Origin of the sequence: Bradyrhizobium sp. CCGB01 (assembly GCF_024199795.1) — a bacterium.
GTDB lineage: Bacteria > Pseudomonadota > Alphaproteobacteria > Rhizobiales > Xanthobacteraceae > Bradyrhizobium.
The window spans coordinates 4,158,568-4,215,258 of the sequence record NZ_JANADK010000001.1 but is presented as its reverse complement, the minus strand read 5'-3'; the positions used below and the strand labels follow the sequence as shown (position 1 = coordinate 4,215,258).

Genomic DNA, 56,691 nt, shown 5'->3' with positions numbered 1-56,691 from the left:
CCCCTTTCAGAGCATGATCCGGGAAAGTGTGAAGCGGTTTTCCGGACAGATCATGCTCAAAATAACAGCCTGAAGCGCGATGCCGCGCTTCAGGGGATCTCCGATCAGATAGTGTCTGTCAGATTTCCTTGCCACGCTTGCGCATCTCGGCGCGGAAGGCACCCATCACGGTCTCGGAGAAGTTCTGGGCCCAGGAGTTCATGAAGGCCATGCTCAGGCCGATGGCGCGCGGCTCGGCGTCGATCAGCTTCTTGCCCAGCGGCGACTTGTAGAAGGTGACGAGATCCTTCAGCTCCTGCTCGGTGAACTCGCTGGCATAGACCTGCGCCATGCCTTCGCCGATCTCGTTCTGGCGCCCGCTGAGCTGCTGAGCAACGACCCCGGCGACCTCGTTGAGGTCCTTCTGGTAGTTCAGGTTCTGCTGGATCAGCGCGATCTTGGTCTTTTCGACGAGGCCCGGCACGGCACCAGCGTACATCGCACCGGCGTTCTTGATCTGCAGAATTTCCTTGGCCGCCGCGATCGCCGCCGGCGTGGCCTTCGGCTGGGCCGGAGCCGCTGCGGCCTTGGGCTGAGCCGGAGCCGGCTGCTGCGCCATGGCCGGGAAGGCCAATCCCGCAGCGAGGGTCACGGCCGGCAACAATTTCAAAACGCTCTTCATTCCAGGTCTCCTTTCGGCTTGCGCCGTTCAATCACGCGAATTCCCTCGCCGCCCGCCAAAACGGCCGAGCTGGCCAAGCCGATGAACAACCCATGCTCGACCACGCCGGGGATCGCGCTCAGCGCCTTGGCGAGGCTGGGCGGATCCTTGATGCATCCGAGCTGGGCATCGACGATCCAGTGGCCGCCATCGGTGACGAAAACGTGGCCATCCTTGGCCTTGCGGACCGCCATTTGCCCGGAAACGCCACATTCGGCAAATGCCTTCTCGATCGCGCGGCGCGTCGCGCCAAGCCCGAACGGGATGACCTCGACCGGCAGGGGAAACTTGCCGAGCGTCGGCACCCATTTGCTGTCGTCGGCAATCACGATCATGCGATCCGAGGCGGCCGCCACGATCTTCTCGCGCAGCAGCGCACCGCCGCCACCCTTGATCAGGTTGAAATCGGGATCGATCTCGTCGGCGCCATCGACGGTGAGGTCGAGATGGTCGATCTCGTCGAGCGTGGTCAGCGGCACGCCGCAGCGCAGCGCATCGAGGCGCGTCGCCTCCGAGGTCGGCACGCCGATCACCTTGAGCCCGGCGGCGACGCGCTCGCCGAGCAGCTCGACGAAATGCTTTGCGGTCGAGCCGGTACCGAGCCCGAGCCGCATGCCGTCCCGGACGTCCTCAAGGGCGCGCGCCGCAGCCTGCCGCTTCAACTGGTCCATGTTCACGATGCGCCCGCCTCTGAATTAAGAGTGCCGCCGGTATTGGCCGCTTGCGGCGGCCTATGTAGCCTCGTTTTTCCCGTCGGAACAGGCCTCTGGGCCGATCTTATAAGGTGAACTTATGGCTTCCACCCTTGCGCCGATCCGGCCGGACCGGTAGCGCTGGGACCATGACCTCCCCCTACACTCTCGTCTTCGATCTCGACGGCACGCTTGTGGATACGGCGCCCGACCTGATCACCGCGCTGAACCACGTGCTTGACCGCGAAGGGCTACCGCCCGTGCCGATGGCCTCGGCCCGCAACATGATCGGCGCCGGCGCCCGCAAGCTGATCGAACGGGGGCTGGAGGCCGAGGGCCGCACCGTCAGCCCCGCGGACATGGACCGGTTGACCGCGGACTTCATCGCCTATTACGCCGACCATATCGCGGTCGAATCCCGCCCCTTCGAGGGGCTTGAGGCCGCACTCGACCAGTTTGCGGCTCAGGGCCACCGCCTCGCGGTCTGCACCAACAAGCTGGAATGGCTGTCGAAGCGGCTCCTGGACCAACTCGGCCTGAGCCGGCGCTTCGCGGCGATCTGCGGCGCCGACACTTTCGGCGTCCCGAAGCCCGATCCCACCATTTTCCGCGAGACCGTGGCCCGCGCGGGTGGAGAGGTCAAAGCCAGCATCATGGTCGGCGATGCCGGACCCGACGTCGGCGTCGCCCGCCGCGCCGGGGTGCCCGTGATCGGGGTCAGCTTCGGCTATACGGACGTGCCGATCGCCGAGCTGAAGCCGGATCGGCTGATCCATCACATGCGCGACCTGCCGGCCGCAGCCCACAGCCTGATGCTGGCTTAGGCACCCACAAGCCTTTGACTTAGCAAGATTATTTTTCTGAACCCTGCGTTAATATGCGCCGCGCGCCGGTTGCCTGCCTGAAACGACACCCCTATGGTCCGGCCGGGGATGTGGCGGTTCGTCGCAGTTAGAGTGGGTGGTCATGCGTCGTGTCATCGCGATTGCGTTAGCGGGAGCAAGCTTGGGTGGCTGCTCCTCGATGTCCTGGGACATGTTCAAATCGGCGCCGCCGACCGTCCAGGTCCGGCTCGAATCCAATCCCCCGGGGGCTGACGCCACGACCTCGCTGGGTGCGGGCTGCAAGACCCCCTGCTCCGTCTCGGTTCCTGCCCCCGACGCCCCCTTCACGGTCGCTTTCGCACTGCCAAAATACCAGCCGGGAACCGTGCCGGTGAACGTGATCAAGAATCCCGGCGATTTCACCACGCCGGCCTCGGTCACCACCGACCCGAATCCGGTGTTTGCCGAGCTTCAGCCTGCCGCCCCGCCGAAACCGGTCCGCAAGCCGCACCGGCCGAAGAAGCCGAAACCGGTCGCAGCCGCGCCCGCCGCAGCACCGGCCGATTCTGCTCCGGCGGAGGGTTCGCCGTTCCCCGATCCGAACGCGGGGAAGCGCTGACTTACGTATACCACCCGATTGTCCTAGCCGCGTCTGATGCTTAGATTGCTTCCAGAGCACCGCTGAAGCATCGGTGCGCCCGTCGCCGTAAGTGACAAGGCCTCTCGTATGAACGGACTTTCCGCGAGCCCCCGCGCCGCGCTGTCGAGCGCGATGACCGATCCGTTCGGGCGGACCATCTCCTATTTGCGCGTTTCCGTCACCGACCGCTGCGATCTGCGCTGCTTCTACTGCATGTCGGAAGACATGACCTTCCTGCCCAAGGCGGACCTGCTGACGCTGGAAGAGCTCGACCGGCTCTGCTCGGCCTTCATCGCCAAGGGCGTGAAGAAGTTGCGTCTCACCGGCGGCGAGCCGCTGGTCCGCCGCAACGTGATGACGCTGGTGCGCTCGCTGTCGCGCCACCTGTCGAGCGGCGCCCTGAACGAGCTGACGCTGACCACCAACGGCACCCAGCTCGCGAAACATGCCCGGGAGCTCGCCGATTGCGGCGTCCGCCGCATCAACGTCTCGCTCGACACGCTCGATCCCAAGAAGTTCCGCGAGATCACCCGCTGGGGCGAGATCGACAAGGTGCTGGAGGGCATCGAAGCCGCGCGCGCCGCGGGGCTTTACGTGAAGATCAACGCGGTGGCGCTGAAGAACCTCAACGAGGATGAACTGCCTTCGCTGATGCGCTGGGCCCACGGCAAGGGCATGGGCCTGACGCTGATCGAGGTGATGCCGATGGGCGAGATCGGCTCGGGCCGGCTCGACCAGTATCTGCCGCTGTCGCTGGTGCGCGCGCGGCTCGCCCAGCAATTCACGCTGACGGACCTGGCCGAGAGCACTGGCGGGCCGGCGCGCTATGTCAGCGTCGCCGAGACCGGCGGCAAGCTCGGCTTCATCACGCCGATGACCCACAATTTCTGTGAATCCTGCAATCGGGTGCGCATCACCTGCACCGGCACGCTGCACACCTGCCTCGGCCACGAGGATGCCTCCGATCTGCGCAAGCCCCTGCGTGCATCCGATGACGACATGCTGCTTGCGGATGCGATCGACCGCGCCATCGGGCTGAAGCCCAAGGGCCACGATTTCATCATCGACCGCCGCCACGACCGCCCCAGCGTCTCCAGGCACATGAGCGTCACCGGCGGCTAGAGCATGATCCGGACCCGGAGGGCCGCGCTAGCGCAAAGTGCGCAGCGGCCAGCGACAACGATCAGACCGGCTTGTGCATGAAGAACTGGGCGATGATCGTCGCGCCCAGGAACGTCCCCGCATTCGCCATCAGCGAGACCACGACGATCCGCCAGCCGAGCGATCGGAATGCAGGCATGTCCTTGGCGATGGACAGGCCCGCAAACGCCAGCAGAGGCGTCGCGAGCGCGAGGAAGTTGATCTTGCCGGTCGCAGCCGCGATGTCGGCCGCAAAGGGAGTGGCAGGATAGGTCAACGCCATCGCGACAAGGGACACCCAAACCACGGCAGGCACCCAGCCCTTCGTGAGCAGGTAGATCAGGTGGCCGATCATGACGGCTGCCACGATGATCGCGGTGCCGGCGAGAACCGAGGCGTCCGGCACGGTCTTGTAGGCGATGTAATTGCCGATCAGGGCGATGAGCGCACTGACGATCCAGATCGACAGGCGCTCGATCGCCGAGACATCCGCCGTCAGTTGATGCGCGAGCGTTGCGCCGGCCGCCGCCGGCGACGTGAGGTCTTCCGGCGTCTTGTCGCGACCGCGCCCCAGGATCGGCTCGAGCACGCCGTACGCCCAGACCGTGAAGGGCAGCGACAGGAACAGGGTGAAGTAGGTGCCGATGGTCGTCGTGATCAGATTGCTCGCCGCAGCGAAGGCCGCGACGTCCTTGGCAACATCAGCGGTCTGTTGAGCCGCGATCGCGCCGGAAGCGGCGGCCATCAGGCTGCCCGAACCGACACCGGCGCCCATGGCGAGGGCGAGCGGATCGAAGATGCCGAGACCGGTGATGACGCCCGCGAAGATGGCGATGAAGACAGCGCCGAAGATCGTGCCGGTCATGTACTCCGCGAGAACGCCGCGGCCCTCAGCGCTGTTCATCCCGTACTTCTCGCCGATAATGGCGAGGCTTGGCTCGCGTCCGACGGAAAAGGTGGCGCCGATCGCCTCCCGCTTGATGCCGAGCAGCAGGGCAACCGGCAGGCCGAACACCATGGTGCCGAAAAAATGTCCGAACTCCTGGAACACCAATGCCCAGCCTGCGGTGAGGATTTTCGGCAGCGACCCGCCGACCAGCAGTCCGAGCTTGGCGACGAACAGCAGCAAGGCCGGCTGGAGCGCCGCAGCTGCGAGCGCCTGCGTGCGAGCGTCGAAGCGCATCACCGCTGGCAGACGCGGGCTCGCAAGCCCCCAGGCCGCGCCGATCAGCAGCGCCCAGAGCAAGGGCAGCAGCACGACCTTGTAGGTCCCACCGAGCGGGACCGTGACCGCGCCGATCAGTTCAGCGAGCAGGACGGTGAGGCCGACGCCGACGAAGACCTTGGACAGGCCCACCCGGCCTGCATCGATTCCGGCCGGTGATGCGGATGTGAAATTGCTCATGCGAAGCCCCCGTTCCACGATGAGATTGATGACTTTGAGACGCTACTCCCGCACGCCCGGTGCGTAGCCGAAGCCCACGGCCGGCTCGGCCGCGGTCTCGACCCAGACGCTCTTGACCTCCGTGTATTCGGAGAGAACCTCGACGCCGCTCGAACGGCCGTAGCCGCTCATGCCAGAGCCGCCGAACGGCGATGCGACGTTGATCGTCTTGTAGGAATTGATCCAGAACGTCCCGGCCCTGACCTGCGCGGCGACCCGGTGCGCGCGCGCGACGTCGCGCGTCCAGACCGCGCCGGCGAGACCGAAATCGCTGTCATTGGCGATCGCAACGGCCTCCTCCTCGGTATCGAACGGAATCGCAGCGACGACAGGTCCGAATATTTCGTCGCGGGCAACCGCCATGCTGTTGCTGACGTCACGCAGGACGGTCGGAGCAACGAAGAATCCACCCTGGCTGGGGCTGCCGTCGCTGCCGGTGGCGAGCGTCGCGCCCTCGCTGAGGCCCTGCTTCACCATCGCGAGCACGCGGGCGTATTGCCGGGCATTGTTGATCGGCCCGACCTCGGTGTCTGTCGCATTGGGCGCGCCGACCTTCAGCTTCGCAGCACCGTCTGCGACCATCTTGATGAAGCGGTCGTAGACCGATCGCTCGACCAGAAGCCGCGAGCCTGCCACGCAGCTCTGTCCAGCGCCGGCGAAGATGGCAGCCTGGGCGCCGATCGCCGCGCGTGCAAGGTCGGCATCGGCGAACACGATGTTGGCGGACTTTCCCCCGAGCTCGAGAACGCAAGGCAACAGGCGCCTGGCGGCGGCTTCCGCGATCAGCCTTCCCGTCGGCACCGACCCGACGAAGACCACCTTCTTGACTGCCGGCCGGCCGAGCGCAGCCTGACCGGTCGTGTGGCCATATCCCGCGAGCACGTTGACAAGACCGACCGGCAATCCGGCTTGCTCGGCGAGGTGCGCGACCGTCATGGAGGTGAGCGGCGTCAGCTCCGACGGCTTCAACAGCACGCCGTTGCCCATTGCGATGGCGGGGGCGACCTGCCAGCCGCAGGTGAAGATCGGCGCGTTCCAGGGCGTGATCTGGAGCACGATTCCGACGGGCTCGCGCCGCGTATAGTTGAGATGGCTCGACGGCACCGGAATCACGTCGCCATGAAACTTGTCGGCCCAGCCGGCATAGTATTCGAACATCTCGGCAACCTTGGCGACCTCGACGCGCGTGTCTCGGATCGGCTTGCCGGCCGACACCGACTCAAGGCGCGCCAGTTCTTCCGCCTTGCCTTGAATTGCACGCGCGATCGCCTGCATGACGCGGCCGCGGGCCGCACCGGTCAGCCGTGCCCAGGCACCTTGCGCCGCGACAGCCGCAGCTGCCGCCTCGGCGACCACGGCCTCGCCGGCATCATGGTAGGCATAGAGCGGCGCGCCGGTTGCGGGATCGTCGATCGTGATGAGTTCGCCGCTGCCAGGAACGATCCGGCCCGCCACGTGGGAGCCGATCGCCGCACAGTCGGGCCAGAACGGGGTGAGCGCATCACGCAGCCGCGTTTCGATGAAGGGGGTCATGGTGTCGCTCACATCCTGCCGAGCTGAAGCTCGACGATCCTGTTGAAGTCTTCGCCATCGCCGATCGAGGCAGCACTGTCGGACCAGACCCGCGCGGTCTCCCGGGCGATCGGCAGATCGAGCGCGAGCTTGGCGATGAGCTGAGCGGCAAGGCGGACATCCTTGCGCATCAGCGCCATCGTGAAGCCGGAATCGAAGGCGCCGTTCAGGACCCAGCTCGGCAAATTGACCTGCGTGACGCCGGATCGGCCGGAGCCCGCATTGAGGCCTTCGAGCAGGCGGGCCGGATCGACATCGGCGTCGCGCGCGATGCGCATCGCCTCGGCGGCGGTCAGCAAATGCGCCGCGCACAGCAGATTGTTGATGATCTTGCAGACATGCCCGGCGCCGACCGATCCGACATGGACCCGCTTCGCGCTCATGTCGCTGAGAACGGGTTCGACTGCGGCGACATCGTCATCCGCGCCGCCGACCACCATGGTCATGGTCGCGGTGATGGCGCCCTTCGGACCGCCGCTGACCGGCGCATCGATCATCGCCATGCCCCGAGCCGCAAGAGCCGCGGCGAGCCGGCGGGTCGTCTCGGGATTGGATGTCGACGTGTCGACCACGCGCAGGCCTGGCCTCGCATGGGCAATGATACCGTCCTTGCCGGTGACGACGGCTTCGACGATCTCGGCGGTCGGCAGGGAGAGGATGAGAAGATCCGCGCGGGTGCAGAGCGGTGCAAGACCGTCGAAAACCGCAACACCCGCCGCAGCGAGCGCCGCGCGCGCCGCGTCCGACGTGTCGGTCCCAAGCACGTCATGGCCGGCTCGCGTCAGCGAGATCGCCATGCCGCGCCCCATATTCCCGAGCCCTACGACGCCGACGACCGCCATTTCTTGTCCCTCACCCCTGATATTGCCGGGAAACCATAGGCAGCAGAGCCCGGCCTGGGCATCAGCGGTGCGGTTGCCTAATGTTGCCTCATGGGCAACACTTGGGCATCAGTAATTCGGGCATGAGTAATTCGGACATGAGTCATGCTCTCGACGAGAACCGGCTTCGCTACCTGTTCGAGGCGGCGCGCTACGGCGCCGTGCGCGCCGCAGCCGACGCGCTCGGCGTGAACCCATCGGTGGTGAGTCGCCAGATCGCCTTGCTGGAGCAGGAGCTCGACGCAGCCCTCCTCGACCGGCACAGCCGCGGGGTGCGGCCCACCGAAGCCGGCGAGCTGCTGATCGAGCACTACCGCCGCCACACCGTGGACCGCGACGACACCCTCGCAAGGTTGCGGGAACTCCAGGGACTGCATCGCGGTCACATCGACCTCGTGCTGGGCGAGGGCTTTGTCGCGGATCTCATGGGAGGCTCGCTCGGCGAGTTCTGGCGCCGACATCCGCGGTTGACCATTTCGCTGGAGCTTGCGGGCACGAGCGAGGTCATACGTGCCATCGCGGACGACCGCTGCCATATCGGGCTCGTCTATCATCCGCCTCAGGATCCGCGGATTCGCTCCTGCGCTGCGATCCGCCAGCCGATTTGCCTGATCGCGCGCCCCGACCATCCGCTTGCGAAGCTCCGTCGCCCCGTCAAACTACGGGAGATTGCCAAACACGCGCTGGGAATCATGTACGCGGGCTATGGCACGCGCCAGTTGCTCGCGATGGCTGAAACATCCGAGAAGGTCGGCCTCTCGCCGAAGCTGGCGACGACCTCGATCAGCATCCTCCGACATTTCGTTCGCTCCGGTCTTGGCGTGACCTTGCTTCCGGCCTTCTCGGTTGCGGCCGACCTGGAGGATGGATCGCTGGTTGCCATCCCGGTCGAAAACGTGCTGCTCGCATCGGCAGAAGCCCAGATCATAACCCGGTTGGGCCGTGAGCTGCCGAACGCGGCCAGCCAGTTGCTCAGGTTCTTGATCGGCCGGATGAAGGCCTTTCAAGCCGGTCGCCGCTAATCCAAGCTTTTGCGGTGTTAAGCTTTTGACCCGGCGTCAATTTGTCCATTTTCCGATTGACGGCACGTGAACCCGCTGGTTTGGTGCGACCGCCTTTGCTTGCCCGGCAGCAATAAGCCGGCCCGCCCCGTTGGCGGTCGCGGTCAAGACGGCAAGGCGCGAGGGGAGGACTGACGCCGCAATCGCTCCGGAATACGATCCGTGTGACCACATGCCTCTTGCATGCGGACCGAGTGATGCGCGCCGATGCCTTCCGTGAAGTGTTGGGCCGCGACGGAGATGAATCAAGATGCGTCCATTTCTGGCGGTGAGCAACGCCATCGACGCCCTCAATGAAAAGATTGGGTACGTCTGTAACATTCTGGTGCTGCTGGCGTGCCTGGTCAGCGCGGCCAATGCCATGATCCGCTATGCCTTCAGCAGCTCCTCCAACGGCTGGTTGGAGCTGCAATGGTACATGTTCGCGATCCTGGTGATGTTCGGCGCGTCCTACACCTTCAAGCGCAACGAGCATGTCCGGGTCGAGATCTTCTATCTGATGCTGTCCGAACGCGGCCAGCTCTGGCTCGACATGATCGGCACGCTGTTCTTCCTGATCCCCTCCTGTCTGCTGCTCGCCTATCTGTCCTGGCCGTTCTTCATGCAGGCCTATAACGTCGGCGAGATGTCGGGCAATGCCGGCGGCCTGATCCGCTGGCCCATCAAGTTCGTGATCCCCGCCGGCTTCGTGATGCTGGCGCTCCAGGGTATTTCCGAAGTCATCAAGCGTATCGCGGCTCTCCAGGGCTATGTGACGATCGACGCCAAGTACGAGAGGCCGACCCAATGATTACGCTGGAGATGATGCCGCCGCTGATGTTCGGCGGCCTGGTTCTGGCGATGCTGCTCGGCTTCCCCGTGGCGTTCACGCTCGCCGCGGTCGGCCTCTCCTTCGGCTTCCTCGCCATCCATCTCGGATTCTTCGACCTCAACTTCCTCCAGGCGATCCCCGGGCGCGTGTTCGGCAGCGTGCTCTCCAACGAGCTGCTGCTCGCGATCCCGTTCTTCACCTTCATGGGCGCGATATTGGAGAGATGTGGGCTCGCGGAGGACATGCTGGATTCGATGGGCCAGCTGTTCGGCCCGGTCCGCGGCGGCCTCGGCTATTCCGTGATCATCGTCGGCTTCATCCTCGGCGCCATCACCGGCACGGTGGCGGCGCAGGTCATCGCCATGGCGCTGATCTCGATGCCGGTGATGATCCGCTACGGCTACAACATGCGGTACATCACCGGCGTGCTCGCTGCCTCCGGCACGATCACGCAGCTGGTGCCGCCTTCGCTGGTGCTGATCGTGCTCGCCGACCAGCTCGGCAAGTCGGTCGGCGACATGTATCTCGGCGCCTGGGGCCCCTCGGTGTTCCAGATCATGCTGTTCGCCGGCTACACCTTCGTGCTCGGCCTGATCAAGCCGGGACACGTGCCGCCGGTGCCGCTGGAAGCGCGCACGCTGACCGGCTGGGCGCTGTGGAAAAAGTGCCTGATGGGCATCATTCCCTCGGCCGTGCTGATCTTCGTCGTGCTCGGCACCATGATGATGGGCCTTGCGACCCCGACGGAAGCCGGCGCGATGGGCGCGGTCGGCGCCATCGTGCTCGCCGCGATCCACCACAAGGACTTCACCTCGTCCGACCGCAAGATCCTCTTCCTCGGCGTGATTGCGGCCGGCATCGGCACCATCGTCGCGATACTGTACAGCGAGAATCTGATCTTCAAGCTCGCCTTCGCGGTGACCTATCTGGCGGTGGCCTGGATCTGCTTCCAGGCCGCGCGCATCCCGGACCTGCGCGACCTCATCAAGCAGGGCTACGAATCCACCATGCGCCTCACCTGCATGGTCACCTTCATCCTGATCGGCTCGACCTGCTTCTCGGTGGTGTTCCTCGGCGTCTCCGGCGGCGTCTGGCTCGAGCATCTCCTGACCTCGCTGCCCGGCGGCGTCTGGGGCTTCCTGATCTTCATCAACCTCTTCATCTTCTTCCTGGCGTTCTTCCTCGACTTCTTCGAGATCGCCTTCATCATCCTGCCGATGATCGCGCCGATCGCGCAGAAGGTCCTTGCCCCCGTGGTGGGACCGGACGCGGCGCTGATCTGGTTCGGCGTGATGCTGTGCGTGAACATGCAGACCTCGTTCCTGCATCCGCCGTTCGGCTTCGCGTTGTTCTACCTGCGCGGCGTCGCGCCCAAGGAAGTGAAGAGCTCCGACATCTATTGGGGCGCGATCCCCTGGATCGGGCTCCAGATGATCATGGTGCTGCTCGTGATCGTCTTCCCGGTCACGGTGACGGGCCTGCTCGACAAGCCGCTCAACGTCGACCTCGACAAGGTCAAGATCGAAGTGCCGCAGATCGACCTGCCACCGCTGGATCTCGGCCCGCCGCAGAAATAGCGAGGCGCGCTTTCTTCCTTCTCCCCTTGCGGGAGAAGGTGGCGCGAAGCGCCGGATGAGGGGTTCTCTCCGCGCACTCGAATGAGAGTTCGACCCGCGGAGACAACCCCTCACCCGTCTCGCCGCTATCGCGGCGAGCCACCCTCTCCCGCAAGGGGAGAGGGTGAAGCGACCCGCGCGTGACAAGCGTCACAAACATGGGCATACCGGGCCATCCTCCAACCCCATGGTGGCCCCGCATGTCCCGACCGCACCCTGCTCTATCGCTCGCCCGTCCGCTGATCGCTTCGCTCTGGCTCGCCTGTGCGGCGACCATCGCGCAGGCCGAGCCGGTCGCCGATGTCCATGCGCTGGCGCAAAAGGAGCAGCAGCCGCTGCTCGACACGCTGCGCGATCTCGTCAATATCGAATCCGGCAGCAAGGACATCGAAGGCCTGAACCAGATCGCCGAGCGCGTTGCCGGCCAGCTCAAGCAGCTCGGCGGCACGGTGGAGATCCTGCAAGCCAACGACATCTATCGCCTCGACGACACGCCCGAGAAGATCGGCCCGGCCGTGCACGCCGTCTTCAAGGGCAGCGGAGCCAAGAAGATCATGCTGATCGCCCACATGGACACGGTGTACCTGAAGGGCATGTTGAAGGACCAGCCGTTCCGCATCGACGGCGACAAGGCCTACGGCCTCGGCATTGCCGACGACAAGCAGGGCGTCGCGCTCATTCTCCACACCGTGGCCCTGCTCCAGAAGTTGAACTTCAGGGATTACGGCACGCTCACCGTGCTCACCAACGGCGACGAGGAGATCTCCTCGCCGGGCTGGCGCAGCACCATCACCCGCTTCGCCGCGGATCAGGACGTGGTGTTCTCGTTCGAAGGCGGCGGCACCGACGGCACGCTGCGCCTCGCCACCAGCGGCATCGGCTCGGCCTATCTCACGGTGCATGGCAAGTCGTCGCATGCGGGCGCCCGGCCCGAGGGCGGCGTCAACGCGCTGTATGAGCTCTCGCACCAGGTGCTCCAGATGAAGGACCTGTCGAAGCCCGAACAGGGCCTGAAACTGAACTGGACGGTGTCCAAGGCCGGCACCAACCGCAACGTGATCCCTGCCGACGCCACGGCCCAGGCCGATGCGCGCGCGCTCAAGGTGGCGGATTTCGACGAGCTGGAGAAGGCGCTTCAGGACAAGATCAAGAATCGCCTGCTGCCCGACTCCAAAGTCGACCTGAAATTCGAGGTGCGTCGCCCGCCGCTCGAAGCCAATGACGCCTCGCGCCGCGTGGCGGCCTACGGCAAGACGATCTATGGGGAGATCGGACTGGCCCTCAAGGTCGACGAGAAGGCCAACGGCGGCGGCACCGACGCTGCATTTGCCGCGCTCAAGACCAACGGGGCCGTGGTCGAAGGCATGGGCCTGTCGGGCTTCGGCGCGCATTCGAACGATGCCGAATATGTGCAGCTCAACAGCATCGTGCCGCGCCTCTATCTGGCCACGCGCATGATCATGGATCTGTCGACCGGCAAGCTGAAATAGCGGCGTCTGTCCGCTACCGCGGCGAGCCCCCCTCTCCCACAAGGGGAGAGGGTAAAAACACCGTCTTCTCCGCCAGCGTGAACCGCAGCGTGAACTCCGCGCCGCCGCCCGGGAGATTTTCCACCGCGATCGTCGCCGCGTGATCATCCGCCACGGCGCGCACGATCGAGAGCCCCAATCCCGCGCCGTCGCTGCGCTGGCGGTCGGCGCGCCAGAAGCGCTGGAAGATCAGCTCGCGCTCGCCTTCCTTGATGCCCGGGCCGCGATCGCGCACCCGCACCTCGCCGTTCTCGCGCACCTCGACGTCGACGGACGTGTCCTTGGCCGTGAACTTGATGGCGTTTTCGGCGAGGTTGAAGATCGCGCGCTGCAGCATCTCGGAATTGCCGTGGATCAGCACCGGCGCGTCGGTGCCCCTCAGCGCGATGTCCTTGTGCTGCGCGATCGCGAACGGCGCGATGGCGCCGACCACCTCGGCGCAGACGGCGCGCAGGTCGGCGGTCTCGCCGGGATCGAGCACCAGGGTGTCGAGTTCGGCGATCTCCAGCAGCTGGGCGACGATGCGGCTCATGCTCTCGATGTCGTCATGCAGCGCCTGCCTTGCGGCGCCGTCGTGAAGCGTCTCGATCCGCGTGCGCAGAATCGTGAGCGGCGTGCGCAATTGATGCGCCGCGTCGGCGGTGAACTGCCGCTGCACCCGAAAGCCGTCCTCGAGCCGGTCGAGCGCCTGGTTGACCGCGGTAACCAGGGGCATGATCTCGCGCGGGATCTGCTCCGTCGGCAGGCGGATGTCGGTGCGCGCCGGACCGATATTGCTGGCCTCCTCGGAGGCCTTCCACAGCGGCGCGATCGCGCGGCGGAAGATGATGATGTCGGTGGCGAGCAGGACCAGCAGGATCGGAATGGTGATCCACCCGACGCGCCGGAAGAAGTTCGAGATGATGTCGTCGATGATGACGTCGCGGTGCGCGAGGTCCTCGGCGACGCGGATGCGAATGATCTTGCCGTCGATGATCCGGGTGACGCCTGCGCCGGAAATCGTCTCGGACAGCGGCGGCGGCGCGGCTGCGGCGGCGCCCGTCTTGCGGCGGGACGAAAACAGCAAGCGGCCCTCGGCATCGCGGATGTCATAGAGATAGCGGCCGTAGGCTTCCGAATAGAGACCCCGCAGGCTGTCCGGCAGGTTGAACGTCAACAGGCCGTCCGGCTGGGCGACGATGCGCTCCGCCAGGACCTCGGCCTGCGCACGCATGGCATCCCGGTGCAGCTGGTCCACTTCCGAATTGAGCAGCCAGAACAGCACCAGCGGCAGGAAGATCGCGACCACCGCGACCGCGACGATGTGCAGGAACACGATCCGCCAGATCAGCGACTTGAAGGTCGGCGACCTGCCATAGGAGGCGGCGGCAGCCACGCTATTTCTCCTCGGCCATGAGATAGCCGACGCCGCGGATGGTATGGATCACGACCTTGGCGCCGTGCTCGGCGAGCTGCTTGCGCAGCCGCGAGACGTAGACCTCGACGGCGTTGGAGGCGACCTCGCCTTCGAGCCCGAAGATGTGGTCCTCGACGTTTTTCTTCGGCACCACCCGCCCCTGCCGGCGCAGCAGGATCTCCAGCACCGAAGTCTCGCGCGACGAGATGATCCGCGGCTGGTCGTCGACGAATATCTGGCGGCTTTCGGTATCGTAGACGAGATTGGCAAGCCGCAGCGAGCGGCCGAGCAGCTGGCCGGGCCGGCGCAGGATCGCCTCCAGCCGTGCCACCAGCTCCTCCATCGCGAACGGTTTTGCGAGATAGTCGTCGGCGCCGCTGCGCAGGCCGCTGACGCGGTCCTGCAAGCCGCCGCGCGCGGTCAGCACCAGGACCGGCAGCGGCTCCATCTGCCGGCGCAGCTCGCGCAGCACCGACAGGCCGTCGCCGTCGGGCAGGCCGAGGTCGAGGATCATCGCCGCGTAGTTGACGCTGCTCACCGCCTCGCGCGCCTCGGCTGCGGTGCCGACGATGTCGCTCTCATAGCCGGCCGCCGCCAGCCCGCCGGCAACGAGCCGCGACAGCTCGGCATTGTCCTCGACGATCAGAAGGCGCATCGCATTTCCGCGGCATGTTCCGGAGCAACCACGCGGCTCGCGCCGCACCTTCGCTCTCTTCCACCATTCGGGGCGCCACGGCCAGCGAAAAAGCGCCCGGCAGGCCGGTCTCTCCTGTCAGGTTAATGTAAGCTGATTGCGACGCGTCCTCATAGGGCAGCGGATGTCGGCTGCTGCGGCGCGAGAGCAGAAATCCCGCGATTGAATAAACATTGCCGCTTCTGCCCCACAACGGACCCGCCACTCAAAATGGCGACCCAGGTCGTCTCTCTCGGCCATGCCCCTTTGGTTTAGGGCATGTTCTTGTCGTCAGCCCAGGAACGGTTCCGCTCCATCGTGGTCGCGACGCCTGGCTGGTCAGAAGTGAGAAATGGCCGGTCGTCGACGTCATGCCACGGTCCTGCTATGAATGTGATTGCGTTCTACCGCCACGATAGCAGATCAAGACCTGAAAAGTGGAAGGCGCACAAGGACATGCACCTTGATAAAGCAGCGAGCGGCACGCTGGTAAGCGCCGTCATGCTGGGCGCCATCGGTTTCGGAATGATCGCGAGCGCCGACGCCCAGGTCGGGCCAGCGGGACCTCCGGCCGTCGGCGTGATGGAAGCGGTCAAGCGGCCCATCATCCAATCCAGCGAATTTCTGGGACGTATCGAAGCGACCAACCGAGTCAATGTGGTCGCGCGCGTCACCGCCTTTCTGGAGCAGCGCAAATTTGCGGAAGGCACCGAAGTCAAGACCGGCGATCTGCTCTACAAGCTCGAGCGCGGTCCCTTCGAGGCCGACCTCAAGTCGAAGCAGGCGCAGGTCGCGCAGCTCCAGGCAACCCTGGTCAACGCCAAGCTGACAACCGAGCGGGCGAGGACTTTGCTGAGCGGGCCGGCCGGCCAGCAATCCACCTATGATGCTGCAGTCGCCAACCAGCAGAGCCTGGAAGCGCAAGTGCAAGCGGCGCAGGCGCAGGTCGACCTATCGCAGATCAATCTCGACTACACCGAAATTCGCTCGCCGATCGACGGCATGATTGGACGCACGTCCGTCACTGAAGGCAACGTCGTCAGCCCGAGTTCGAACGCGCTGACAACCATCGTCAGTCAGGACCCGATGTATGTCACTTTTCCGGTGTCGCTCCGCGAAGCGCTGGATCTGCGCGAACGTTACGCGCCACGAGGCGGCTTCAACGCAGTCGTTATTCGCCTTCGGCTAACGGACGGCCGTCTATATGACCAGATAGGCAAGCTCAACTTTGTCAATAACACGGTGGCGCAGAGCACCGACACGATCATGCTGCGGGGCACTATTCCCAATCCGACCTTGCCGCATCTGTCGGGCGGCCGCCTGACCGTGCGCGAGCTTACCGACGGCGAATTCGTCACGGTGCTGCTCGAAGGCGCGGAGCCGGTCGATGTGGTGGCGATCCCGCGTTCCGCTGTGCTCTCGGATCAGCAAGGCGAGTATGTTTTTGTCCTGGGCGCTGACAACAAAGCCGAACAGCAGCGAATTCAGCTTGGCCAATCAACGCCGACGGTTGCATCTGTGACAAGCGGACTTTCGCTAGGCGAAAAGGTGATTGTCGAGGGCCTGCAACGGGTGCAGCCCGGCCGGCCTGTGGCGCCGGGACCCGCGAGCGCGCTGCTGCAGTCGAGCATGAATGCGAGCGCGGATAGTGGCAGCATCCAGAAACGCGGCGGCGGGATCGGCCCGAAACCGACGGGCGCAGCCCCATGATTTCGTCGGTCTTCGTGGATCGTCCACGCCTGGCGATTGTGATCGCCTTTGTCATCACAATCGCGGGTGCGCTTGCGCTCTTGCAGATCCCGGTGGCACAGTTCCCGGACATCGTACCGCCGCAGGTCACCGTTAGCGCCAACTTTCCGGGCGCGTCCGCCGAGGTGGTGGAATCGAGCGTCGCCCAACCGCTTGAGGCCCAGGTCGTCGGCGTCGACAAGATGCTCTACATGAAGTCGACCAGCGGCAACGACGGCAGCTATACGCTGACTGTCTCGTTCGCGCTCGGCACCAATCCCGACATCAATACCGTGAATGTCAATAACCGCGTGCAGAGCGCGCTCGCGCAACTGCCGACCGAAGTGCAGGCTCAGGGTCTGACGGTACAGAAGCGATCCTCGGCGGTGCTGCAGTTTATCGTGCTCTACAGCAAGAACGGCGAGCAGGATCCGCTGTTCATCACCAACTATGCCATTATCAACGTCCTCGATGCGATTTCTCGCACACCCGGCGTCGGCCAGGCGACGCTGTTCGCCAAGCTGAATTACTCCATGCGCATCTGGTTCGATACGCAGCGCCTTACCAGCCTCAATCTGGCGCCGTCTGACGTGATCGCGGCGATCCGCACACAGAGCGTGCAGGCACCGGTCGGCCGCATCGGGGCCCGCCCGATCAGCGACGACCAGCAGTTCCAGTTCAATGTGCAGACGCAAGGTCGGCTGACCACCTCGACGCAGTTTGGCGATATCCTGCTGCGCGCCAACCCCGACGGCTCGGTATTGCGGATCAAGGACGTCGCCCGCGTCGAGATCGGCGCGCAAAATATGGACAGCGAATCTCGGATCGACGGGCAGGCCGGCGTACCCATGGGCATCTATCTCGCCCCAGGCGCAAATGCGGTGACGACGGCGAGAGCCGTGCAGGCTACGCTCACCAGATTGTCGGAGCGGTTTCCGCCCGGGTTGACGTACCTCGTGCAATACGATTCGACGACCTTTGTTACTGATACGATCAAGGAAGTGCTGAAGACGCTCGGCGAAGCCTTCGTGCTCGTCGTGATCGTGGTCTTCCTGTTCCTCGGCAATTTGCGCGCGACCGTGATTCCGGCCGTCGCCGTTCCCGTCAGCCTGATCGGCGCCTTCGCGGTCCTCTTGGCGCTCGGCTACTCCGCCAACACGGTCTCCCTGCTCGCGATGGTGCTCGCTATCGGCATCGTGGTTGATGATGCGATCGTCGTTGTCGAGAATGTCGAACGCGTGATGGAGGAGGAACCGGATCTTTCGCCCGCCGATGCGACCAAAAAAGCGATGGCGCAGATCACCGCGCCGATCATTGCGATCTCGCTGGTGCTGTTATCGGTGTTCGTGCCGATCGCGTTCATCCCGGGAATCTCGGGAACGTTGTTTCGCCAGTTCGCGGTCACGATCAGCGCGGCGATGGTGATCTCGGCGCTAAACGCGCTCACGTTGTCGCCGGCGCTCTGTGCGGTGTTCCTGCGCCACACTGGACCACGGCGCGGCATCATGGCGCGCGTGCTCGGCGGAATCGATTGGGTTCGCGACCGCTATGCCGGCATCGTGCGCCGCCTGTTGCGCATGGCGCTGTTGTCGCTTGTCGCGGTGCTGGTGTTCGCGGGCGGAATTTTTGGCGTGTCGCGCATCACTCCGACCGGGTTTCTGCCCGAGGAGGACCAGGGCGCGTTCTTCATTGCGGTGCAACTGCCCGACGCGGCGTCGGTCGCGCGTACCAGCGAGGTGACCAGGCAGGTCGAAACGTTGCTCAAGCAGATTCCCGCAATCGAACACGTGCTCTCGATCATCGGCTTTTCGTTGCTCGATGGTGGCAACCAGCCGAATTCGGCCTTCATCGTCGCGCGAATGAAGCCATTCGCGGATCGCACGGCAGCCTCGGATTCGGTGCAGGCGACTATTCGGCGGACGTTCAACGCCGGCGCGCAAATCCGCGAGGCCAACATTCTGCCGTTCAATCTTCCGCCGATTATCGGTCTATCGACCTCTGGCGGGTTCGAATATCAACTCGAGGCGCTCGAGGGGCAGGATCCTGCGGCGGTCGGCAGCGTGGTGAGTGGCTTGATCAGCGTGGCGAACCGCGATCCGCGGCTGACGCGCGTGTTTTCGACCTTCACCGCGACCAATCCATCGATCTATCTTGATATCGACCGCGCAAAGGCCCAGGCCCTTGGCCTCAACATGAGTGACGTGTTCACGGCGTTGCAGGCAACCCTCGGCGGGTTCTATGTCAACAACTTCAATTTGTTCGGCCGTACCTGGCAGGTCAATGTGCAGGGCGAAGCGGCCAATCGCGGTGACATGTCAGACATCTGGCAAATCTACGTTCGCAACAGCACTGGCGAAATGGTACCGATCCGCTCCATCGCGAACATCAGGATCGTGACCGGGCCGCAGGTGATCACGCGCTACAACAACTACCGCTCGGTCACCATCAATGGCGGACCTGCGGCCGGCGTTTCCTCAGGCACGGCGATCGCTGCGATGGAGGAGCTCTCCAAATCCACGTTGCCGGCGGGCTATTCCTTCGAATGGACCGGCACCGCCTATCAGGAGCAGGCGGCGTCGGGCCAAACGGGCGTCATCCTCGGACTGGCAGTGCTGTTCGCATATCTCTTCCTGGTGGCGCTTTATGAGAGTTGGACCATTCCTGTCCCCGTCTTGCTGGCCGTCGTGGTGGGTGTTCTCGGCTCCTATGTGGCGATCAAGATCGCCGGGCTCAATCTCGACCTCTACGGCCAGATCGGGCTCGTCGTGTTGATCGCGCTCGCTGCGAAGAACGGAATTCTGATCGTGGAATTCGCAAAGGAGCAGCGTGAAGCCGGTCGATCGGTGGAAGATGCGGCGGTGCTGGGATCACAAATGCGGTTCCGAGCCGTGATGATGACCTCGATCGCATTCATCCTCGGCCTGGTGCCGCTGGTTGTCGCGACTGGAGCGGCCGAAATCAGCCGCCGCGCGGTCGGCACCGCGGTGTTCGGCGGGATGCTCGCGGCAAGCTCGATCGGCATTTTCCTGGTGCCGTTGCTGTACGTGACCTTTCAGCGATGGCGGGAGATGGCGAAGCATCGCGTTGGCAAATCCGGCCGGACACCGCTTCCCCCGGCGGTCTGATAAACACTGAAGCTCGTCTCTTTCGCCGCGCCGGCGCGATTTCGATGGGCGCAAGAGCCGGCAAAACCGAGCTCTCGTGCACGGACATCTACTCGATCACCTCATCTGCGCCGGCAATCACGGCCGCGGAGAACGGATGGCTGAGCAGTTTCGCGGCATTCAAATTGACGACGAGCTCCACCTTCGTGACGAGTTGAACTGGCAGATCAGAAGGCTTTTCGCCCAATAGAATGCGTCCGGCATAGACGCCCGCGCGACGGTGCGACTGCATGAAATCTCCGCCATAGCTCATCAAGCCCCCAGCCACGGGAAAGTCCCGGGTCTGGGTGATTGCGGGTATTTGATATTTCATCGCGAGAGCCGCCAACCGGGCACTGCGAAATGCAAAATAGGGATCGGAGGTAAACACAAGTCCGCTTGGTCCGTCCTTCGCCACGGCAGCGAACATGGATTCAAATTCATCCTCCTTGCTCGCGTTCAAGATCTGCAGTTGAACCCGCAGGGTTTCTGCAGCCGCGCGAAGCTTCTGCAATTGCGATTCTGCGGTTGGACTTGTCGGGTTGGCGACAATCCCCAAACTGGTCGCCGCGGGCAGCAGGTCGCGCATCAGCTCGAGCCGCTTTGGCGACACATCGACGCTCAGGCTCGAAACGCCCGTGATATTTCCGCCCGGCCGCGACAGGCTATCCACCACGCGCAGCTGAACGGGGTCGCCGCCCATCTCGAACACGATGGGCTTGGTCGTCCCCGTAGCCTTCGCGGCAAGGGCCACGGGAGCCCCACCGGGGGCCACGATCACGTCGACAGGTCTGGCGGCCAGTTCGGCAGCCAGGGCAGGCAATCGAGAATATTGTCCGTTGGCCCACTGAAAGTCGATCTTCACATTGCGGCCCTCGACAAAGCCGGCCTCCCCTAGTCCCTGGTGGAAAGCATCAAGCCGACTGGCAAAGAGCTTGGGCGACTCCGGGCACAGATAGCCAATGACCGGCATGGAGGGCTTCTGTCCGTACGAGACGGTCGTCCATGTCGCGGCGCCCGCCATCCAAAGAAGAAAATCACGCCGTCTGGCGCGTCGGCCTAGCCTTGCTGCTCCAGGGTTGGCGCACCTCATGCCTACGAACCCGCTGCCGTCAGCCGTTTATCGGAGCATAGCCCCGGATGCTCGAACAGTCTCTAACCGATTGCGGCCAGCCGTCGCGCGGCCATCTCGGCTAGAGAGCTTCGAACGATATTCCGAAGATTGGAATGGCATCGTCAAATCCCTTGATGACGCGCCCCCCGAGATCCTGAACGGGCCGCCTGCCCCTGACGACGGCGGCTATTCCGGCGTCGATCAGGATTTCCTTGTCTGCGGCAGATGCGCACAGCCGGGCCGCGAGGTTCACGACACTCCCGATGGCGGTGTAGTCGAGCCGGTCCTTGTATCCGATACGGCCGACAGTCGCAGGCCCGCTGGCAAGGCCGATGCCGAACCCAATCTGGTAGCCACGCGGTCGCCAGCCGGCGATGAGGGCTTGCACGTTCTTCTGCATGTCGACTGCGAGATCGATGGCTCTCAAGGCAGGCTCTTCGACCGGGACAGGCGCGTTGACCAAAACCATCAACCCGTCCCCGGAGAAATTGATCAGCGTTGCTTCGAACTTCGCGATGACGCTGCCGAGGTGCTCATAGTATTCCGACAGTACGCTCATGACGTCTTCAGGCGTAGCTCCCGCCGAAAACGCGGTGAACCCCCTCAAATCACAGAAGACAACGACGACTTCCCTGCGGTGGCCATCCAGCACGCTGTCATCGCCGGCTCGATCGACGAGATCTGCGACCTGGGGGGCCAGGAAACGCTTGAGCTTGGCGATGCGCTCCTGGTGCTGCTGCGCCAGCGCCAGCTCGGAGGCCATTTTGTTGAAGCTGTTTGCAAGGCGCTGGAACTCATCCCCGGTGTGAATTGAGATGCGGTGGTCGAAGGACCCCGCACCAATTCTCTCCGTGCCCTCCTCGAGCAGCTTGATCGGCTCCGTCATCCGGTGCGCCAGTGCATAGGCAAGAATCCCTGCGAGCATGGTGCTGATCGCGAGCAGCATTGCCGTCCGCCACAGGGCGGAATAGATCGGCGCGTAAGCTTCAGATAGCGGCTGCGCGACCACGACTGTCCAATCGGGGCCCTGCACCGGAGCCGCGCTGGCGGCAACGAATTGTCCTTGTGCATCCCGGCTCGTTGCGAAGCCCGCTTTCGGCCCGATCGCGTCCCGCACAGCCCGAAATGGTCCGGAGGTTGCTTCTTCCGCCCCGCGGAGAACGAGGCTGATGTCGGGATGGGCGATAAGGCGACCCGATCGATCCAGGACGAAGGCGTAGCCGGTTCTTCCGACCTTGATCGACGAGATCACGTCCCAGATCAGCTTGAGGTTGACTTCGGCGACGACGGCGCCGGCGGCCGCTCGATTACCGACAACCGCAACCGTCAGGTACGGCTCGGAGCCTCGATTGTAGCGGACGTCGCTGAACCAGATCTGGGCCGCCCGGGCACCGACCACGGCGGGATCGGCCGATCGGTCCGTGCGGCTCTCGATTCGATTGAGGCCGATTCGCGAGATGTGGAGTCGCTCCAGGCCTTTGCCGTCGAGAAGCGTGAGACTGGCGATGGCAGGCGCTTGTCGAAGCAGGCGCAGCGCGTCGGTCCGACGGCGTTCGTCGGGCTCGTCGGTCCACGGGAGCTGGACCAGCCAGCCAAGCTGGCCTGTGATGCCGTGGATGAAATCGTGGATTTCTGCGGCCGCGGACGCGGACTGGAGGCTAAGCCACTGGTCGAGCCTCGCGCGCTGATCGCGATAGCCGAACCAGGCTTCAATAACGCCGTTGAATGCGAGTGGGACTGCGACAGCCACGAAAAGCGCGAGCAGATATTTATGAAAGAGGCCGCGAAACCGATCTTGCGGAATCATGCTCCGGTTCCTGTACAATCACATAGATGCAATGGCCCAGACTAACATGTCGCTCCGCCGTGTCGCGGAGTTCATTCGAACGCCGCGCGTGCGGGTGGCGGCTTCAACCGAGGTTGCCGCCGGGCAGACGTAGCCTGGCGTCGCAGCCGCGTTGATCTAGGTCAAACCTCACCCCTCCTTTGGCCTCAAATTATGTTCAGCCGCATTCGAGGCGGCGACGTCACCCTTCTGGAGATTCGCCGACGAAGGTGAGGACCCTGCTCATGATAACGATTCCGGAATTGACGTCCCAGGCGCTCGGTGCGTTCCTCACCTCGGAGACAAAAGGCCGCTTCGGCTCGTCGCATGCGAGCTTGCCGGAATTGCTGCCCTACGCAGCAAAGCTGGCCCTGGAGTGTATCGGCAACAGCGATGCGTTGTACCACAACGTCGAGCACACCCTGTTGGTCACGCTGGTGGGGCACGACATCCTGATCGGCCGCTCACTGCTGAGGCCAACGACAGCCGACGACTACGCTCATTTCATTCTGGCCTGTCTGATCCACGACATCGGCTACGTTCGGGGCATCATTCACGGAGACCAGGAGGGAGCCTATGTCGTTGACGGTACCGGTCGGACGGTTGAGCTGCCGATCGGCTCCTCCGATGCAGCCCTTACGCCCTATCACGTCGATCGCTCGAAATTGTTTGCCGTGGAGCGTCTCGACGCAGTCGACCAGATCGACGCCGCTCGCGTTGCCCGAGCCATCGAATATACCCGCTTTCCCTATGCAGACGCACCTGCGAACGAACTCAAGGATGATCTGGACGAGGAGGAAGGCTTGCTGCTGCGTGCCGCTGATCTGATCGGTCAGCTCGGCGACCCGAACTACATGAAGAAATCAAATGCGCTCTTCTACGAATTCGAGGAGATAGGGCTCAACAAATCGCTCGGATACGCCACGCCCGCGGACGTGGTGCACAAATATCCGCAATTCTACTGGACCAAGGTCGCACCGCAGATCCCGGTGGCGATCCGCTATCTGAATGTGACCTCGAGCGGAAGACAATGGATCAGCAGCCTCTATGGCAATGTCTTTCGCGCCGAGCGAGAGGTTGGACTATCTGGTCCGCAGCTGTAGATGCCCGCCGTTGGCGGGCCATCAGGATGAGGACCGGGTGCGCGGCCGTCGTTTCGACCGGCACCGATGCCGCTTAGCCTCATCCTGAGGAGGCCGCGGAGCGGTCGTCTCGAAGGACGAGGCGTGCGCTGTGATCGCGCAAACGGATGCCGATTGATCGCGCCTATCGCGCGCTAAGGCTGTTCATCGGGACACCAGCGCGCGATCAGGAGCGAGCCACCGGCGGCGGCAGCAAACACGAACGCCACGGCGAGGATACTCGTGAACACCGAGATCAAACCGCGCTCGTGGGCGTTCATCGCGGCGGTGCCGAACGTCAGCCAGCACCCGGTCGTGACGACCTTCGCCACGGCGTGCAAGGCCGCACAGCGCGTCACCGGCCGGTAGTTCAGGAACCTCAAGAGCAGCGGCCCGCCCGCGATGGCGAGCGTGAAGGCCCATATGAGGATCAGGAAGGGCCCATCGAAGAGGCTGGTCAAACTGGAGGACAAGGTCATCACCTGGAATCGTCCGGTGTTTGACGTCCCCGCCCGGGATGGGGTTCAAGAGCCAGCCCATAGCCGTCAGGCAAAGCCGGCGCTAAAACGCCGATTGCGGAAACTGGAAATGGACCGATGGCATTCTTTGCGGCGAGCGCGCTTGGCCTTGTGATCGCCTATCTGCTGGGCTCCACGCCCACGGGGTATCTGGCCGGAAGGCTGCTGAGGGGCATCGATATTCGAGAGCACGGCTCGAGATCCACCGGGGCCACGAACGTCCTGCGGACGCTTGGCAAATGGCCTGCATTGGCGGTGCTCATCATCGATGTGCTCAAAGGTGTTGTGGCCATCTTGATCGCCCTCTGGTTCTGTCCCTGGCTCGCGGCACAGTTTTCCTCTACGCCGCCGGCAGCGCTCGACCCGCAAGCCTGGGTGGCCTGGACGGTTTGCCTCGCCGGCATTGCCGCGCTGCTCGGCCACGGCCGTTCGATCTGGTTGAACTTTACAGGCGGCAAATCCGCTGCGACCGGGCTTGGCGTGCTGCTGGCGATGTCATGGCCAGTGGGATTGGGCGCAGCAGCGACCTTTGGCATTGTGCTGGCGAGCACCCGGCTCGTGTCCCTCAGCTCGATCCTCGCGGCGTTGACGGCCATCGTGCTCGTCTGCGCTCTTGAGCAACCGCTGCCCTATCGGTTGCTGGTGATCGCGGGCGGCCTCTACGTGATCGTCCGCCATCGCGCCAACATTGGTCGGCTATTGGCAGGGACGGAGCCGCGGCTGGGTCAGAGCAGCCCTGATACGAAAGCAGAGGCGCAAGTCTAGGACGTGTCCCCATAAACCCGGCGGCGTGACGCGACAAAAGCCACATCCACTTGACCCCACAGTGACCAGGTTCGTGCGGCATCGCAATACGTGGCGAAGAGCAACAAGCCGATTTTCCCCTCGCCGGCGTTCTGGTCTAATGGTGGTGGCGCCGCTAACTGGCGCTCTGGCCAAGGGAGCCTTCATGAGCCGATCGGTGCATGTTCCTGTCGGAATCTTCGACAGCTCGCGCTACGGTTTCGCGCAAGTTGCTACTGTCCCCACACCGTTCGGCGACGTCGTGTATGTGTCCGGCCAGGTTGCTTGGGACACAGATCAGAACGTCATTGGCACTGGCGACATCGGTCGCCAACTCAGCAAGAGCCTCGAAAACCTTGGCATTGCACTGGCGTCGGTTGGTGGGAAACTTGATCAGGTCGGTGCGCTGCGGCTCTACATCAAGCAGAGTCACATGCACGAAGGCAAAGCCATCAGCGCCGCTCTCAAGGCGGTGTTCGGTGATAATCCGCCGTGTACAACCTGGATTGGAGTGCCAAACCTCGCCAAGGACGAGTTCCTCATCGAGGTGGAGCCCTCTGCCGTTTTCATTGCGCGAAACGGCTGATGGCAGCTCAGGGTCATTTTCGACCAGGACGCGGCCTCATCAAGGCGCAGCCATTGCCTGATTGACGCGAGTTTCTTCCTACGTCCGCCCTCCCGGCGGAAAGCGAAAATCTCCATTGAGGTCTACCCCATGCTCACCGTTTACGGTCGTAAATCGTCGTTCAACCTCCAGAAGGTTATGTGGCTGGTCGGTGAGCTGGGCGTCGCGCACAAGCATGTCGAACTCGGAGGCTCGTTCGGGGGCCTCGACGCGCCTGAATTCCTGGCCATGAATCCGCATGGCCGCGTTCCGGTGATTGATGACTCCGGCATCATCGTCTGGGAGTCGCACGCCATCCTGCGGTATCTTGCGGCCAAATACGCTTCCGAAACCTCGTTCTGGCCGACGAATCCGGCTGAGCGCGCGAAGGCGGATCAATGGATGGACTGGTCGCAGACCGCGTTGCAGCCGGCATTCCTGGTTGGCGTATTTTGGGGCTGGTACAGGACGCCCGAAGCGCAGCGCAATCTGACTGCGGTGGACAAAGCTCGGGAACAAACCAGCCGCCATCTGAAGCACGTCGACCATCAGTTGAAAGGAAGGTCTTTCATGCTGGGAGACCACCTGTCACTCGCCGATATTCCGATAGGGACCCATCTTTATCGCTACCTCAATCTTGACCTTCCGCGCCCGAACTTGCCGAACGTTGAGCGCTGGTATGAGCGGCTGCAATCGAGGTCCGCCTATCGCGAGCATGTGTGCGTACCATTCGACGAACTCTACGGCCGGCTTGATTTTTGATTTCCACGTCACGGTACGCGCATGTGGGCCGCTGTTGGCTCCTGGCAGATGCGCCAGTGCAGATGTTGCTCAAATCCGGCCCACCCGTCTATAGGTGATCGAAAGCCAGCATCCCGCCGCGACGGGGTCGACCGGAGTCCTCGTAATCATGTCCCATCAAGACGACAGCCTTGCCGCGAAGATCGAGGCGTTCATCCGCACTGAGGTCATTCCCTACGAGAAAGATCCGCGGACAGGTCCACACGGCCCGAGCGACGAGCTCGTGCAGGAGCTGCGCGCCAAGGCGCGCAAGGCCGGCGTCCTGACGCCGCATATTCTCCCCGATGGATCTCATCTCACCCAACGCGAGACCGCAAAGGCCCTGATCAAGTCCGGCCTCTCGCCGCTTGGACCACTGGCGTGCAACACCATGGCGCCGGATGAAGGCAATATGTATCTGCTAGGCAAGGTCGGAAGCCGCGAGCAGAAAGCGCGCTTCCTCGAGCCGCTCGTGTCGGGCAAGGCGCGCTCGGCGTTCTTCATGACCGAACCTGCGGATGCGGGCGGAGCCGGATCTGATCCGTCGATGATGCAGACGACGTGCCGTCTGGACGGCAATCACTGGGTCATCAACGGGCGCAAGAAGTTCATCACCGGAGCCGAGGGCGCGAAGGTCGGGATCGTCATGGCGAAGTCGGACGACGGCGCGTGCATGTTCCTCATCGACCTGCCCAATCCCGCGATCCGCACGCTGCGCGTGCTTGATACGATCGACAGTTCGATGCCCGGCGGACATGCCGAGATCGACATCGAAAATCTTCGCGTGCCTGCCGACCAGATGCTCGGCGCGTCCGGCGAGGGTTTCAAATATGCCCAGATTCGGCTGAGCCCCGCACGCCTGTCGCACTGCATGCGCTGGCTGGGCCTTGCGATCCGCGCCAACGAAATTGCCACCGATTACGCCTGCCGCCGCCAGGCGTTCGGAAAGCCGCTGGTCGATCACGAAGGCGTCGGCTTCATGCTGGCGGAGAACCTGATCGATCTCCAGCAATCGGAGCTGATGATCGACTGGTGCGCTGGCGTGCTCGACACCGGCTCGCTCGGGACCAGCGAAAGCTCCATGGCGAAGGTCGCCGTGTCGGAAGCGCTGATGCGCGTCGCCGATCGCTGCGTCCAGGTGATGGGCGGCACCGGGGTCTCGACGGAAACGATCGTCGAGCAAGCCTTCCGCGAGATCCGCGCATTCCGGATCTACGACGGGCCGACCGAAGTTCACAAATGGTCTCTGGCCAAGAAGATCAAGCGCGACTGGAAGGCAGGGCAACACTGACCGGCGCGTGGTGCACGTAGGATGGGTAGAGCGCAGCGAAACCCATCGCGGTCGCCGCGATCATCAATGCGCGCTGGATCATCCCGGGACCAGATGATGGGTTTCGCTGCGCTCTACCCATCCTACGGTCTACTACTGAAGCGTCCGGAATTAGACGCCCGCCACCGAGACGAGGTTCAAGAGCATCCCCATGGTGGTCCAACAAACCCGGCGATAAGACAAGCGCCCGAATTAACCACCAACTCCGATCCAATTTTAATAAGACAACAACACTGCTTGTTCGCGTGAGCCGCGCAGATCAACGTGCAGGCATTTGCCGTTTTCCGGACGTCGGCGGGACCGGGAAACTGACTTCGTGAAGTGGATCGCATTGGAAGTCACCTCTTCATTGGAGCATCTCGCCATGATGGAACGTCGTGCGATGAAGCGCATCCCGATCAACCGGGCGGCGCGGCTGTCATTTGGTGAAATGAGTGGGACCCATCCGTGTGTGGTGCGCGATATCAGCGCCCTGGGGGCGTGCATCTCCACGCCGTACTACATATTTGCCAGCGAATTCGTGCTGTCGTTCGACGGCCATGCCGGATTCTTCATCTGCCGCGTCGCGTGGAGGAAGGAGACGCTTTGCGGCGTATGCTTCCTCCTGCGTCGCCGCTCGCCGAAATTGGCGAACGATTCCAGCACCCCCTCCAACGTGGTGCGACTGGATCGCCAGATCGTGTGCTGCCGCCGGCATCCTTAGCTTGGAGACGTCGGCATAACTCCTTGCGTGCGCTGACGAGGCGATCGAACAGGGCTGGCCACTTCGCGCGTCAGGCAGCGCGCCGGCTGCCTCGCAAGGAGAGATCCGGGCAAAGCACGAGCTTGCCTTCAAGACCGCCAGCCTCGAGGCGACGGTGGGCATCGGCAACCTCCTCGAAGGAAATTCGCTCGGCGATGCGCGGCCGGATGGCACCGGTTGCCAGAAGCCCGAACAGGTGCTCCAAGTCCTCCTTGAACCAGGTGGGATGTCGCGCCCGCATGGCATTTACCGAGTAAAAGCGGGCTCGCTTGCCGCCGGGCAACAGTCTCCACAGGTAGAGACGCGCGATCTCCATCAAGATAGGGAGCATTCGACGCTGTGCCTGCACGCTCGCCGAAAAGCCGATGGCACAGAGCAGGCCACCTGGCTTGAGCGCCGCGTACGAGCGGCGATAGCCGTCTTCGCCAACGCCGTCGACGATGACGTCGAACCCACCCGGCACAAACCGCGTAAAGTCCTCGTGCTGGTAGTCGATCGGCGTTGCCCCGAGGTCCTGGACGAGTTCCATGTGCTCGCGGCGTACAGTGCCCCACAGCTTGAGACCGGCCAGTCTCCCGAGCACGAGCAGCGCCTGGCCGACTGCGCCGGCAGCCCCGTGCACGAGCACATGTTGCCCTCGCCGGACGTTGGCCGCGCGGTGCAGAAGCTGATGCGCGGTCGTCCAACTCAAGATCAGCGCAGCCGCCTCGGCCGGGTCGACGTCCACCGGCACACGGGCCACGTTGTTTGCCCGAAGCGTGCGATAGTCGGCGTTCGACCCAACCACTGTCATATCGGCCACGCGGTCGCCAATCCGAAACTCGTGCACGCCTTCGCCGAGTTGATCAATTGCCCCCACTACGTCGTAACCCATTACGAACGGCGGCCGGAGGCGCATTGTTTGCGGATATAGATGGCGCCTGATCAACACCTCAGTGTAGTTGAGGCTCGACGCGAGTACGCGAACGCGCACCTCGCCCGGGCCGGCGGTCGGCAGGTGAGCCTCGATAACCTCCAGTCTCTCCGGATCCCCGAAGCGGCTGACCTGAACAACTCGATTGCGCTGCTCCATCATGGCCAGCTCCATGCAGTGCCGTCATTCAGCGCAAGGACGGGCAGAATGCCGCCAGGCTGAAGAAATGGAGTTGATCCAGATCAAGCTTGAGGCTGCGCTCTTTGGAATTCTCCTCCAGCCAAATGATCAGAACAGTTGTTTGGCGCCATCATTGCTTATTGGAGGGGAAAATGCCTGCAGTCATTATGCAGTTCGTTTCGCATCCAAGACCCGGTAGCGATCTTGCGACCGTCTTGCAGCTGGCAAAGGACGGCGCGTCACTTTGGAGGAAACACGGGGCCGATGTCAGCTATTGGTCGGTGATCGGCGGCGAGATCGGGAATTACGCCTTCGTCGCTCGCTTCGATAGCGTAGAAGCTTATGGGCGCACCTTGGCATCACTGGGTGCCGATCCAGCGTTCGTTGAATTTCAAGCCAAGCGGCTGAAGGCTGGGCAATCGGATTGGGTACGCTCCAACGTTGCCGTCCAAGTCGATCTTTGACGGAGCGCCTTCTCTGTCAAATGCGAGACCGCCCTCGGGCGGTCTCTTGCTACGCGGCCGATGTCGACCGTTGGCCCGTAGGCGAAGTCCAGACAGGCTCTCGCGTGGTCCGATTTGTGGGGCAGAGCGAAAGCGACTCGTCCAGCCACGCGCTGCACGAACAGGCGGTATCCGTCCTGCTTGATCGGGACACTCCGGGGGCGTTAAGGCCCTCGCCTCGCGTCTTCCTAATGCTCGCACTATGTCTGTTGCTGGCCCGCGGCTGACCTTCGCTCAGAGCACCGCGACGTCCGCTTCCGGGAGGCGAGCCGATCAGGGTCATGCCAGCTGCCGAGGGCGGCCTTTGACCCGAAGCGGACATTCGGTAGCAACATCTCGCGTGTAGGCCGATCAAGGGCATATGGCTCGGCCGCGATCCCTGCCGATGTAGCGAACCCCACGCGGCGAATCGCCGAAGCGAGCTCGGAACAGGCGATTGAAATGCGAAACGTCCGAGAAGCCCACCTCCAGGGCGATATCGGAAATCAGTTGCGCGCCGGCGCGTGCCTCGGTCAGCAATTTGAGCGCAAGTTGCAGACGCAGCTCATTCACGTGCCCGGTGAATGACGATCCTGACAGCGCCATCAAGCGCTGCAGATAGCGAGGTGAAATGCCCTGGCAACGAGCGACCGTCTCGACGCTGAGCCCGGGCTCCTGAAAGTGTGTCGCGATGTAGTCGAGGACGGCATTGTGGCGCGCGGCCACGACCGCACTCGCATCGCTCTCGCCCAAGGGAGCGCACTCGCCGACTGCGAGCGCTACGAGATCACAGGTGTGAGCCATGACGACTTCACGCAGCTTCGGAGCGGCCAGAGCCCCCTCCTTGAAGGCCGACTTGAGATAGGCCATGAGGAGACGAAGCGGTTCATTTCGCTGAGGGATCGGCCGCATAGCGAGGCTCTCGATGTCCGCCACGCGCTGCGCAAGCGCCTCGCGGGGCACGGCTAGACCGAACAGCACTCCGTCGACATAGGTGACGGTGGCGGGCTCCGAATGCAGAATCGAGACTGCGCCGCCGGCGCGAAGCTCGATGTCGCGGCCCCGCTGCGTCAGCTGACTTTTGCCGGGCGAGGAGACGATCAGGCCGATCGAGTCGTCACCGTCGGCAATGCTCGTCCGCAAGCGCTGAAAGCGCATTGGCGAGCCTTTCAGTGCGAGCCTGCGCAAACCGCGGATCGCTTGCAGCGTTGCGTCGACTTGAAACGGAATGCTCGCAATCGGCTCGACATCGACGTGGACTATCCCCCGCACAAAGCTCTCGCGCCACAGTGGAAGTCGCATCCGCTCCGGATGTTCACGCGTCGAAAATCGATGCGATACGAAGTCGCCTGCGTCCGTAGACATGGGGACCTCCAGCCTTGATAAGACCTTGGGTTCAATTGCAGCGACAGGCCAGCCTTCGGTATCCGTACTTTGCAATTTGCGCACCGACCGCCCCTTGAGGTACGCAGGCCTCCAAGAAGCTACATCACTTGTCTGCTAGTCTCGTTCACCTGTGATTGATGCTGATGTGAACTGGCTCACGTGGCGACCAGAAAAATGCGACAATCTTTGATTGCGAATATCGCGTGCAAATATCTCCCTTAAGAGGAGATGATTGTGACGGCTCTATTTCAAATTGCTGCCATCGGATCCAATTTGGAAATCCCTGGCAGGGTGCGAGACCAAGTCCAACCTTACAACGCTGCTCGCAACTGCTCGGGCTCATCGATCCGCGAGCAGAAATTCTGCAGCACGAGACTATCCTCTACCGATTTCCTGTCGTGCCTTGATCGTCGCATCACCATTAAGGTCCGTCGGACGCAAATTACGTCCCGGCACTGCTCCTTTTCAGCCGCTGGGTGAAATGGTCGAAATCTGTCACATGGGAGGTCAACCGTGGTGATCAGGAAGGAATTCGATCATGTCCGCCATAGTCGACATGCTTTATCGCGAATACTGCCGCGCTCGTCTCACCGAAATGCGAAAGCAACTTTTGATACGGGGCGTGGACGACATAACCTTGCAAGTGCCTTGGGAGGACGATGATCCTGCCGACCCTGGCGCTCAGAGGAGCAGTTGGGCGACCAAGGAGCCCCCATCATCCATCGGGTAGCTGGCGCGCGCTATCGACCCCATGAGCGCGAGCGCACGCAGACAGGCCGGCAGATGGATGATCGAACTCACACCTCGACGCGATTGCTCGGCGAAACTCCGCCGGAGTTCAAAGCCGCTGGCCGCGATCTGCGTATCGACATCTGTCGCGGGATCGCGTTATGGTGGATCTTTCTCGATCACGTTCCCAATAACATCGGGAGCTGGCTGACACCGCGCAACTACGGCTTCTGCGATGCCGCCGAGATCTTCATGTTCCTCTCGGGCGTGACCTGCGCACTCGCCTACGGCAGGGCACGGGAGCGCGAGGGCTGGAGCGGCATGATCGGCCGTTCGCTGCGGCGAGGATGGGACATCTATGCGGCGTTTCTGCTGCTCACGCTCGCTTGCGTCGTCCTCGTCTACCTTGCGGGCAGCGATGACCTCGCCGACGAGAGCAATACGCGAATTCTGCTCGAGCATCCGGGCGCCACGCTTGCGCACGCCGCAATCCTGCAATACCGGCCCGTCAATACCGACGTCTTGCCGGTTTTTGTGATTTTTCACGTGCTGTTCCCGCCGCTGCTATGGCTGCTGCTGCGAGCGCCGAACGTTACGCTGGGAGCGTCCGTGTTGCTGTACGCGCTCGTGCACGTCTTCGGTTGGAGTGTGCCAGCCTGGCCGAGTGGCGTCTGGTTCTTTAATCCGCTGGCTTGGCAGCTTCTGATCGTGCTGGGCGCATGGTGCGTCGTTGAGGGAGGGAAATTCCGGCCATGGATGATGTCGCGCCCGGCGCTTGTTCTTGCCGTTCTTTATCTGGTTTTCGGTCTGGTCCTTGCACGGAGTTGGAGCTTCGAGCCGCTGGTACCGCAAACTTTGAAGGATCTGGTGTTTCCATTGGATAAATCGAATCTCAGTCCGATACGGCTGCTGCATTTTGTGGCTCTTGCAATTGTGGTGCTGCGATCCATTCCTCAGAATTGGGGAGCGCTATCAACGCCGGCGCTGATCTGCGCAAGGTGGTGTGGCGAGAATTCGCTGCCGATCTATTGTCTCGGCGTCCTTCTGGCGCTCGCTAGCCACCTTACGCTGCTCGACCTCTCCGAGCGGCTTGCGATGCAGATCGTGGTCAGTTTTGCAGGAGTCCTGATGATGATCGTCACCGCGCGGCTACTGAACGCGATCAGCCTCAAGCGCGAGCGGAAGTCAGGGTGGACGCAGTCGATCGAGAAAGTTCCGCCGGTTCGCTAACTGTAGGCTAAACTGGTAGATTGCATGGAGCACGGCGAACGGCTCTTGGCCCCAAGCCGACAACAAGTTGCCCGGACTGGAAATTCCGTGATCCGAAGCACATATCGTGGCGATGGTGACAATTGTGCAATGCACTTGCGGTGCTGAGTACAGACGCACCGAAGAGAAGTTCTTAGTGCCGCATACAGGTGACGCGGTCTGCGCAATCTGCGGAGCTGCTCTGGAATCGTGGGAGGAAAGCACCCGCGTTCCCAGTTACGAACTTATTGAACGTCCGAAGACGAAGACGGAGTGACAGAAGGAAGCGGATTTCAGGTGAAACCGCTCTAAAGCAGCGAACCGGCGGGAGGTCGCCTATTGGGCCCGATCCGACGAACTCGCTTACCTCCAGGTGGTCTGACAGAGACAACCGAACTTCGTCCGCGCCGGCCGCCAATTCCGTGTCTGCCCCGCAAAAAAGGGGTAAAGTGCTCCAGGGTCACCTCCGAGGAGCACAACATGACCCTACGCTCTGAGCTAGTTCCTGCGATCGACCGGCGTGCCTTCGCGATCATGGGCAACCCGATGCCGCCCCGGGATCCTGATGACTACGAAGAGGACGACGACGAAGACGAACAAGAGGACAAAACCGACGACGAACCGCCGGTCGTGCGCGAGCCGGACGAAGACTAAGCAGGGTGCTTACATAGTCTGAGCTTTCGGAGAGCGTGATCCTCAGCCTGCGTGCGGCGCGCTGGTGCGTCCGGCGGCTTTCAAGGTCGATCTAATTCCGAGAGAGCAGACAGACGCTGAATGGACCACGGGTCTCGGCGCGGTAACCTCTCGACGTTCGCGGGAGGAGGAGGCGAGCATGACCCTCATATGGCTTGGTGTGCTCCTTGTTTTCGGCGGCTTGCTCCAAATGGCGTTTCAGCCCATCTGGCGAGGCCGACTCAGTGGTGGAAGGCGGCTTCGCTCCGGGCGGGACACGCTGGAGCCTGAAAGACCGGGTGGCGGCTTCAGCATCAAATCGAACTGGCCTGGACTTGTGATGGTCGCGCTAGGCGGCGCTTTCTTGCTGGCCGGAGCTGCCATCTGAGTTGAAACGAATGTCTCAGGCGTTGCCCGTTATCTGGCCAGGCTAATGTGCAAGAGCCATGTCTCCTGCTGGCCCGCGGCCGACCTTCGCTCAGAGCACCGAGACGTCTGCTTCCGGGGGGGCGAGCCGACGAAGATCATGCAGGCTGCCGAGGGCGGCCTTGTGACCCTAACCTGACTCGGTACGGTGCTCCTGAAAGGCAGCTCTGAGTTCAGCCAGCTCGTCGTTTGTTGCTCCTAGCTCTGCGTCGGCCCGATTTGTCTGCAAGTCCATATAGGCGATTGGCTGATCGAACTGGCTTGCCGTGAAGTCATACCGCCGCCCCTCGATCCGATTGTAGAAATGGTCGCCGGCCGGCAGCGGCGTCTTCAACAGCTCACCGCCGAAGAGTTCATGAACGAGCAGCGAGGTGACGTTGCATTGCCCTGCCGCCGGATTGTTCGCGGTCCATTTGCTGGCCGTCGACAACGACCAGGCCTTGCGCAGCGCGCTCTGAACCTCGTCCGGATCGAAGCTCATCGTCGCCTCCGGGCTGGCATCGATTTCGGATTATTCGATGATCCCATTTTGCCCGTGTTTTGCCCGACGAGTCAAACGGGCATCCCGTTCATCGTCGGAAGGGGGCGGAAGGCGCAACCCGTCACCCGGCCTCAAATCCGCATTTCAGCCTTGATTTCACGACGATTGCCGCTTCGTGCTGATTTGCCTTGGCGCGCCAGACTGTTGACCGCTTCCACAGGGCATTGTCCCCGCACCGCCCGTCTACTGTGCATGGGGTTGTTTTCCATATTTTTGCTTTGGCGCCCGCTTCTGGGCAAAGAAAAAGCCCGGCCTCGCGAACGAGACCGGGCCCTGTCGTCTTGCGAATTCTTGCGAAGATCAGCCGCGGGTGCGCGAGCGGATCATGAAGCTGTCGTAGGTGTATTCGGCGACCTGCCACCACAGATATTCGTCGGAGCGGTAGGCCTGCATGGCGTCGATCGACTTCTTGAAGTCGGCGTTCTTGGCCGAGATCTCGCCCCACAGCTCGTTGGTCGACTTGAGGCAGGCTTCCAGCACTTCGTTGGTGAAGGGGCGAAGCTGGGTGCCGCCGGCGACCAGACGCTTCAGCGCCGCCGGGTTCTGCATGTCGTAGCGCGCGGCCATCCAGCTGTTGGCGTTGGCCATCGCGTTGGTGAGGATCGCCTGGTAGTTCTTCGGCAGCGAATTCCACTTGTCGAGGTTGGTGAAGGCGTGGACGGTCGGACCGCCTTCCCAGAAGCCCGGATAGTAGTAGTACTTCGCAACCTTGGCGAAGCCGAGCTTCTCGTCATCGTAGGGGCCGACCCACTCGGCCGCGTCGATGGTGCCCTTCTCCAGCGCCGGATAGATGTCGCCGCCGGCGAGCTGCTGCGGCACGACGCCGACCTTCTGGAGCACCTGGCCGGCGATGCCGCCGATGCGCATCTTCAGGCCGGAAAGATCGGCAACGGTCTTGATCTCCTTGCGGAACCAGCCGCCCATCTGGGTACCGGTGTTGCCGCAGGGCTGGCCGATCACGTTCGACTTCTTGAAGAACTCGTTGCCGAGCTCCATGCCGCCGCCCTGGTACCACCAGGAGTTCTGCTGGCGCGCGTTGAGGCCGAACGGCACCGAGGCGTAGATCGCCCAGGTCGGGTCCTTGCCGACATAGTAATAGGAGACGGTGTGGCACATCTCGACGGTGCCGTTCGAGGTCGCGTCGAGCGCCTGGAGACCCGGGACGATTTCACCGGCGGCGAACACCTGGATCTGGAATTTGTTGTCGGTCATTTCGGCGACGTACTTCGCCACCTGCTCGCCGCCGCCATAGATGGTGTCGAGCGACTTCGGGAAGCTCGACGTCATGCGCCACTTGATCTCGGGCGAGGACTGCGCGATCGCCGGCGAGGCCACCGCGGCGGTCGCCGCCGCGCCTGCTGCCGACACTTTCAGGAAATCACGACGCTTCATCTTCAGGTCTCTCCTTGCTGGGGCGTTTCCCCTAACTTCCTCTTTGCCGCCGCTCATTCCGGCGACGCGTTTGGCCCGCGTCGAACCGAAGGGGCTTGACTGCCGTGGGCCTTTAACACGGACGGCCCCGTTTCGGAACGCGACATTGGCATGACGGGGCTCTACGAAAGTCGCATGTCCCCAGAAGACCGCTCAGGCCGCGGCGATGACGCCCTTGAGCTGGTCCCGGACCTGCCCCGCAATGGCGCGATAGATCGCCGCATGAGGGCCGTCCGGCTCGCTGTCAACCACGGGATTACCGGCGTCCGAGGTGGCGCGAATCGCCATGTGCAGGGGGATCTCGCCCAGGAATGGCACCCCGAGCTTGTCGGCCTCGTGTCGCGCGCCGCCATGGCCGAAAATGTCCGATTTCGTGCCGCACTGCGGGCACTGGAAATAGCTCATGTTCTCGACGATGCCGAGGACGGGCACGTTGACCTTCCTGAACATCGCAAGCCCCCGTCGCGCGTCGATCAGGGACAGGTCCTGCGGGGTCGAGACGATGACGGCGCCCTTCAGCGGCACGTTCTGCGCCAGCGTGAGCTGGGCATCGCCGGTGCCCGGCGGCATGTCGACCACGAGCACGTCGAGGCTTCCCCATTCGACGTCGCGCAGCATCTGCGTCACCGCCGACATCACCATGGGACCGCGCCAGATCATCGCGGTCTCCTCCTCCACCAGGAAGCCGATCGACATGATGGCGAGGCCGAAGCGCCGGAGCGGAATCATCTTGCGCTCGTTGTTCAGCTCCGGCTTGTCGCGCAGGCCGGTCAGACGCGGCACCGAGGGGCCGTAGATGTCGGCATCGAGCAGCCCGACCTTGAGGCCGAGGTCACGCAGGCCGAGCGCCAGGTTGAGCGCGGTGGTCGACTTGCCGACGCCGCCCTTGCCGGAGGCGACCGCGATCACGGCGGCAACGCCTGGAATCTCCGACTGCCGGGCCATCGGCGATTGACCGCCCTGCGGAGGCTTGTGCGCATGGACCGGCTGTACGCCCGGCGTGCCACGGCTCGGCTGCGGGGGTGGCGGCGGCGCGGCGCCCGCCTTGCGCTCGGCGGTCAGCGCCACCATCACGGTGGTGACGCCGGGAATGGCGCGCACCGCGGCCTCGGCCTCGGCCCGGACGGATTCCCAGGCCCGCGCCTCGGCGGCATCGACGTTGATCGAGAAGAACACCTTGCCGTCGGCCGCGCTGATCGCGCTCAGCACATTGGCATTGGTGAGCGCGACCCCGCGGGGTGACTTGATCCTGGCGAGGCTGTCGAGAACCTGTTGCTGCGTCACGCTCAAAGCGCATCTCCCAAACGGAGCATGATCCACAAGACCATGCCCAAGGCTTCAGGATGCCCCATTAGAGCGGAAACGGCCAAAAGGCTACTGCCTGCCGATATCGCCGGCCGTCTCGGCGGGGGCTACCCCCTGCTCCATGGCCGCCTCGTAATTCAGCTCGATCATGACCCCGTTGGGGTCGTGGACGAAGATCTGCCAGAGGTCGCCGCCGGGCACCTGGCGGGAGTCGAATTTCATGCCCTTGGACGTCAGCCGCTGCTTCATACCGTCAAAACCGCGGCTGACGAAGGCGACGTGGTGGACCACGCCGGAATCCGGCTTTTGCGGCTCTGAGGTCGGAGAAATATCGACGAGGTGCACCACCGGCTTGCCCTCGCTGTACATCCACGCCCCCGGGAAGGCGAAATTGGGCCGGGCGCCTTTTTCCAGGCCCAGCACGTCCTCGTAGAAGCGGACCGTCTCGGCCAGATTCCGGGTCCGGATGTTGAAATGATCGAGGACGCCCACGCTCACGCCGCCCATGCTTTCGCTCCCTTGTTTTGAAGTCCTTGAGGTCCGCCATCCTAGCACAGGAGGCCGCCAAACGAAGCCGTTGCCCTCCGGCCGCAAGGGTTTATGGTGCGCCCGGCCCGCCCTCGGGCGGAACTCAGGACCTCGGCTGGCGCCCCCCCGCCCGGCTGCAACCGTAAAACTCAAGCTACGGACACACACATGGCTAAAGTCGCTTTCCTCGGTCTCGGCGTGATGGGCTTCCCCATGGCCGGACACCTCGTGAAAAAAGGGGGCCATGAGGTCACCGTCTACAACCGCACCGCGGCCAAGGCGAAGGAGTGGGCGGACAAGTTCGGCGGCAAGACCGCGGCGACCCCGAAGGCCGCGGCAGAAGGCCAGGATTTCGTGATGTGCTGCGTCGGCAACGACAACGACCTGCGCGCGGTCACGATCGGCCCCGACGGCGCGTTCGCCGGCATGAAGAAGGGCGCGACCTTCGTCGACCACACCACCGCCTCCGCCGAGGTCGCGCGCGAGCTCGACGCGGCCGCCACCAAGGCCGGCTTCAAGTTCATCGATGCACCGGTGTCCGGCGGCCAGGCCGGCGCCGAGAACGGCGTGCTGACCGTGATGTGCGGCGGCGCGCAGGACGCTTATTCCGGCGCCGAGCCGATCATCACAGGCGCCTATGCGCGGATGTGCAAACTGCTCGGGCCCGCCGGTTCCGGCCAGCTGACCAAAATGGTCAACCAGATCTGCATCGCCGGCCTGGTGCAAGGCCTCTCCGAGGGCATCCACTTCGCCAAGAAGAGCGGCCTCGACGTCGCCGCCGTGATCGAGACCATCTCCAAGGGCGCTGCGCAGTCCTGGCAGATGGAGAACCGCTACAAGACCATGAACGAGGACAAGTACGATTTCGGCTTCGCGGTCGAATGGATGCGCAAGGACCTCTCGATCTCGCTGGCCGAAGCCCGCCGCAACGGCGCCAATCTGCCGGTCACCGCGCTGGTCGACCAGTTCTACGCCGAGGTCGAGAAGATGGGCGGCAAGCGCTGGGATACGTCGAGCCTGCTCGCGCGCCTGAATCGCTGACACCAGACGAACTGCCCCTGCCTTGCTGATCGCGATCGCCGTCATCTTCGTCCTGGCCTATGCGGCGATCGCGCTCGAGCATCCGCTCGGGGTCAACAAGAGCGCGTCCGCGCTGCTAGGCGCGGGCCTGCTCTGGACCATCTACGCCATCGCGACGGGCGACCATGCGCTGGTCGGCCGTCAGCTCGACGAATCCGTCGCCTCCACCGCCCAGATCGTGTTCTTCCTGATCGGCGCGATGACCATCGTCGAGGTCATCGACGCCCATGACGGTTTCGAGGTCATCACCTCACGCATCGGCACGACGAGCCAGGTCCGCCTGATATGGCTGATCGGCTTCGTGACCTTCTTCCTCAGCGCGATCCTCGACAATCTGACCACCACCATCGTGATGGTCTCGCTGATCCAGCGGCTGATCGCCAGGCGCGACGACCGCCTGCTGTTTGCCTCCCTCATCGTCATCGCGGCGAATGCCGGCGGTGCATGGACCGTGATCGGCGACGTCACCACGACGATGCTGTGGATCGGCGGGCAGATCTCGCCCTTGAAAATCATGGGCTCGGTGTTCCTGCCCGCGCTGGTCAATTTGCTGCTGCCGCTGGCGTTCATCAGCCTGGCGCTGCGCGGCAAGGCCATTGCGGCGCCGTCCAAGGACGGCGGATTGCATGGCGTCGATCCGTTCGAGCGGAATGTGATGTTCTATCTTGGGCTCGGCGTGCTGATCGCGGTGCCGGCCTTCAAGACGTTTACCCATCTGCCGCCCTTCATGGGCGTCCTGCTCGGGCTCGGCATCGTCTGGCTGGTCGGCGAGATCGTCCATCGCGGCAAGGACGAGCATGTTCGCCAACCGCTCACGCTCGCGCACGCGCTGACCCGGATCGACATGGGCTCGATCGTGTTCTTCGTCGGCATCCTGCTCGCGGTCGCGTGCCTCGACCATGCCGGCCTGCTCTCCATGCTGGCGAAATGGCTGGACGCCACCTTCGGACGCCAGGACATCATCGTCGTCGTGCTCGGCCTCCTCAGTGCCGTCATCGACAACGTGCCCCTGGTCGCCGCGACCATGGGCATGTACGACCTCGCGCATTACCCGACCGACAGCTTCCTCTGGGAGTTCATCGCCTATTGCGCCGGCACCGGCGGCTCGATCCTGATCATCGGCTCGGCCGCGGGCGTCGCCGCCATGGGGCTCGAGCGGATCGAGTTCCTCTGGTACGCCCGCCGCATCGCCATCCCCGCGCTCGCGGGCTATCTGGCGGGCGCGGTGGTTTACGTCGCGCAGCACGCGGCGCTGCACTGAGCGGTCCTGCGCGCGCTCAAAATTAACGCCGGGTTAACGTAATTCTTTAGCTCCTTAAGTCACCTCTTAAGGATTTCTTGCCAGAGATAGACAATGCAGAAGGCCCGTCTCGCGCGGGCAGGAATTGTTGTTGTTCGATGAGTAAACCCGCTGAAAAGCCAGAGGTCGTACAGCTTCCGGCCGAGCCGGTAAGCGCTCCATCGGCGAGCAGCCGACGGGCTGCGGCGCAGCGGGTGCGCGAGGCCCGCGACAAGTTAACGTCGACCAGCGGAACCCGGCCGGCTTTCGACGCCGAGATGCTGCGCCAATATGCCCAGACGCGGCTGTCGGCCTCCTATGTCGTGATGCTGCTGGTGGTTGCCACCGGCGTGCTGTTCGGGCTGTGGATGCAGCCGATCCCCGCCGCGGCCTGGACCGCCGGCATGCTCTGCATCCACGCCGCGATGATCCGCAGCTGCCACCGTTTCCTGGCTGAGGCCTCCTCGCCCGCGGCAACGCGCGCCTGGCGGACGCGCTTCGTCGTGCTCGACCTGCTCTATGGCCTGTGCTGGATGGCGATCCTGATCCATCCCGTGCTCGACATGGTCACGGAAACGCTGATGATGTTCCTGATGCTGCTGGTGATCGCAGTGTCGAGCATGCTGGCCGCGAATTTGCCGATCGCAGCGCTTGCCGCCACGGCGCCGGTTGCAGTGGCAATGGCGCTGAGCTTTGCGGTGACCGGCGCGCTCGACAATTACATCCTGGCCGCGCTCGCGCTGGCGGCCGAAGGCTATTTCGTGCTGCTGGCGCACCGCCTGCACTCCTCGACCTTCGCCACGCTCGAGGCGCGCGCCGAGAAGGACGCGCTGATCGGCGAGCTCGAACAGGCCAAGGCGATCTCGGACGAAGCGCGCCACCGCGCCGAATCCGCCAACGTCGCAAAATCGCGCTTCCTCGCGCAGATGAGCCACGAGCTGCGCACGCCGCTGAACGCGATCCTCGGCTTCTCCGAGGTGATGAAGAGCGAAATTTTCGGCGCGCATGCGGTGCCGGTCTACAAGGAGTACTCGGCGGACATCCATAATTCCGGCGTGCACCTGCTCAACCTCATCAACGAGATCCTCGATCTGTCGCGGATCGAGGCCGGCCGCTACGAGCTCAACGAGGAAGCGGTGTCGCTGGTCGGCATCGTCGCCGACTGCCATCATCTGATGAAGCTGCGCGCCTCGAGCCGCGGCATCACCATCCACGAGGTGTTCGAGCAGGCCATGCCGCGGCTGTGGGCCGACGAGCGGGCGATCCGCCAGGTCGTGCTCAACCTGCTCTCCAACTCGATCAAGTTCACCCCGCAAGGCGGCGAGATCTGGCTCAAGGCCGGCTGGACCGCCTCGGGCGGACAATATCTCTCGGTGCGGGATTCCGGCTCCGGCATTCCCGAGGACGAGATCCCGGTCGTGCTCGCCTCGTTCGGCCAGGGTTCCAACTCGATCAAGTCAGCCGAACAGGGTGCAGGCCTCGGCCTTCCCATCGCCAAGAACCTGATCGACCTGCACGGCGGCACGTTCACGCTGAAATCGAAGCTGCGCATCGGCACCGAGGTGATCGTCACCTTCCCGCCGGAGCGCGTGATGAGCGCGCTGGCGCCGATGTCGGACGATTCTCCGCCGCTCCAGCCGGAGAGTTCCGCGGTGCCCGACGAGAAGCGCCGGCCGCGCCACAAGCCGATCATGAGCGCGGGTACGGGCTCGTAACGAGATGCTTGCAGACATGCCCGACGATCCCCCACTATGTCCACATGAGCAAAGATACGCCGTGCGTCGCCGTCTGCATGATCGATCCCAAGACCAGGCTGTGCTTCGGCTGCGGCCGGACCTTGCCGGAGATCGCGCGCTGGCACGCCATGGAGAGCGCGGAACGGCTCGCGGTGATGGCGCTGTTGCCGGCACGCATGGCGGACGCCGGGCTCGCGCCGATCGCGGGATCGCCGAAGCGCGCCTGATCGGCCTGCGTGCCTTCGGAGGCGCGCGATGATCCGCTTCCTGCTCGTTCTGATCATGCTCGCCGGCACGGCCGGTGCCGTCGTCGCCTATGGCGATCCCGACCAGATCGCGCGCGCAAGCAACAAGGTCTCGCACATGTTTCGCGCGAAGACGGCTTCCCCGGCCCCAGCCGTGCAGATCCAACGCGGCCAGGGCGGCGAATTCGCGCTACGTGCGAAGATCAACGGTGTGGCTGCACCGATGGTGATCGACACCGGTGCGACCTCCGTGGTGCTGACCTGGGAAACCGCGAAAGCGATCGGGCTGCCGCTCGAGATGCTCGAATATGACGTCGATCTCGAAACCGCCGGCGGCCACACCAAGGCGGCGCGCCTCACGCTCGACCGTCTCTCCGTCGGCCACCTCGTCGAGAAATCGGTGCCCGCCCTCGTTGTGCAGCGCGGGCAGATGAAGACCAACCTGCTCGGCATGAGCTTCCTCGACCGCCTGGAGAGCTGGGGCGTGCGCGCCGACAAGCTGATGCTCACCGGCTATCCGGAGCTTCTGAGCAACCACCGCCGTTCGCGCACCGCGGTCGACTAGACCGTTCACGACAGCCGCAATTCCTCCTGGCCCAGTGACGTCAGGCCGTGCGCCGCAAAAGCGCGCGGGTGTGTCATTTGCGCCATTTACAAACCGCCCAGTCGGTTTATAAGAAGTCCATTCCCGGATCTGGGTTGGACGAGTGCTGCTCCCCCGAGGATGCGGCCAAGAGGGAGATTGATCACCATGACTGCAAGAGCCGCCTTACGCCGCACGATGCGCGCGCTGCCCCTTGTAACGGCGTTCGCCGCAGGCAGCGCCTGTGCTGCGGACCTGTCACCGCGCTATGCGGCGCCCTCCTCCACCTATACGGCGCCGCAGCCGGTGTATTCGTGGACGGGTCTCTATGCCGGCTTCAACGCCGGCTATGCCGAGAGCGGCGACGACGCCTTCAACAATCTCGTCGGCACGAGCGGCGGCAAGGTCAAGGGAGCCGTCGGCGGCGTGCAGATCGGCTACAATTACCAGATCTCCCCGATGTTCGTGGTCGGCATCGAGAACGACTTCGAAGGCGGAGACATCAAGAACCACGACGCGCTCAACAGCGCCGCAGTCAGCCTGCCCTGGTACATGACCGGCCGCGCCCGCGCCGGCATCGCGACGATGGATTCACGCCTGCTGTTCTTCGGGACCGCGGGTCTGGCCGCCGGCGAATTGAAGGACGGCGCGATCAACAAGATGAAGATGGGCTGGACCGCGGGCGGCGGCGTCGAATGGGCGTTCCTGCCGAAATGGTCGGCCAAGGCCGAGTATCTCTACACCGAATTCAAGCATGACGATCTGCCGGACTGGAACGCCGCCAAATTCCACACCTTCCGCGTCGGCGTGAATTATCACTTCGATCTGCTCCGCTGAACCAGGTCGACGAAGAGCCGGATGTCACGATCCGGCTCTTCACGTGCTTGCGGCTAGGCCGCAGCCTCCGCCGGAGCGCGCGCACCGACACGCGCGATGGCATCGCGCAGCACGTCCACGCCGGCGCCCGGCTTCACCCCCTGCTCGGCAAGATGGCGGCGGAAGGCGCGCGCGCCGGGCACGGCGTGGAATGCGCCGACGAAATGCCGCGTGATGGCGTGAAGCCGCGTGCCCCGCGCAAGCTGCTGCTCGATATACGGCATCATCGCCTCGAACGCGTCCTGCATGGTCGCATGCGGCGCCGCCTCGCCGAAGATGTCCTGATCGACGGAGAGCAGCCGCCACGGCTCCTGATAGGCGGCGCGGCCGAGCATCACGCCGTCGACGTGCTCAAGATGGGCTTTCGCCTCGTCAATGCCCGGGATGCCGCCGTTGATGATGACTGGCACGTCAGGCATCGCGCGCTTGAGGCGATAGACGCGATCATAGTCGAGCGGCGGGATGTCGCGGTTCTCTTTCGGCGACAGACCGTTCAGCCAGGCTTTCCGGGCATGCACGATCAGCGCGTCGCAGCCGGACGCAACCACTCCACGCGCAAGCTTATCGAGCGCGATTTCCGGATCCTGGTCATCGATGCCGATGCGACATTTCACCGTGACCGGAACGGCGACCGCGCGCTTCATCGCATCGACGCCCCTCGCCACGAGCTCCGGCTCCGCCATCAGACACGCGCCGAAGCGCCCATCCTTCACGCGGTCGGACGGGCAGCCGACATTGAGGTTGATCTCGTCGTAGCCGAACTCCTCGCCGATCCGCGCGGCCAGCGCGAGTTCGCGCGGATCCGACCCGCCAAGCTGAAGCGCCACCGGATGCTCAACCGCGTCGAACCCAAGCAGCCGCTCCCGGTCGCCATGAATGACGGCGCCAGTGGTCAACATCTCCGTATAGAGCAGCGCCCGCCGCGTCAGGTGACGATGGAACACCCGGCAATGCCGGTCGGTCCAGTCCATCATCGGCGCCACAGAAAAGCGATAGTCTTGCGATTTCAATTATTTACCCTACAGTCTCAATAGGATGAAGCAGGAACGTGTGCACTTCAAACTAGCCGAAATTGCACACGTTTGTACCCGTTTTGACCTTTCAGCGCACACGTAGCGCACACGAATTAGGAAGTGCACACGACCATGGCCACCTTCACTCAGTTGCCCTCTGGGAACTGGCGCGTCCAGGTCCGCCGCAAGAACCGTTACGTGTCAGAGACCTTCCGCCGGCGCAAGGACGGCGAGGAATGGGCACTCGATATGGAATGCAACATCGATCGGAAGGGATCGCCAAAGCCGCGCGCTGCGGTAAGAGCAAAAACCTTCGCCGATATCATCGATTTGCACATCGAAGATATGCTCGAGGTCGGCCGGCCTCCTCGCCGATCCAAAGCAGCCGTCCTGGAAGCGCTGAAGGACGACCTCGGATCCACAAAGCTCCCTAGGCTCGATCGCGCGCGGTTAATCGAATATGGCAGAAAGCGAGCAAAGGAAGGTGCTGGACCAGCAACCCTTGCGATTGACATGTCGTTCATTAGGACCGTCGCGACGCACGCAGCAGCCGTCCATGGCATCGAGGTTTCCGCCGAAGAAGTTCGCCTCGCGCGGGCGGCGCTCAAACATCTGGGTCTTGTTGGAAAGTCCGACGAGCGAGATCGCAGACCAACCCAGGATGAGCTTGACGAGCTCATCATGTACTTCGAGTCCAATTATCGCCAAGTCATCCCCATGGGGCGCATCGTCCGCTACGCCGTCGCGACGACGATGAGGCAAGAAGAGATTTGCCGGCCCGGTTGGCCCGACGTCGACATGAACAAGAGGATCCTATTAATTCGAGATCGTAAGGATCCAAGAGAAAAGGAAGGCAACGACCAGAAAGTGCCGCTTCTTAATCTGACTGGTTACGATGCTTGGGAGATCCTGCTCCAGCAGCGGATCATCACAAGGGGCCAGGGCCGCGTGTTTCCTTATAACCATCGTTCAATTAGCAAGGCATTCGCACGGGCTTGCGAAGAACTGAAGATTGAGGATCTGCATTTCCATGACCTGCGGCACGAAGGCACCAGTCGCCTCTTCGAAGCAGGGTTGCCAATCGAAAAAGTCGCATTGGTAACCGGTCACAAAGATTGGCGAACGTTGCGGCGTTACACGAAGTTGAGGCCAGAGGAGCTTCATAAGCTCCAAACGGCGCCACAGCCCTCCTTGGAGGAATTCATGCGAATGATGGCAAACGCGTAGGCAGGTTAAGTCTCCAAAAATCTGAAGTTGAGTCAGCCTGTTGAACTGACGCTGGATGAAATAGTAGATGCATCAAAAAACAGGACGCCGTCTGCGCGCCCTGATGATCGAGCCGGTCATTTGCGACGGTAGTTTGAATCGCGACTTATGTATTGCTCTTTTTTCTCTTGAACGCCCCATCCCTTTCGAGAAATGCCTCAAGCATGAACGGTACTAGGTCGGCAACCTCCTCCTTGTTGCCGTAAATCTCTGCATAGAAGTCCGCATACTCTCGGAGCCGTTGCGCAAGAGCCGGAGTGAACACAACGCTCATCTTCACCGGCGTCCGGTCAGGCAGTTTTGCAAGCCTCATCCCTCACCTGCCCTTCGCCGCCGCCTGATGGTCCGAATACTGCTTTAGCACCAGATCCTTCGAAACAATCACCCGCAGCGGCCAGCCCGGCCGCACCGTAATCGTGGGCTGCACGTCGAGCTCGCGCTCCACTAGGCGCTGGCCGGCACGATTGGTCGTTTGCTGTGCACTTTCCCGCAAAGCCTTAACGAGATCGCTCTCGTCGCTGCCAATCGAGAGCTGTGTCCCCACCCCAATCAAGGTCGCCAAGGCGACGCCCTTGAGCAATTGCCAGGTATGGAAGTCCACCTCATCCTCGAGCCCGGCATAGCCTGCGACGTCCGTGGCTGGAAGGTTCTCGATCACGATGGAGTTTCCGTTCGGCAAGATGAGCCGTGTCCAGACGACCAGTGCCCGCTTTTGGCCAAAAGCCACGATGCTATCGTACTTGCCCACAAGCCGTGTCCCCTGCGGGATTAAGAGGTGCTCGCCAGTCACTGAGTCAAAAACGCGCTCGGTGACTTGACCAATGATAGTTCCAGGCAAGTCCGAATTCAGGCCTGTCACAAGGCTGGCCGGGATAATGGAGCCCGCCATCACCGCATAGGTCGACGGGACTGGCTTCAGCGCATGGGCATTGGTGGTATCAGTGTCGGCCTTCGCCCCCACGAAGGCGAGCTTTCGCGCCTGCGAGGACGGGATGATCTCGCTGGACCGATCGAGCATCCCTTGAGCCGCTTTGGCCAGATCGGCGGCAGACGGTGCCGTCTCGGCGGTCGACGGCCGGAAGTTCGCGGGAGCCGCAGCGGGTATTTCCGCCGTATTGACCTGTTTTCTCTTCTCCTGCTTCTCCGACAGCCTGACGAACAGACCCGACTCCTTAGCCTGCTGGGCAATTCGTGTCTGGCGGATCCGCTCGGCCCTCTCAGCGTCATCCTCAGGACTGGTCCGGAAACCTCCATCAGAGGCGACGCCAGCCTTCTTTTCGCTTTCGGCAAACGCACGGCCGATGTCTCCCGGCGACGGTGGCCCGAGCCGCGGCGTCGTTGGGGCTAGGTTCTCGTAGGACTTCGGCAGCTTGCTTAGGCCTTCGGCCGTCTGCTTCCGATCGGTGTTGTAGATTTCTGGCCGATCGGCCGACTTGAACGCCCGCGGCGGTCGGAGTGCGATGATCGTCGCGCCCGCAATGAACAGTGCAAGGGTTGCGCAGCCGATCATCAAAGCGCGCCGGTTCAGGCGCCGGATGGGCCGAGGACGTGCCCGCAGTTCGAGCGGCTCCGGCGGATCCTGGTTCAACCCATCGGTCATGAGGCGCTCCCGGTGCTGAGAGCCTGCGACACCGGTCGAGCGTCGATACGTACGATCCGGACGATGCGCTGCGGATTCTCCCCAAGGCGGAGCTCGGCGGCGCCGAACATCCGGTCGACAATGTAGTACGACCCGCGAACCCGGTAGTTGACGAGGTTCGGGCGGCCATCCGCGCCAGCGATGAATAGTGGCGGCGCTTCTCCCTGGGGGAGACCCGACGGCATCTGAATGTAGACCTTGCGGCCGTCGTCAAACGCCCGTAGCGGCCGCCAGGGCGGGTCATCACCATCGATCCGATAGCGAAAGTTCAGGCTATCGAGCCGCACGCCGCGATCCGCGACCCGCTCTTCGCTCTCCTGGGCGGCGGCATTCTGCTTGTGGAGGGCAACCAGGGTGTCCGTCGGATAGGTCCACGAGATCGAGGCCATGTAGGTCTGTTTCGTGGATACGAGCTCCAAGTGATAGGCACGCCGGTCGGTCAAGACCACGAGGTTGGTCTGAATATCAGGAAGGGTCGGTTTGACCAGGATATGGACCCGGCGGGCAGTGCCCTGCCCGCTCGCGGTGTCACCGACGACCCACCGAACTGTATCGCCAGTGGAGACGTCGATGAGCTCTTCGCCTGGCTGAAGCGCAATCGTCGAGACTTTTTCGGGACTGGCATAAAGCCGATACAGCGCTCCTTCCGTCCAAGGGTAGACCTGGATCGCGTTGATGTATCCGGCCCTGGTCGGCTCCATTCGCGCTGCCTTGTTGGCCTTGGCGATCGCCTGCTCGGGCGGCAGCGTCTCGTCCTTGGCGACTTTCGTCGGAAGGGGCTTCAGTTGGCCGGGCAGCGGCAAGACCTTGGGCGTTTCAACAACCGCAACCGCCTTCGGAGGATCTGCCTCCGGAAGCCCCTTCTCGAATGTCATCTCATCATAGGGCGCCTCAAGATTGAGCTTGGTGGCGCATCCGCCAAGCAAAAGCGAGAGGGTCAATGCGCTCGCCGACGCGAATATAGCGGTGGCAAAGGAATTCATTTTGCGTCTCCGATAAGGTCACGCGACCAGTTGAGGGAATGGACGTAGAGGCCGAGCGGGTTCTTCCGCAGCGTTTCGGCATCTGAGGGGGGCTTGAGGACCGCCGTGACGAGACCGGTGAAGCGCTCGGTCTTTGCGATCGATCCGTTCTCGTAGGAGTTCTCCTTCCAGCGGATCTCGAAGCTGTCGCTGGAGGCGCGCACCACGGATGTGACTTCGGAGGTCACGGTCTTGGATCCGATCTTGGTGAAAGGATCGGCTTCTCGCGCATAGTCGTTCAAGGCCTGCGCGCCGCGGTCTGTGACAAAGTCATAAGCGCGCAGCCAATTCGCCCGAACGATGACGGGATCAATCGATAGCGATCGGACGTTTTCGATGAAGCGCGCCAGAAAATGCGCGATCTGGGTGTCCGACGGCTGATAGGCCTCGAGCGCCGGGCCAACGGCGCGGACCTCACCGAGCCGATCGACCTCGACCACGTATGGCACGACGCCGGATCGAGCAATTTGGGCAAGGATGGTCAAACCAAGAATGCTGGAGAGGCCGATGGTCGCCAGTGCTGCTAGCCGCCAATTCCTGGCCTGCACACGCGCCGAGCCAAGGCGTTCGTCCCAGACCTGGGCCGCCTTCTGATAGGCGGTGACCGGTTCTGGCGTTTCGCCATAACGCACTGACGCGCGCTGAAAGGGGTGATTTGCCATGTTCTATTCCTCTCCCAGCTTCGGACCGGATGAATGCCCGCCCTTGTCACCATCTTTCAGAATGTGAGCGGCAACCTGCGCAGCCTCTCTTGCCTGTCGTCCTGGCGTCGCGGACGAACGGCTCGCCGGCGGCGCTCCGCCGCCGGTTGCACCGCCACTGCTCGCCACGGGGACTTGGCTTGCCGCAAGGGTCTGGGCTGAGGCGCCGCTGCCGGAGGCTGCCCCGGTCAGTGATGCTGCGGATCGAACCGCGGCGGCCGAGCCGCCTGCTGCTGCGCGTAGGCCCCCCATCGCAACTGCCCCGCCACCAATCGCGACGGCCGCCGCTCCCGCGACAGTTCCGGCCGCGGCGCCTGCGCCGAGCTGAGGCGCGCCTGATACCAGCCCAGCGGCGATACCAGGGCCAAAGATGCCGAGACCGAACAACGAAAGCGCCGCTAGGAGCAGACTCATCGCCGACGCAATGTCGATCGGTCGGGTCAATGTTTCGGAGAGCTGGCCAAAAATAGTCGAGCCGATCCCGATGATGATTGCGAGAACCATCACTTTCACTCCCGACGCGACCACATTGCCGAGCGTCTTCTCAGCCAGAAAGGCTGTCTTTCCCCACAGGGCGAATGGCACCAGGATGAAGCTCGCCAGCGTTGTCAGCTTGAACTCGATAAGCGTGACGAACAGCTGGACAGAAAGGATGAAGAAGGCGAGCACGATCAGGATCCAGCAGAACAGGAGGATCAGGATCGTTGGCAGGTTGGTGAGGGCATCGAATCCGGAGAACTGACCCGTCTCCTCCAGAAGAGAATGAGCTGCTGTAAAGCCGGCCGCGGCTACAAAGCCCGGACGGGTTAGATCGGAGGCAGTCAGCCCACCGCCGGACGCTTTCAACCCGATGCTGGAGAATGACGCGAAGACGATATCAGCGAGGCTTTTGAAGTTCCCGATAATGAAGGCGAAGGCCCCGACATAGAGCACCTTCTTGGCCAGCGTAACCAGGATATGGTCGTCAGCTCTGATACTCCATGCAAGCCCGGCCAGAGTCAGGTCGATGCAGATCAGGGTTGAGCTCAGGAATGACACATCGCCCGACAGGAGACCAAATCCGGAATCGATGTATCGTGAGAACGTCTCGGTAAAACGGTCAATTACGGTGAGGTCGGCCATGGTGCCCTTCTCCTACTTTCCACCAGCGTAAGCATGACCGTCGCCGATGAAGCGAGTGAATCGCTCCTGCGCGGCCACGACTGAGGCCTGCTGCTCGGCAGCTCGTAATGTGTCTGCGCGTGCCTGCGTCAGGAGCAAGACCTGCGCTTGCAAGGCTTGCTTTGCCTGAAGCCCGAGCAATTCGTTACTCGACTGCTGCGCCTGCAGCGATCCAACGGCCGTTGATGAGTTTGTCATCAAGGCGCTGAGGGTCTGCCGATCCTCGTCGAGACTCGACGCAATTGTTGCCTGCGTCACCAACGCTTGCTTCAACCCTTCATAGGTGTTGTCCCAGCGAGACGTCGCGTCCTGCACCATAAGGCTAAAAGGGGATGACGCGGTGTATTGGCGCGGATAGAGGCGCTCGTACTCGCTGCGCGCCTTGTCGACATCGAATGAAATGCCCTTGGCCTGAGCAACCAGGCTGTTGAGCCGCGTGATGGTGCCCGTGAGTCGCCCTACCACGCTGCCCGGCAGGCTCGTGAGATGTCGCGTCTCATTGATCAGCATCTGCGCCTCGTTCTCAAGGCTCCGGATCTGATTGTTAATCTGATCCAGCGCTCGCGCAGCGCTGAGCAGCGTTTGGCCGTAATTCCAGGGATCCCAGACGATAGATTGGGCGAGCGCCGGGCTCGGACCGGCGAGTGCAGCGATTAGGGACACGAGGACGCAAACGACTAGCAGGGCGCGCGAAACTAGCCCGCGCGAGCGGGATCGCAGCATTGTTGACTCCAAGGGTTAGATTGGAAGGGCTATACGCTTAGGATGACAGCGCTTGTTCGAAGGTGCTGATGAGATTGGCCGCCCAGTGCAGTTCTCGTTGCGCGAGATAGCGCTTGGCGAAATGATGTGGGCCAGATCTGGACAGGACGCTATCGACAGCTCGCTGATCTTCGGCAGAAGAAGCAGCAACGAGCGCCAGCGCCACCGGTCCCAAGCCCAGCTCAAACAGACGGTTTCCGGCACGGGACTGCAGATAATAGTCACGCTTGGGAAAAGCTTCCGCAATCAGACGGATCTGAGTGTCGTTCAGACCAAATCGACGATAGGTCGCAGTCTGCGTCGGCTCCAGCGCGCGTGGATTTGGCAAGAATATCCGGGTCGGGCAGGACTCGATGATCACCGGCGCGATTTGGCTATCGGCTATATCGGCGAGCGACTGGGTCGCAAAAATGACAGCGACGTTCTTCTTGCGGAGCGTCTTCAGCCATTCCCGGATTCGGCTCGAGAAGAGTGGATCGTCGAGGAACACCCATGCTTCATCGAGAACCAGCAACGTCGGCCGACCGTCGAACCGTTCCTCTAGAGTATGGAACAAATATGTAAGAACTGGCGCGACCAGGCCCGGCAATGCCATCAGTTCTTCCATCTCGAACGTGAGCACGTCGGCGCCAGAAAGCCGATCGGCATCTGCATCGAGAAATCGTCCGTATGGCCCTTCGAGCGTGTAGGGCTGAAGGGCCTGTCGCAATGCGTCGCGGGAAAGCAGGGCTACGAGCCCCGTCATTGTCCGCTGAGGGACGGGCGCAGAACCGAGGCTCTTGAGAGCAGACCAGAGCGTCTCCTTGACCGCCGGCGTGACGTCAACTTGCTCGTGGGCGAGTACGCCGCACAGCCAATCCAGCGCCCACAGCCTCGGCCCCTCTTCCGCGACATCCTTCAGCGGCTGGAATGCAATTCCCGCCTTGGCTCCCAACTCGTACCAGGCGCCCGACAAGGCGAGAGTTGTGACGCGGGCAGAACGCCCCTTGTCGAACGTGATCAACTGAGCATTCGAATAACGCCGGTATTGAAGGGCCAGCATCGATAGCAGGACAGACTTGCCGGCGCCGGTCGGCCCGACAATGAGGGTGTGCCCAACATCGCCGGCGTGCAGCGACAGCCGAAACGGGGTCGCTCCCTTGGTCTTCGCGATCAGGAGCGGCGGACCGTCAAGATGCTCGCAGCGCGCGGGTCCAGCCCATACCGCCGACAGCGGACACATATGAGCAAGATTCAGCGTATGAACAATCGGCTGACGGATATTGGCGTAGGCTTGCCCCGGCAGGCTGCCCAGCCAGCTCTCCACCGCGTTGATGCTTTCGCGGATCGCCGTGAAGCCCCTGCTGTTGATGACGTGCTCGATCGCCCGGATCTTTTCGTCGGCTTTCCGCGAGTCTTCGTCGGTGACGGTGACTGTAGTTGTGACATAGCCGAACGCGACTAAATCGTCTCCAAGCTCGGAGAGCGCCGCGTCGGCGTCGAGAGCCTTGTTGCTGGCGTCGGTGTCAAGCAGCGCCGCTTGCTCGTTGAACATGACTTCTTTGAGAATTGCTGCAAGCGACTTTCGCTTGGCAAACCACTGCCTTCGATAGCGCGACAGCGTCGTGTTTGCCTGCGTGCGGTCCAACGGAATGAACCGCGTTGCCCAGCGGTAGGCGAGGCCAAGCCGGTTCAGCTCATCTAGCAAGCCGGGAAAGGTGACGTGCGGAAACCCAAGGACGGTCAACGCGCGAAGATGGCTACGCCCGATCGCCGGTGACAATCCTCCAGTGAGCGGCTCATCGCTCAGGAAACAATCGAGATAGGCCGGAATATTGGGAACGTTGACCGGATGCCGCTTGGTGGAGACGCAGCTATGAAGATATGTCAGCGTCTCCGCATCGTTTAGAGGCCAGATCTCCGGCAGGACCGACGAGAGCAGATCGATCGCCCGGTCGGTTTCCTGGACGAATCGTTTGAGATAATCCCGATAACCCGGTTCGTCGCTGCTAAACCTTCGTTCGCTCTCGGTCTCGTCTTCATGGGTGTCGTCTTGAGCGAGGCTCTTGTCTTGGCCAACATTGACGCTGGATTGTCCACGGCGAATGCGCCGCCTCCGTCCGACTTCGCGATCACTTTCGGTCGGACGCTCGAGGAACAGGCCCTCAAGGCGCGAGATCCGCTCGGCCGGCGGCAAGTACATCAAGGTCAGATGCAGCACGCTCTCGAAATGCTGCCCGCCGGACCGAGTCGGATCCTCCGGTGCAACCCCGGTGGCGCCTTCGAAAGCGGCGCGCCGCTCCTCATCCACCAGCCAGGACACCGGATCGGGGAATTTCGACCTCGGATATTCGGAAGCCGGAATGCGCGTGGCGTCAAAGAAGAGCGCCCACCCCGACCCGAACCGCTTCAGCACGTTGTTGACGCGGGATGCGACGCTTATCAGCTCGGCCTCGGTCGCGCTGTCGAGGTCCGGCCCGCGGTAGCGTATCGTCCGTTGGAAGCTGCCATCCTTGTTCAGGATGACGCCCGGAGTGACCAGGCATGCCCATGGCAACCAATCAGCCAGGCGATGGGCATTGCTGCGGAATTCTTTCAGGTTCAGCATGCGAGCCGCCCTTTGTGCTTGGTGTGACGGATGGCGACTTCGACGAAGGCCGGGTCGCGTTTGGCGAGCCAAACGGCCGCGCTGTGTCCAATGACCCAGAGCACCAGACCTGCGAGCCAAAGGCGCAGGCCGAGCGCCAGCACAGCCGAAAGGGTCCCGATCAGGATGGCGGCAGCGCGCGGGGCGCCGCCGATCAGGATGGGTTCGGTCAACGAGCGGTGGAGCACGAGTTCAAAACCATCGGGGCGCATCAGATCAGTGCTCCGCCACCGAACGAGAAGAACGACAGGAAGAAGGAGCTTGCGGCAAAGGCGATCGAGAGGCCGAACACGACCTGGACCATCTTGCGGAATCCGCCGGAAGTGTCTCCGAAGGCCAACGATATGCCTGTTACCGTGATGATGATGACGGCGACGATCTTGGCGACGGGCCCCTGCACTGACTCCAGGACGCGTTCGAGCGGCGCTTCCCATGGCATACCCGAGCCAGCGGCGTGTGCCGCCGTGACGCTCAGGAGCACGCAAGCCGAGGCCAAGCCGAGCTCGGCTAAAGGCAATTCGCTGACCGAACGGAAGCCGCGAAGGCGCGAACGCACGTTGAGACGCAGTCGAATGGACATAGTGTAGTCTCCTTCAGGTCAGGGGCGGTGGGAGGTGTTTGGAAGTCCGGCCGGGGTCTCCAGCAGGTAGTCGCCCGATGGATCGAGGCCTTTGAGCTCGGCGACGGCGTCGATGCGCCGTGCAGGCCCCCGCCCCTTGATGAAGACGATCATGTCGATCGCCTCGGCAATGAGACGACGTGGCACGGTTGCGACCGCTTCCTGAATGAGCTGCTCGATCCGGTAGAGCGCAGCTCGTGCCGAGTTGGCATGGACCGTGGCAATTCCACCGGGATGGCCCGTATTCCAGGCTTTCAGCATGTCGAGGGCTTCGGCGCCTCTGACCTCACCGACGACGATGCGGTCGGGCCGCAAGCGCAGCGTAGAGCGGACAAGATCGGCAAGGCTGGCCACGCCCGGCTTGGTCCGGAGCGTCACGGCGTCCTTTGCATCGCAGCGCAACTCACGGGTGTCCTCAATGATGACTATCCGCTCTTTAAGGCCGGCGATCTCCGCAAGAAGCGCGTTGGCAAGCGTCGTCTTGCCCGACCCGGTGCCGCCGGCGATCAGGATGCTGCGGGCCTCGGTGACCGCGGTAGTCAGCACCCTCGCCATCAATGGCGAGGCAATCTGTGCCTTGACGTAGTCGGACAGGCGAAACGTGGTCGTTGCGGGCTTGCGGATGGCAAAGCAAGGCGCGAGTGAGACCGGCGGCAAGATGCCTTCAAAGCGTTCGCCGGTCTCAGGCAGTTCTGCCGAGACGATTGGAGACGAACCGCTTGCTTCCGCCCGCACGTGGCTGGCAACAAGACGAATGATCCGCTCCGACTCCTGCGGCGTTAGAACGACGCCGGTATCGGTGCGCCCCGCGCCGTGCCGATCGAGCCAAAGCCTCCCATCGGGATTGACCATGACCTCGACGACATCAGGTTCTTCCAAAGCCAGCGCGATCGCAGGTCCCATCGCCGTCCGCAGCATACCGCGACGTCGTTCGCGGGTCTCTGGCGAGAGGAGATCAGACATTGCCGACCTCCTCTCGCCCTGCCGGAGAATGCTCCGGCGGCTCACCCGCCGCGCTCTGCGCGCGGGACCCGCGATCGTCCTCTTGGGCAGCGCCCAGCGGAGCGCCCTCCTCGAGGTTCCGCATGAAGAGATCCGGCTTCGAGGTGCTGACGCGATCCATGACGTCAGCGACGAGCCGGCCACCGGCGGCGACGCGTTTGCCGACCTGGGCGACAAACATCTCGAACCGCTCGCGGCCCAGCGCACGTGCTGCATCTTGATCTTGCGAGGGCAGCGGCGGTGTGATGGTCAGGTAGTAGCGGATGAATAGCGCTATGGTCTCCGCCAGAACACCCACATCGCGGTCCGCCCGTTCGAGTTGGCGGCTCATCCTGTCCAGCCTTCGGATCAGCGCCGCATCGCCGCTGGTGTCCCGCTCTGGATTGAGGAAACGATCCAGCGCAGCATCGACAATGGCTGACTTATTGGTTCCCGGACGCTTGGCTGCGAGCTCAAGTCGCTGCGCCACACTGTCGGAGACGTAGGCCGAGAGTTTCGGTTTCATCGGGAATGCTCTTCAGAACGAGGGAAGAAGATCGTCGTCGTCACGGGTGACGGCATGGGCTCGTCGTA

53 protein-coding genes and 1 pseudogene (1 of these 54 only partly in view) are annotated in these 56,691 nt (G+C 63.0%); 25 read left to right on the top strand and 29 right to left on the bottom strand.

Features of this window, described 5'->3' with window-relative positions; genetic code table 11:
- Positions 1-118 precede the first annotated feature (118 nt).
- Together NLM25_RS19180 and rpiA are read right to left on the bottom strand one after the other, a co-directional pair.
- Positions 119-661: a DUF2059 domain-containing protein gene (locus tag NLM25_RS19180; protein WP_254118405.1), complete on the bottom strand. Its 543-nt coding sequence runs from the start codon at positions 659-661 to the stop codon at positions 119-121.
- Positions 658-1,377, bottom strand: a complete 720-nt coding sequence (rpiA, locus tag NLM25_RS19175) for a ribose-5-phosphate isomerase RpiA (RefSeq protein WP_254137976.1) — start codon at positions 1,375-1,377, stop codon at positions 658-660. Before rpiA ends, NLM25_RS19180 begins: the two co-directional genes overlap by 4 nt.
- 164 nt (positions 1,378-1,541) lie before the next feature.
- On the opposite strand from rpiA, the gene NLM25_RS19170 reads away from it, so the two are divergent.
- The 3 genes from NLM25_RS19170 to moaA all read left to right on the top strand — a co-directional run bounded on the left by NLM25_RS19170 (position 1,542) and on the right by moaA (position 3,978).
- Positions 1,542-2,216: an HAD-IA family hydrolase gene (locus NLM25_RS19170; RefSeq protein ID WP_254118403.1), complete on the top strand. Its 675-nt coding sequence runs from the start codon at positions 1,542-1,544 to the stop codon at positions 2,214-2,216.
- Between the two features lie 142 nt (positions 2,217-2,358).
- Positions 2,359-2,835, top strand: a complete 477-nt coding sequence (locus NLM25_RS19165) for a hypothetical protein (protein ID WP_254137975.1) — start codon at positions 2,359-2,361, stop codon at positions 2,833-2,835.
- Between the two features lie 108 nt (positions 2,836-2,943).
- Complete coding sequence (gene moaA, locus NLM25_RS19160) at positions 2,944-3,978, top strand: GTP 3',8-cyclase MoaA (protein WP_254118401.1); 1,035 nt, start codon at positions 2,944-2,946, stop codon at positions 3,976-3,978.
- A 61-nt stretch (positions 3,979-4,039) separates the two neighbouring features.
- On the opposite strand, the gene NLM25_RS19155 is transcribed toward moaA, so the two are convergent.
- The 3 genes from NLM25_RS19155 to NLM25_RS19145 are packed head-to-tail and all read right to left on the bottom strand — an operon-like array spanning position 4,040 to position 7,875.
- Entirely contained in the window at positions 4,040-5,401 is a 1,362-nt protein-coding gene (locus NLM25_RS19155) for a DUF3100 domain-containing protein (RefSeq protein WP_254137974.1), read from the bottom strand.
- Positions 5,402-5,443: 42 nt separating this feature from the next.
- Positions 5,444-6,973 carry an aldehyde dehydrogenase gene (locus tag NLM25_RS19150; RefSeq protein WP_254137973.1) on the bottom strand — a complete coding sequence of 510 codons (1,530 nt, stop codon included), beginning with the start codon at positions 6,971-6,973 and terminating at the stop codon, positions 5,444-5,446.
- An 8-nt stretch (positions 6,974-6,981) separates the two neighbouring features.
- Positions 6,982-7,875, bottom strand: a complete 894-nt coding sequence (locus tag NLM25_RS19145; RefSeq protein ID WP_309143651.1) for an NAD(P)-dependent oxidoreductase — start codon at positions 7,873-7,875, stop codon at positions 6,982-6,984.
- A 116-nt stretch (positions 7,876-7,991) separates the two neighbouring features.
- Between NLM25_RS19145 and NLM25_RS19140 the strand changes: the two genes are divergently transcribed.
- From NLM25_RS19140 to NLM25_RS19125, 4 genes are all read left to right on the top strand, one after another.
- Entirely contained in the window at positions 7,992-8,915 is a 924-nt protein-coding gene (locus NLM25_RS19140; RefSeq protein ID WP_254137971.1) for a LysR family transcriptional regulator, read from the top strand.
- A gap of 289 nt (positions 8,916-9,204) precedes the next feature.
- A complete protein-coding gene (locus tag NLM25_RS19135) occupies positions 9,205-9,744 on the top strand; it encodes a TRAP transporter small permease subunit (RefSeq protein ID WP_254118397.1) in 540 nt (179 codons plus the stop codon).
- Positions 9,741-11,342 carry a TRAP transporter large permease subunit gene (locus tag NLM25_RS19130; protein ID WP_254118396.1) on the top strand — a complete coding sequence of 534 codons (1,602 nt, stop codon included), beginning with the start codon at positions 9,741-9,743 and terminating at the stop codon, positions 11,340-11,342. Before NLM25_RS19135 ends, NLM25_RS19130 begins: the two co-directional genes overlap by 4 nt.
- Before the next feature lie 239 nt (positions 11,343-11,581).
- Entirely contained in the window at positions 11,582-12,871 is a 1,290-nt protein-coding gene (locus tag NLM25_RS19125; RefSeq protein ID WP_254137970.1) for a M20/M25/M40 family metallo-hydrolase, read from the top strand.
- A 13-nt stretch (positions 12,872-12,884) separates the two neighbouring features.
- Here NLM25_RS19125 and NLM25_RS19120 read toward each other — a convergent pair whose 3' ends face one another.
- A complete protein-coding gene (locus NLM25_RS19120) occupies positions 12,885-14,285 on the bottom strand; it encodes a cell wall metabolism sensor histidine kinase WalK (RefSeq protein ID WP_254137969.1) in 1,401 nt (466 codons plus the stop codon).
- A 1-nt stretch (position 14,286) separates the two neighbouring features.
- Positions 14,287-14,961, bottom strand: a complete 675-nt coding sequence (locus NLM25_RS19115; RefSeq protein WP_254137968.1) for a response regulator transcription factor — start codon at positions 14,959-14,961, stop codon at positions 14,287-14,289.
- A gap of 519 nt (positions 14,962-15,480) precedes the next feature.
- Here NLM25_RS19115 and NLM25_RS19110 point away from each other — a divergent pair.
- Both NLM25_RS19110 and NLM25_RS19105 read left to right on the top strand, forming a co-directional pair.
- On the top strand, positions 15,481-16,689 hold the full coding sequence (locus tag NLM25_RS19110; protein WP_375167885.1) for an efflux RND transporter periplasmic adaptor subunit: 1,209 nt from the start codon (positions 15,481-15,483) through the stop codon (positions 16,687-16,689).
- Entirely contained in the window at positions 16,686-19,832 is a 3,147-nt protein-coding gene (locus tag NLM25_RS19105; protein ID WP_254137967.1) for an efflux RND transporter permease subunit, read from the top strand. Before NLM25_RS19110 ends, NLM25_RS19105 begins: the two co-directional genes overlap by 4 nt.
- A gap of 88 nt (positions 19,833-19,920) precedes the next feature.
- Here the strand turns inward: NLM25_RS19105 and NLM25_RS19100 are convergent, their stop codons facing one another.
- Both NLM25_RS19100 and NLM25_RS19095 read right to left on the bottom strand, forming a co-directional pair.
- Positions 19,921-20,874 (bottom strand): ABC transporter substrate-binding protein, encoded by a 954-nt coding sequence (locus NLM25_RS19100; RefSeq protein WP_375167836.1) that lies wholly within the window; start codon positions 20,872-20,874, stop codon positions 19,921-19,923.
- Positions 20,875-21,043: 169 nt separating this feature from the next.
- Positions 21,044-22,771: a cache domain-containing protein gene (locus NLM25_RS19095; protein ID WP_254118390.1), complete on the bottom strand. Its 1,728-nt coding sequence runs from the start codon at positions 22,769-22,771 to the stop codon at positions 21,044-21,046.
- A gap of 263 nt (positions 22,772-23,034) precedes the next feature.
- Here NLM25_RS19095 and NLM25_RS19090 point away from each other — a divergent pair, with 263 nt between their 5' ends.
- Positions 23,035-23,892, top strand: coding sequence for a metal-dependent phosphohydrolase (locus tag NLM25_RS19090; RefSeq protein WP_254137965.1), 858 nt, complete (start codon positions 23,035-23,037; stop codon positions 23,890-23,892).
- A gap of 173 nt (positions 23,893-24,065) precedes the next feature.
- On the opposite strand, the gene NLM25_RS19085 is transcribed toward NLM25_RS19090, so the two are convergent.
- Positions 24,066-24,389 (bottom strand): archaellin/type IV pilin N-terminal domain-containing protein, encoded by a 324-nt coding sequence (locus NLM25_RS19085; RefSeq protein ID WP_254137964.1) that lies wholly within the window; start codon positions 24,387-24,389, stop codon positions 24,066-24,068.
- A gap of 117 nt (positions 24,390-24,506) precedes the next feature.
- On the opposite strand from NLM25_RS19085, the gene plsY reads away from it, so the two are divergent.
- The 5 genes from plsY (at position 24,507) to NLM25_RS19060 (ending at position 28,628) form a co-directional block, all read left to right on the top strand.
- Complete coding sequence (plsY, locus tag NLM25_RS19080) at positions 24,507-25,193, top strand: glycerol-3-phosphate 1-O-acyltransferase PlsY (protein ID WP_254137963.1); 687 nt, start codon at positions 24,507-24,509, stop codon at positions 25,191-25,193.
- 184 nt (positions 25,194-25,377) lie between these two features.
- Positions 25,378-25,797 carry a RidA family protein gene (locus NLM25_RS19075; protein ID WP_254118386.1) on the top strand — a complete coding sequence of 140 codons (420 nt, stop codon included), beginning with the start codon at positions 25,378-25,380 and terminating at the stop codon, positions 25,795-25,797.
- 129 nt (positions 25,798-25,926) lie between these two features.
- Positions 25,927-26,577 carry a glutathione S-transferase family protein gene (locus NLM25_RS19070; RefSeq protein ID WP_254137962.1) on the top strand — a complete coding sequence of 217 codons (651 nt, stop codon included), beginning with the start codon at positions 25,927-25,929 and terminating at the stop codon, positions 26,575-26,577.
- 148 nt (positions 26,578-26,725) lie between these two features.
- A complete protein-coding gene (locus NLM25_RS19065; protein WP_254137961.1) occupies positions 26,726-27,886 on the top strand; it encodes an acyl-CoA dehydrogenase family protein in 1,161 nt (386 codons plus the stop codon).
- A gap of 355 nt (positions 27,887-28,241) precedes the next feature.
- Entirely contained in the window at positions 28,242-28,628 is a 387-nt protein-coding gene (locus NLM25_RS19060; RefSeq protein ID WP_254137960.1) for a PilZ domain-containing protein, read from the top strand.
- Between the two features lie 70 nt (positions 28,629-28,698).
- Here the strand turns inward: NLM25_RS19060 and NLM25_RS19055 are convergent, their stop codons facing one another.
- Positions 28,699-29,742, bottom strand: coding sequence for a medium chain dehydrogenase/reductase family protein (locus NLM25_RS19055; protein WP_254137959.1), 1,044 nt, complete (start codon positions 29,740-29,742; stop codon positions 28,699-28,701).
- 170 nt (positions 29,743-29,912) lie between these two features.
- On the opposite strand from NLM25_RS19055, the gene NLM25_RS19050 reads away from it, so the two are divergent.
- Complete coding sequence (locus tag NLM25_RS19050) at positions 29,913-30,224, top strand: hypothetical protein (RefSeq protein ID WP_245473470.1); 312 nt, start codon at positions 29,913-29,915, stop codon at positions 30,222-30,224.
- 390 nt (positions 30,225-30,614) lie between these two features.
- Here NLM25_RS19050 and NLM25_RS19045 read toward each other — a convergent pair whose 3' ends face one another.
- Positions 30,615-31,607, bottom strand: coding sequence for an AraC family transcriptional regulator (locus NLM25_RS19045; protein ID WP_254137958.1), 993 nt, complete (start codon positions 31,605-31,607; stop codon positions 30,615-30,617).
- 804 nt (positions 31,608-32,411) lie between these two features.
- On the opposite strand from NLM25_RS19045, the gene NLM25_RS19040 reads away from it, so the two are divergent.
- Both NLM25_RS19040 and NLM25_RS19035 read left to right on the top strand, forming a co-directional pair.
- Positions 32,412-33,587 (top strand): OpgC family protein, encoded by a 1,176-nt coding sequence (locus tag NLM25_RS19040; RefSeq protein ID WP_254141215.1) that lies wholly within the window; start codon positions 32,412-32,414, stop codon positions 33,585-33,587.
- 498 nt (positions 33,588-34,085) lie between these two features.
- On the top strand, positions 34,086-34,259 hold the full coding sequence (locus NLM25_RS19035) for a hypothetical protein (protein WP_254141375.1): 174 nt from the start codon (positions 34,086-34,088) through the stop codon (positions 34,257-34,259).
- 574 nt (positions 34,260-34,833) lie between these two features.
- Here NLM25_RS19035 and NLM25_RS19030 read toward each other — a convergent pair.
- The 4 genes from NLM25_RS19030 to NLM25_RS19015 form a co-directional block, all read right to left on the bottom strand.
- Positions 34,834-35,184 (bottom strand): hypothetical protein, encoded by a 351-nt coding sequence (locus NLM25_RS19030; RefSeq protein ID WP_254137957.1) that lies wholly within the window; start codon positions 35,182-35,184, stop codon positions 34,834-34,836.
- Between the two features lie 360 nt (positions 35,185-35,544).
- Positions 35,545-36,636, bottom strand: a complete 1,092-nt coding sequence (locus NLM25_RS19025) for a TRAP transporter substrate-binding protein (RefSeq protein ID WP_254118378.1) — start codon at positions 36,634-36,636, stop codon at positions 35,545-35,547.
- Positions 36,637-36,828: 192 nt separating this feature from the next.
- Complete coding sequence (locus NLM25_RS19020) at positions 36,829-37,965, bottom strand: Mrp/NBP35 family ATP-binding protein (protein WP_254137956.1); 1,137 nt, start codon at positions 37,963-37,965, stop codon at positions 36,829-36,831.
- An 84-nt stretch (positions 37,966-38,049) separates the two neighbouring features.
- Entirely contained in the window at positions 38,050-38,487 is a 438-nt protein-coding gene (locus tag NLM25_RS19015) for a VOC family protein (RefSeq protein WP_254137955.1), read from the bottom strand.
- Between the two features lie 165 nt (positions 38,488-38,652).
- Between NLM25_RS19015 and NLM25_RS19010 the strand changes: the two are divergent.
- The 6 genes and pseudogenes from NLM25_RS19010 to NLM25_RS18985 form a co-directional block, all read left to right on the top strand.
- Positions 38,653-39,549: pseudogene (locus NLM25_RS19010) on the top strand (NAD(P)-dependent oxidoreductase); the annotation flags it as partial.
- A 22-nt stretch (positions 39,550-39,571) separates the two neighbouring features.
- Positions 39,572-40,849: a sodium:proton antiporter NhaD gene (gene nhaD, locus NLM25_RS19005; protein ID WP_254137954.1), complete on the top strand. Its 1,278-nt coding sequence runs from the start codon at positions 39,572-39,574 to the stop codon at positions 40,847-40,849.
- 137 nt (positions 40,850-40,986) lie between these two features.
- Complete coding sequence (locus NLM25_RS19000; protein ID WP_254118374.1) at positions 40,987-42,582, top strand: HAMP domain-containing sensor histidine kinase; 1,596 nt, start codon at positions 40,987-40,989, stop codon at positions 42,580-42,582.
- Positions 42,583-42,626: 44 nt separating this feature from the next.
- A complete protein-coding gene (locus tag NLM25_RS18995) occupies positions 42,627-42,830 on the top strand; it encodes a DUF1289 domain-containing protein (protein ID WP_254137953.1) in 204 nt (67 codons plus the stop codon).
- Positions 42,831-42,858: 28 nt separating this feature from the next.
- On the top strand, positions 42,859-43,413 hold the full coding sequence (locus tag NLM25_RS18990) for a TIGR02281 family clan AA aspartic protease (protein WP_254137952.1): 555 nt from the start codon (positions 42,859-42,861) through the stop codon (positions 43,411-43,413).
- Positions 43,414-43,599: 186 nt separating this feature from the next.
- A complete protein-coding gene (locus tag NLM25_RS18985) occupies positions 43,600-44,268 on the top strand; it encodes an outer membrane protein (protein ID WP_254137951.1) in 669 nt (222 codons plus the stop codon).
- Positions 44,269-44,321: 53 nt separating this feature from the next.
- Here NLM25_RS18985 and dusA read toward each other — a convergent pair whose 3' ends face one another.
- Entirely contained in the window at positions 44,322-45,317 is a 996-nt protein-coding gene (gene dusA, locus NLM25_RS18980) for a tRNA dihydrouridine(20/20a) synthase DusA (protein ID WP_256570712.1), read from the bottom strand.
- 135 nt (positions 45,318-45,452) lie between these two features.
- Between dusA and NLM25_RS18975 the strand changes: the two genes are divergently transcribed.
- Positions 45,453-46,547, top strand: a complete 1,095-nt coding sequence (locus tag NLM25_RS18975; protein ID WP_254137950.1) for a site-specific integrase — start codon at positions 45,453-45,455, stop codon at positions 46,545-46,547.
- 145 nt (positions 46,548-46,692) lie between these two features.
- Here NLM25_RS18975 and NLM25_RS18970 read toward each other — a convergent pair whose 3' ends face one another.
- The 12 genes in view from NLM25_RS18970 to NLM25_RS18915 are tightly spaced (at most 37 nt apart) and all read right to left on the bottom strand, a layout consistent with a single transcriptional unit that may run on beyond the window.
- Positions 46,693-46,899 carry a DUF2274 domain-containing protein gene (locus NLM25_RS18970; protein ID WP_254118369.1) on the bottom strand — a complete coding sequence of 69 codons (207 nt, stop codon included), beginning with the start codon at positions 46,897-46,899 and terminating at the stop codon, positions 46,693-46,695.
- A 3-nt stretch (positions 46,900-46,902) separates the two neighbouring features.
- Positions 46,903-48,186 (bottom strand): TrbI/VirB10 family protein, encoded by a 1,284-nt coding sequence (locus NLM25_RS18965; RefSeq protein ID WP_254137949.1) that lies wholly within the window; start codon positions 48,184-48,186, stop codon positions 46,903-46,905.
- Complete coding sequence (trbG, locus tag NLM25_RS18960) at positions 48,183-49,208, bottom strand: P-type conjugative transfer protein TrbG (protein WP_254137948.1); 1,026 nt, start codon at positions 49,206-49,208, stop codon at positions 48,183-48,185. The genes NLM25_RS18965 and trbG overlap by 4 nt, the downstream gene beginning before the upstream one ends.
- Positions 49,205-49,909, bottom strand: coding sequence for a conjugal transfer protein TrbF (gene trbF, locus NLM25_RS18955; protein WP_254137947.1), 705 nt, complete (start codon positions 49,907-49,909; stop codon positions 49,205-49,207). The genes trbG and trbF overlap by 4 nt, the downstream gene beginning before the upstream one ends.
- A gap of 3 nt (positions 49,910-49,912) precedes the next feature.
- Positions 49,913-51,070 carry a P-type conjugative transfer protein TrbL gene (gene trbL / locus NLM25_RS18950; RefSeq protein ID WP_254137946.1) on the bottom strand — a complete coding sequence of 386 codons (1,158 nt, stop codon included), beginning with the start codon at positions 51,068-51,070 and terminating at the stop codon, positions 49,913-49,915.
- A 12-nt stretch (positions 51,071-51,082) separates the two neighbouring features.
- Positions 51,083-51,832: a P-type conjugative transfer protein TrbJ gene (gene trbJ / locus NLM25_RS18945; RefSeq protein ID WP_254137945.1), complete on the bottom strand. Its 750-nt coding sequence runs from the start codon at positions 51,830-51,832 to the stop codon at positions 51,083-51,085.
- 37 nt (positions 51,833-51,869) lie between these two features.
- Positions 51,870-54,458 (bottom strand): conjugal transfer protein TrbE, encoded by a 2,589-nt coding sequence (gene trbE, locus NLM25_RS18940; RefSeq protein WP_254137944.1) that lies wholly within the window; start codon positions 54,456-54,458, stop codon positions 51,870-51,872.
- Positions 54,452-54,709 carry a VirB3 family type IV secretion system protein gene (locus NLM25_RS18935; RefSeq protein WP_171711385.1) on the bottom strand — a complete coding sequence of 86 codons (258 nt, stop codon included), beginning with the start codon at positions 54,707-54,709 and terminating at the stop codon, positions 54,452-54,454. The genes trbE and NLM25_RS18935 overlap by 7 nt, the downstream gene beginning before the upstream one ends.
- On the bottom strand, positions 54,709-55,077 hold the full coding sequence (locus NLM25_RS18930) for a TrbC/VirB2 family protein (protein WP_254137943.1): 369 nt from the start codon (positions 55,075-55,077) through the stop codon (positions 54,709-54,711). The genes NLM25_RS18935 and NLM25_RS18930 overlap by 1 nt, the downstream gene beginning before the upstream one ends.
- Before the next feature lie 18 nt (positions 55,078-55,095).
- Positions 55,096-56,034 (bottom strand): P-type conjugative transfer ATPase TrbB, encoded by a 939-nt coding sequence (gene trbB, locus NLM25_RS18925; RefSeq protein WP_254137942.1) that lies wholly within the window; start codon positions 56,032-56,034, stop codon positions 55,096-55,098.
- Positions 56,035-56,071: 37 nt separating this feature from the next.
- Positions 56,072-56,623 (bottom strand): CopG family transcriptional regulator, encoded by a 552-nt coding sequence (locus NLM25_RS18920; RefSeq protein WP_254137941.1) that lies wholly within the window; start codon positions 56,621-56,623, stop codon positions 56,072-56,074.
- Positions 56,624-56,635: 12 nt separating this feature from the next.
- Positions 56,636-56,691 carry the 3' end of a conjugal transfer protein TraG gene (locus NLM25_RS18915; protein WP_254137940.1) on the bottom strand. Its footprint extends 1,972 nt past the window's final position, so only the last 56 of its 2,028 coding nucleotides appear in the window; the start codon falls outside the window, past its right edge; it ends in the stop codon at positions 56,636-56,638.

Bases quoted from the DNA above. Each gene is read 5' to 3' on its own strand.
- NLM25_RS19100 (WP_375167836.1), bottom strand. From the start codon at position 20,874: ATGGCGGGCGCCGCGACATGGACGACCGTCTCGTACGGACAGAAGCCC.
- NLM25_RS19085 (WP_254137964.1), bottom strand. From the start codon at position 24,389: ATGACCTTGTCCTCCAGTTTGACCAGCCTCTTCGATGGGCCCTTCCTG.
- trbG (WP_254137948.1), bottom strand. From the start codon at position 49,208: ATGAATTCCTTTGCCACCGCTATATTCGCGTCGGCGAGCGCATTGACC.
- trbL (WP_254137946.1), bottom strand. From the start codon at position 51,070: ATGGCCGACCTCACCGTAATTGACCGTTTTACCGAGACGTTCTCACGA.
- NLM25_RS18990 (WP_254137952.1), top strand. From the start codon at position 42,859: ATGATCCGCTTCCTGCTCGTTCTGATCATGCTCGCCGGCACGGCCGGT.
- NLM25_RS18975 (WP_254137950.1), top strand. From the start codon at position 45,453: ATGGCCACCTTCACTCAGTTGCCCTCTGGGAACTGGCGCGTCCAGGTC.
- NLM25_RS18970 (WP_254118369.1), bottom strand. From the start codon at position 46,899: ATGAGGCTTGCAAAACTGCCTGACCGGACGCCGGTGAAGATGAGCGTT.
- NLM25_RS19045 (WP_254137958.1), bottom strand. From the start codon at position 31,607: ATGTCTACGGACGCAGGCGACTTCGTATCGCATCGATTTTCGACGCGT.
- NLM25_RS19095 (WP_254118390.1), bottom strand. From the start codon at position 22,771: ATGATTCCGCAAGATCGGTTTCGCGGCCTCTTTCATAAATATCTGCTC.
- NLM25_RS19170 (WP_254118403.1), top strand. From the start codon at position 1,542: ATGACCTCCCCCTACACTCTCGTCTTCGATCTCGACGGCACGCTTGTG.
- trbB (WP_254137942.1), bottom strand. From the start codon at position 56,034: ATGCTGCGGACGGCGATGGGACCTGCGATCGCGCTGGCTTTGGAAGAA.
- trbF (WP_254137947.1), bottom strand. From the start codon at position 49,909: ATGGCAAATCACCCCTTTCAGCGCGCGTCAGTGCGTTATGGCGAAACG.
- NLM25_RS18935 (WP_171711385.1), bottom strand. From the start codon at position 54,709: ATGCGCCCCGATGGTTTTGAACTCGTGCTCCACCGCTCGTTGACCGAA.
- NLM25_RS18965 (WP_254137949.1), bottom strand. From the start codon at position 48,186: ATGACCGATGGGTTGAACCAGGATCCGCCGGAGCCGCTCGAACTGCGG.
- NLM25_RS19150 (WP_254137973.1), bottom strand. From the start codon at position 6,973: ATGACCCCCTTCATCGAAACGCGGCTGCGTGATGCGCTCACCCCGTTC.
- NLM25_RS19025 (WP_254118378.1), bottom strand. From the start codon at position 36,636: ATGAAGCGTCGTGATTTCCTGAAAGTGTCGGCAGCAGGCGCGGCGGCG.
- NLM25_RS19000 (WP_254118374.1), top strand. From the start codon at position 40,987: ATGAGTAAACCCGCTGAAAAGCCAGAGGTCGTACAGCTTCCGGCCGAG.
- NLM25_RS18920 (WP_254137941.1), bottom strand. From the start codon at position 56,623: ATGAAACCGAAACTCTCGGCCTACGTCTCCGACAGTGTGGCGCAGCGA.
- trbE (WP_254137944.1), bottom strand. From the start codon at position 54,458: ATGCTGAACCTGAAAGAATTCCGCAGCAATGCCCATCGCCTGGCTGAT.
- NLM25_RS19015 (WP_254137955.1), bottom strand. From the start codon at position 38,487: ATGGGCGGCGTGAGCGTGGGCGTCCTCGATCATTTCAACATCCGGACC.
- NLM25_RS19075 (WP_254118386.1), top strand. From the start codon at position 25,378: ATGAGCCGATCGGTGCATGTTCCTGTCGGAATCTTCGACAGCTCGCGC.
- plsY (WP_254137963.1), top strand. From the start codon at position 24,507: ATGGCATTCTTTGCGGCGAGCGCGCTTGGCCTTGTGATCGCCTATCTG.
- NLM25_RS18930 (WP_254137943.1), bottom strand. From the start codon at position 55,077: ATGTCCATTCGACTGCGTCTCAACGTGCGTTCGCGCCTTCGCGGCTTC.
- NLM25_RS19105 (WP_254137967.1), top strand. From the start codon at position 16,686: ATGATTTCGTCGGTCTTCGTGGATCGTCCACGCCTGGCGATTGTGATC.
- NLM25_RS18995 (WP_254137953.1), top strand. From the start codon at position 42,627: ATGAGCAAAGATACGCCGTGCGTCGCCGTCTGCATGATCGATCCCAAG.
- NLM25_RS19050 (WP_245473470.1), top strand. From the start codon at position 29,913: ATGCCTGCAGTCATTATGCAGTTCGTTTCGCATCCAAGACCCGGTAGC.
- NLM25_RS19125 (WP_254137970.1), top strand. From the start codon at position 11,582: ATGTCCCGACCGCACCCTGCTCTATCGCTCGCCCGTCCGCTGATCGCT.
- NLM25_RS19040 (WP_254141215.1), top strand. From the start codon at position 32,412: ATGGATGATCGAACTCACACCTCGACGCGATTGCTCGGCGAAACTCCG.
- trbJ (WP_254137945.1), bottom strand. From the start codon at position 51,832: ATGCTGCGATCCCGCTCGCGCGGGCTAGTTTCGCGCGCCCTGCTAGTC.
- NLM25_RS18985 (WP_254137951.1), top strand. From the start codon at position 43,600: ATGACTGCAAGAGCCGCCTTACGCCGCACGATGCGCGCGCTGCCCCTT.
- NLM25_RS19115 (WP_254137968.1), bottom strand. From the start codon at position 14,961: ATGCGCCTTCTGATCGTCGAGGACAATGCCGAGCTGTCGCGGCTCGTT.
- NLM25_RS19065 (WP_254137961.1), top strand. From the start codon at position 26,726: ATGTCCCATCAAGACGACAGCCTTGCCGCGAAGATCGAGGCGTTCATC.
- NLM25_RS19165 (WP_254137975.1), top strand. From the start codon at position 2,359: ATGCGTCGTGTCATCGCGATTGCGTTAGCGGGAGCAAGCTTGGGTGGC.
- moaA (WP_254118401.1), top strand. From the start codon at position 2,944: ATGAACGGACTTTCCGCGAGCCCCCGCGCCGCGCTGTCGAGCGCGATG.
- NLM25_RS19090 (WP_254137965.1), top strand. From the start codon at position 23,035: ATGATAACGATTCCGGAATTGACGTCCCAGGCGCTCGGTGCGTTCCTC.
- NLM25_RS19180 (WP_254118405.1), bottom strand. From the start codon at position 661: ATGAAGAGCGTTTTGAAATTGTTGCCGGCCGTGACCCTCGCTGCGGGA.
- NLM25_RS19135 (WP_254118397.1), top strand. From the start codon at position 9,205: ATGCGTCCATTTCTGGCGGTGAGCAACGCCATCGACGCCCTCAATGAA.
- NLM25_RS19055 (WP_254137959.1), bottom strand. From the start codon at position 29,742: ATGATGGAGCAGCGCAATCGAGTTGTTCAGGTCAGCCGCTTCGGGGAT.
- NLM25_RS19110 (WP_375167885.1), top strand. From the start codon at position 15,481: ATGCTGGGCGCCATCGGTTTCGGAATGATCGCGAGCGCCGACGCCCAG.
- NLM25_RS19070 (WP_254137962.1), top strand. From the start codon at position 25,927: ATGCTCACCGTTTACGGTCGTAAATCGTCGTTCAACCTCCAGAAGGTT.
- NLM25_RS19130 (WP_254118396.1), top strand. From the start codon at position 9,741: ATGATTACGCTGGAGATGATGCCGCCGCTGATGTTCGGCGGCCTGGTT.
- NLM25_RS19030 (WP_254137957.1), bottom strand. From the start codon at position 35,184: ATGAGCTTCGATCCGGACGAGGTTCAGAGCGCGCTGCGCAAGGCCTGG.
- NLM25_RS19035 (WP_254141375.1), top strand. From the start codon at position 34,086: ATGACCCTACGCTCTGAGCTAGTTCCTGCGATCGACCGGCGTGCCTTC.
- NLM25_RS19140 (WP_254137971.1), top strand. From the start codon at position 7,992: ATGAGTCATGCTCTCGACGAGAACCGGCTTCGCTACCTGTTCGAGGCG.
- NLM25_RS19155 (WP_254137974.1), bottom strand. From the start codon at position 5,401: ATGAGCAATTTCACATCCGCATCACCGGCCGGAATCGATGCAGGCCGG.